Annotated in this window: 46 protein-coding genes, 1 riboswitch and 1 other annotated feature (1 of these 48 running past the window's edge); of the genes, 14 read left to right on the top strand and 32 right to left on the bottom strand. The window is 35.7% G+C overall.

Annotation, left to right across the window (positions count from 1 at the left end; all coding sequences use genetic code 11):
• Positions 1-769: 769 nt before the first annotated feature.
• The 3 genes from WMO18_RS01485 to WMO18_RS01495 all read right to left on the bottom strand — a co-directional run bounded on the left by WMO18_RS01485 (position 770) and on the right by WMO18_RS01495 (position 4,739).
• Complete coding sequence (locus WMO18_RS01485; RefSeq protein WP_367286245.1) at positions 770-2,689, bottom strand: helix-turn-helix domain-containing protein; 1,920 nt, start codon at positions 2,687-2,689, stop codon at positions 770-772.
• Positions 2,690-2,799: 110 nt separating this feature from the next.
• Positions 2,800-3,237: a GNAT family N-acetyltransferase gene (locus WMO18_RS01490; protein WP_211147591.1), complete on the bottom strand. Its 438-nt coding sequence runs from the start codon at positions 3,235-3,237 to the stop codon at positions 2,800-2,802.
• The gene (locus tag WMO18_RS01495) at positions 3,237-4,739 is read right to left on the bottom strand and encodes a phosphohexomutase domain-containing protein (protein WP_211147592.1); all 1,503 of its coding nucleotides are present in this window, start codon (positions 4,737-4,739) and stop codon (positions 3,237-3,239) included. The genes WMO18_RS01490 and WMO18_RS01495 overlap by 1 nt, the downstream gene beginning before the upstream one ends.
• 580 nt (positions 4,740-5,319) lie before the next feature.
• On the opposite strand from WMO18_RS01495, the gene WMO18_RS01500 reads away from it, so the two are divergent.
• The gene (locus WMO18_RS01500) at positions 5,320-5,586 is read left to right on the top strand and encodes a hypothetical protein (protein WP_211147593.1); all 267 of its coding nucleotides are present in this window, start codon (positions 5,320-5,322) and stop codon (positions 5,584-5,586) included.
• A 129-nt stretch (positions 5,587-5,715) separates the two neighbouring features.
• Here the strand turns inward: WMO18_RS01500 and WMO18_RS01505 are convergent, their stop codons facing one another.
• The 15 genes from WMO18_RS01505 to WMO18_RS01575 all read right to left on the bottom strand — a co-directional run bounded on the left by WMO18_RS01505 (position 5,716) and on the right by WMO18_RS01575 (position 27,930).
• Positions 5,716-5,979, bottom strand: coding sequence for a DUF1292 domain-containing protein (locus WMO18_RS01505; RefSeq protein WP_022504809.1), 264 nt, complete (start codon positions 5,977-5,979; stop codon positions 5,716-5,718).
• Between the two features lie 144 nt (positions 5,980-6,123).
• Positions 6,124-6,546: a hypothetical protein gene (locus tag WMO18_RS01510; RefSeq protein ID WP_211147594.1), complete on the bottom strand. Its 423-nt coding sequence runs from the start codon at positions 6,544-6,546 to the stop codon at positions 6,124-6,126.
• Between the two features lie 27 nt (positions 6,547-6,573).
• The gene (locus tag WMO18_RS01515; protein WP_367286246.1) at positions 6,574-8,289 is read right to left on the bottom strand and encodes a right-handed parallel beta-helix repeat-containing protein; all 1,716 of its coding nucleotides are present in this window, start codon (positions 8,287-8,289) and stop codon (positions 6,574-6,576) included.
• A gap of 228 nt (positions 8,290-8,517) precedes the next feature.
• The gene (tuf, locus tag WMO18_RS01520) at positions 8,518-9,720 is read right to left on the bottom strand and encodes an elongation factor Tu (protein ID WP_138157103.1); all 1,203 of its coding nucleotides are present in this window, start codon (positions 9,718-9,720) and stop codon (positions 8,518-8,520) included.
• Positions 9,721-9,836: 116 nt separating this feature from the next.
• Entirely contained in the window at positions 9,837-11,921 is a 2,085-nt protein-coding gene (fusA, locus tag WMO18_RS01525; protein WP_211147596.1) for an elongation factor G, read from the bottom strand.
• A 44-nt stretch (positions 11,922-11,965) separates the two neighbouring features.
• Positions 11,966-12,436 (bottom strand): 30S ribosomal protein S7, encoded by a 471-nt coding sequence (rpsG, locus tag WMO18_RS01530; protein ID WP_211147597.1) that lies wholly within the window; start codon positions 12,434-12,436, stop codon positions 11,966-11,968.
• A gap of 145 nt (positions 12,437-12,581) precedes the next feature.
• The gene (gene rpsL / locus WMO18_RS01535; protein ID WP_022504815.1) at positions 12,582-13,001 is read right to left on the bottom strand and encodes a 30S ribosomal protein S12; all 420 of its coding nucleotides are present in this window, start codon (positions 12,999-13,001) and stop codon (positions 12,582-12,584) included.
• A gap of 207 nt (positions 13,002-13,208) precedes the next feature.
• On the bottom strand, positions 13,209-16,754 hold the full coding sequence (gene rpoC, locus WMO18_RS01540) for a DNA-directed RNA polymerase subunit beta' (RefSeq protein ID WP_211147598.1): 3,546 nt from the start codon (positions 16,752-16,754) through the stop codon (positions 13,209-13,211).
• Between the two features lie 17 nt (positions 16,755-16,771).
• Positions 16,772-20,581 carry a DNA-directed RNA polymerase subunit beta gene (gene rpoB, locus WMO18_RS01545; protein WP_211147599.1) on the bottom strand — a complete coding sequence of 1,270 codons (3,810 nt, stop codon included), beginning with the start codon at positions 20,579-20,581 and terminating at the stop codon, positions 16,772-16,774.
• A gap of 355 nt (positions 20,582-20,936) precedes the next feature.
• Positions 20,937-22,157, bottom strand: coding sequence for a chloride channel protein (locus WMO18_RS01550; protein ID WP_211147600.1), 1,221 nt, complete (start codon positions 22,155-22,157; stop codon positions 20,937-20,939).
• Positions 22,158-22,195: 38 nt separating this feature from the next.
• A riboswitch (Fluoride riboswitch) is annotated at positions 22,196-22,271 on the bottom strand.
• A 31-nt stretch (positions 22,272-22,302) separates the two neighbouring features.
• Positions 22,303-23,007 carry a gamma-glutamyl-gamma-aminobutyrate hydrolase family protein gene (locus WMO18_RS01555; protein ID WP_211147601.1) on the bottom strand — a complete coding sequence of 235 codons (705 nt, stop codon included), beginning with the start codon at positions 23,005-23,007 and terminating at the stop codon, positions 22,303-22,305.
• 54 nt (positions 23,008-23,061) lie between these two features.
• Positions 23,062-23,478 carry a hypothetical protein gene (locus tag WMO18_RS01560; RefSeq protein ID WP_211147602.1) on the bottom strand — a complete coding sequence of 139 codons (417 nt, stop codon included), beginning with the start codon at positions 23,476-23,478 and terminating at the stop codon, positions 23,062-23,064.
• Positions 23,479-23,483: 5 nt separating this feature from the next.
• The gene (srtB, locus tag WMO18_RS01565) at positions 23,484-25,610 is read right to left on the bottom strand and encodes a class B sortase (RefSeq protein WP_211147603.1); all 2,127 of its coding nucleotides are present in this window, start codon (positions 25,608-25,610) and stop codon (positions 23,484-23,486) included.
• An 11-nt stretch (positions 25,611-25,621) separates the two neighbouring features.
• Complete coding sequence (gene thiI, locus WMO18_RS01570; RefSeq protein WP_211147604.1) at positions 25,622-26,794, bottom strand: tRNA uracil 4-sulfurtransferase ThiI; 1,173 nt, start codon at positions 26,792-26,794, stop codon at positions 25,622-25,624.
• Positions 26,795-26,808: 14 nt separating this feature from the next.
• Positions 26,809-27,930 carry a cysteine desulfurase family protein gene (locus WMO18_RS01575; RefSeq protein WP_211147605.1) on the bottom strand — a complete coding sequence of 374 codons (1,122 nt, stop codon included), beginning with the start codon at positions 27,928-27,930 and terminating at the stop codon, positions 26,809-26,811.
• Between the two features lie 118 nt (positions 27,931-28,048).
• Here WMO18_RS01575 and spoVAC point away from each other — a divergent pair, with 118 nt between their 5' ends.
• Positions 28,049-28,504, top strand: a complete 456-nt coding sequence (gene spoVAC, locus WMO18_RS01580; protein WP_022504824.1) for a stage V sporulation protein AC — start codon at positions 28,049-28,051, stop codon at positions 28,502-28,504.
• Between the two features lie 801 nt (positions 28,505-29,305).
• Here spoVAC and WMO18_RS01585 read toward each other — a convergent pair.
• Both WMO18_RS01585 and WMO18_RS01590 read right to left on the bottom strand, forming a co-directional pair.
• Entirely contained in the window at positions 29,306-29,995 is a 690-nt protein-coding gene (locus WMO18_RS01585; protein ID WP_211147328.1) for a bis(5'-nucleosyl)-tetraphosphatase, read from the bottom strand.
• A gap of 30 nt (positions 29,996-30,025) precedes the next feature.
• Positions 30,026-31,324 carry a DHHW family protein gene (locus tag WMO18_RS01590; RefSeq protein ID WP_211147329.1) on the bottom strand — a complete coding sequence of 433 codons (1,299 nt, stop codon included), beginning with the start codon at positions 31,322-31,324 and terminating at the stop codon, positions 30,026-30,028.
• 193 nt (positions 31,325-31,517) lie between these two features.
• Between WMO18_RS01590 and WMO18_RS01595 the strand changes: the two genes are divergently transcribed.
• The 3 genes from WMO18_RS01595 (at position 31,518) to WMO18_RS01605 (ending at position 34,632) form a co-directional block, all read left to right on the top strand.
• Positions 31,518-32,711, top strand: a complete 1,194-nt coding sequence (locus WMO18_RS01595) for an aminotransferase-like domain-containing protein (protein ID WP_211147330.1) — start codon at positions 31,518-31,520, stop codon at positions 32,709-32,711.
• Between the two features lie 11 nt (positions 32,712-32,722).
• Entirely contained in the window at positions 32,723-33,718 is a 996-nt protein-coding gene (trpS, locus tag WMO18_RS01600; protein ID WP_022505952.1) for a tryptophan--tRNA ligase, read from the top strand.
• 107 nt (positions 33,719-33,825) lie between these two features.
• Positions 33,826-34,632 carry a DegV family protein gene (locus WMO18_RS01605; protein WP_211147331.1) on the top strand — a complete coding sequence of 269 codons (807 nt, stop codon included), beginning with the start codon at positions 33,826-33,828 and terminating at the stop codon, positions 34,630-34,632.
• Positions 34,633-34,652: 20 nt separating this feature from the next.
• Here WMO18_RS01605 and WMO18_RS01610 read toward each other — a convergent pair whose 3' ends face one another.
• The 11 genes from WMO18_RS01610 to htpG form a co-directional block, all read right to left on the bottom strand.
• Complete coding sequence (locus WMO18_RS01610) at positions 34,653-35,048, bottom strand: heavy-metal-associated domain-containing protein (protein ID WP_211147332.1); 396 nt, start codon at positions 35,046-35,048, stop codon at positions 34,653-34,655.
• Between the two features lie 24 nt (positions 35,049-35,072).
• Complete coding sequence (locus tag WMO18_RS01615; protein WP_211147333.1) at positions 35,073-37,319, bottom strand: ABC transporter permease; 2,247 nt, start codon at positions 37,317-37,319, stop codon at positions 35,073-35,075.
• 12 nt (positions 37,320-37,331) lie between these two features.
• A complete protein-coding gene (locus tag WMO18_RS01620) occupies positions 37,332-38,030 on the bottom strand; it encodes an ABC transporter ATP-binding protein (protein WP_211147334.1) in 699 nt (232 codons plus the stop codon).
• A 168-nt stretch (positions 38,031-38,198) separates the two neighbouring features.
• Positions 38,199-38,369, bottom strand: a complete 171-nt coding sequence (locus WMO18_RS01625; protein WP_211147335.1) for a FeoB-associated Cys-rich membrane protein — start codon at positions 38,367-38,369, stop codon at positions 38,199-38,201.
• A gap of 33 nt (positions 38,370-38,402) precedes the next feature.
• Positions 38,403-40,919, bottom strand: coding sequence for a ferrous iron transport protein B (gene feoB, locus WMO18_RS01630; RefSeq protein ID WP_367286247.1), 2,517 nt, complete (start codon positions 40,917-40,919; stop codon positions 38,403-38,405).
• Between the two features lie 59 nt (positions 40,920-40,978).
• A complete protein-coding gene (locus WMO18_RS01635) occupies positions 40,979-41,200 on the bottom strand; it encodes a FeoA family protein (protein WP_022505945.1) in 222 nt (73 codons plus the stop codon).
• 44 nt (positions 41,201-41,244) lie between these two features.
• Positions 41,245-41,457, bottom strand: coding sequence for a FeoA family protein (locus tag WMO18_RS01640; RefSeq protein WP_211147337.1), 213 nt, complete (start codon positions 41,455-41,457; stop codon positions 41,245-41,247).
• 320 nt (positions 41,458-41,777) lie between these two features.
• Positions 41,778-42,275, bottom strand: coding sequence for a shikimate kinase (locus tag WMO18_RS01645; RefSeq protein ID WP_211147338.1), 498 nt, complete (start codon positions 42,273-42,275; stop codon positions 41,778-41,780).
• A 2-nt stretch (positions 42,276-42,277) separates the two neighbouring features.
• Positions 42,278-43,711, bottom strand: coding sequence for a pyruvate kinase (pyk, locus tag WMO18_RS01650; RefSeq protein ID WP_211147339.1), 1,434 nt, complete (start codon positions 43,709-43,711; stop codon positions 42,278-42,280).
• A gap of 21 nt (positions 43,712-43,732) precedes the next feature.
• A complete protein-coding gene (locus WMO18_RS01655; RefSeq protein ID WP_211147340.1) occupies positions 43,733-44,536 on the bottom strand; it encodes a putative RNA methyltransferase in 804 nt (267 codons plus the stop codon).
• A gap of 136 nt (positions 44,537-44,672) precedes the next feature.
• The gene (gene htpG / locus WMO18_RS01660; protein ID WP_211147341.1) at positions 44,673-46,568 is read right to left on the bottom strand and encodes a molecular chaperone HtpG; all 1,896 of its coding nucleotides are present in this window, start codon (positions 46,566-46,568) and stop codon (positions 44,673-44,675) included.
• A gap of 167 nt (positions 46,569-46,735) precedes the next feature.
• On the opposite strand from htpG, the gene WMO18_RS01665 reads away from it, so the two are divergent.
• Positions 46,736-47,830, top strand: a complete 1,095-nt coding sequence (locus WMO18_RS01665) for a lipase family protein (RefSeq protein ID WP_367286248.1) — start codon at positions 46,736-46,738, stop codon at positions 47,828-47,830.
• Between the two features lie 26 nt (positions 47,831-47,856).
• On the opposite strand, the gene WMO18_RS01670 is transcribed toward WMO18_RS01665, so the two are convergent.
• A complete protein-coding gene (locus WMO18_RS01670) occupies positions 47,857-48,753 on the bottom strand; it encodes a DMT family transporter (RefSeq protein WP_022505938.1) in 897 nt (298 codons plus the stop codon).
• Between the two features lie 123 nt (positions 48,754-48,876).
• Positions 48,877-49,123, top strand: a binding site (T-box leader).
• Between the two features lie 56 nt (positions 49,124-49,179).
• Here WMO18_RS01670 and trpE point away from each other — a divergent pair.
• From trpE to WMO18_RS01710, 8 genes are all read left to right on the top strand, one after another.
• Positions 49,180-50,637 (top strand): anthranilate synthase component I, encoded by a 1,458-nt coding sequence (trpE, locus tag WMO18_RS01675; RefSeq protein ID WP_022505937.1) that lies wholly within the window; start codon positions 49,180-49,182, stop codon positions 50,635-50,637.
• The gene (locus WMO18_RS01680) at positions 50,634-51,203 is read left to right on the top strand and encodes an anthranilate synthase component II (protein WP_022505936.1); all 570 of its coding nucleotides are present in this window, start codon (positions 50,634-50,636) and stop codon (positions 51,201-51,203) included. Before trpE ends, WMO18_RS01680 begins: the two co-directional genes overlap by 4 nt.
• Positions 51,204-51,215: 12 nt before the next feature.
• On the top strand, positions 51,216-52,226 hold the full coding sequence (gene trpD / locus WMO18_RS01685; RefSeq protein ID WP_022505935.1) for an anthranilate phosphoribosyltransferase: 1,011 nt from the start codon (positions 51,216-51,218) through the stop codon (positions 52,224-52,226).
• 11 nt (positions 52,227-52,237) lie between these two features.
• A complete protein-coding gene (gene trpC, locus WMO18_RS01690) occupies positions 52,238-53,032 on the top strand; it encodes an indole-3-glycerol phosphate synthase TrpC (RefSeq protein ID WP_022505934.1) in 795 nt (264 codons plus the stop codon).
• A gap of 17 nt (positions 53,033-53,049) precedes the next feature.
• The gene (gene trpB, locus WMO18_RS01695; RefSeq protein WP_022505933.1) at positions 53,050-54,234 is read left to right on the top strand and encodes a tryptophan synthase subunit beta; all 1,185 of its coding nucleotides are present in this window, start codon (positions 53,050-53,052) and stop codon (positions 54,232-54,234) included.
• On the top strand, positions 54,227-55,000 hold the full coding sequence (gene trpA / locus WMO18_RS01700; protein ID WP_022505932.1) for a tryptophan synthase subunit alpha: 774 nt from the start codon (positions 54,227-54,229) through the stop codon (positions 54,998-55,000). Before trpB ends, trpA begins: the two co-directional genes overlap by 8 nt.
• A gap of 111 nt (positions 55,001-55,111) precedes the next feature.
• Complete coding sequence (locus tag WMO18_RS01705) at positions 55,112-55,915, top strand: Cof-type HAD-IIB family hydrolase (RefSeq protein WP_294671032.1); 804 nt, start codon at positions 55,112-55,114, stop codon at positions 55,913-55,915.
• Positions 55,916-56,077: 162 nt separating this feature from the next.
• Positions 56,078-57,671, top strand: partial view of an alpha-amylase family glycosyl hydrolase gene (locus tag WMO18_RS01710; RefSeq protein ID WP_367286249.1) — the 5' portion only. Its footprint extends 635 nt past the window's final position; the window shows 1,594 of its 2,229 coding nt (coding positions 1-1,594); its start codon is at positions 56,078-56,080; the stop codon falls past the right edge of the window.

The raw sequence follows: 57,671 nt of genomic DNA on the forward strand, positions 1-57,671 counted from the left end.
ATCTACATAGGGCAATATGCCAATAAAGAGGTTAATTTGCTCGGTCCAACGATGTTGGACCCTACACCTGTAACTCAAAATTTTCATAATAATTAGTTAGAAATAAAGGAAAAAATATGAGTTACACGGTAGGGGCGAACACCGTTCGCCCGTTAAAAAGTGTGATACCTATGGGATTTTTGTCCTATTTTCAGATTATAAATTTATAATATCTACATAGGGCAATATGCCAATAAAGAGGTTAATTTGCTCGGTCCAACGATGTTGGACCCTACACCTGTAACTCATAATTTTCTTATACTTTATAGTTAGAAATAGAGGAAAATTTCAGCCATGATGATATTTTAAACAAGTTTAAAATATCAACCACTCCTTTCGTCACCATTCGGTGACACTTCCCTCAGCGAGGGAAGCAAAATAATTTGTACAAATATAAAATTAGTACGCAATTTTTAAATAGTACAGACTTTATAAATTGATACAATTTATAGTAAAAACAAAGGCTCCCTCAGACGAGGGAGGTGGCGAATTTGTTTCAAAGAAACAAATTTGACGGAAGGAGGGAAAAATTATAAATTAGATGAATTAATCGGTTACTATCTAATTAACCTATATTACATAATCATCCTCACAAACCCTAATTTATCAAATTTATCTTTACCAACAGACAAAATTGAAAACCCCTAATTTATACAACTAATCTAGACCAAAAATTCACATAACAATAGGGAGTACAATGTACTCCCTAAATTATTACATTAATTTCAGATTATTTATATTTTACTAGGTCTAGAGAACCAGAAGATAGTTTAACGTTGATTTTGTTACTGCCTTTTTTATAAGTTGCAGTACCCTTATCATTATCCAGTGAATTATTAAGGTCAAATTCACTATCAATACTGCCTGAACTTTTTTCGTAACTTAACTTAAAGCCGGTAATTGTGTCCGGAATAATATAATCAACACTACCGGAAGAAATATCAATATCAGAATATTTTGGAACACTTTCGCTATTGATTTCAACACTACCACTTGATACTTTTACCTTAGTTTTATCGAAATTACCTTGTAAAGTAGTATCACCTGAACCTGAAACAGTATCTAAACTTTTGACAATAACATTATTACCATCAATTGAACCACTGGAAACATTTGTTTTTAGTTCATCACAAGTTAGGTTTACCAAATTTACACTACCACTTGAAATATAAGTTCTAAGGGACTTACATTTTAGATTACTAAAATCACAATCACCTGATGACATATCTAACTGAATATCATTAATGCTTAAATCTGACTTCATAGATACTGAGCCTGAACCAGTCTTTATTGTTAAATATTTTGTACCGTCATAAACAGAACTGTCTATTTTTGATTTATCATACTTATAATAAACATCATCAGCTAAATAAATATTAGTAGTCTGATTTAAATATCCAAACAAGCAAAAACCACTATTGGGATTAGTAGTAATATTCACAAATCCTTTATAATACTTTGTTAATTTTGTATCTTTATTTAAAGAACCAAAATATCCTCTGTATTCACAATTGTATTCAACATAGCTATAATCAGTAGGACTTTTATAGAAATTAACATCACCACTACCATTCTTTAAGTCTATAGTGTGAATACCATCATTTGCATTACAATCGAATTTTGTTATTTTTGTAAACTTACCATTTTGTCCGAAAACAGAAGAAACACAAAGAATTAACAGAAAGACACAAAAAATTGAGCCTACAATAATAATTGTATTTCTAAAAATATGGCTTTCTTTCTGAGGTTCTACTGTAGTTACTGTTGCACTATAACCATCTTGCTCAATATTAATATCTTCTTGTGGATGATTTTTTCTATCTATAATATTGGCTATATAATAGAATAAAGGAATTGTTAAGAACAATAGCCACATTGGATGCCACAAGTTAGTGTACAAACCTAACACTAAGTATATCCAAGTAATAAACACCGGATAACAGAAAATATTTACTTTCTTTTTCTGTATAGCCTTTACCGTTGTGTAATATAGTGGAATAACTAAAAACCACAACCAGCTAGTTACCCAACCACCTAAAATATCTAAGAATCCAAATAAGAAGAATGCCACAACTGAAACTAACCAAATTGGAAACTCCATTGCAGGATTTTTCTTGCCATTCTTTTTGTAATCTTTGTCACCATATATATGACCGTTTTCATCGGTATAGACTTTTTGTTTGCCACTTTCATCGACAACATTTATGCCGTTACGGTCAATATGTACCTTTGCACCGTCACTACTGTCTACATGAATACCGTTTCTAAAACTTATATCAACTTTGTCTTTACCGTCATCAACATGGATACCGTTTTTAAAAGATACTTTTGCTTTTGTTTCTTCATTAGTATCATTATTTTCCGTTTCTTTTTCAGTATCAGTTTGGGTATTTTCTTCAGTTTTATTATCTTCTAAATCTTGCTTATTTCTGTTTAAGATTTCTTCAGGGTCACCTGTCAAAAGTTCATCAAGAGTTACTCCATATACCTTTGCCAATAGAATAAGGTTGTCAGTATCAGGTGAAGCCTCTGCTCTCTCCCACTTACTGACAGCTTGCCTACTGACACCAATTTTTGATGCTAATTCTTCTTGACTTAGACCACTTTTCTTTCTATATTGCAAAAGTATGTTTGCCGTTTCAATATTCATAAACGCCCTCCTTTTTTGATGAGTTCATTATACATTTTTGTCCTTTGGTAGCACAACATATTCTAGTTTGCAATTACGCAACTATTGGTTGCATTGGCTTAAACACTGGGCTACAAGGGTTTTACAAAATGAATATTTCTGCTGACTTCTTTAAAGCCTGTAGCTTTATGGAAATGTTCACCGGCTACATTATCCACAGAACAATCTGATGCAAATTCAGTACAACAGTGTTCCTTTGCCCATTTTTCGCACATATTTATAAGTGCCTTTCCTACACCTTTCGAAGTGTATTCTTCCTTAACTGCAATTCCCTCAAGGTAAGCTACAGGCAATGTTTTTGTCCCCTCAATATATTCAAACCTTAACCCAACTGTTGCAAACCCTATATAAATATTATGCTCCTCTGCAACAAACATTACAGAGGAGTCATTGTCCATATTCGAGAACTGCAAGTACAAGTCAAGGGAAGATTTTACTGAAGTCCATACACTTTGCACTAAAGGTAAAATTCCGTCTAAGTCACTTGATTTTGCTACACGAATATTCATTAATATTCCAGTCCTTTAGTTGTCTTTAGGAACTGATAGAACTGATTGTAGATTTTCTCTACACCACCAACAGAGTCACTTTCAATATTAAGTGGCATAATAGGGTCATGTACAGAAAGTCTTAATAAGAACCAACCGTCACCATTTTCTTTATCAAATGATACTCTGATGCCTTCTCTGTTATCATCTGCAACAATCCAATTAGTTTCATTTTCAGCATACTTTTCAAGATCGGCAATAATCTTTTCACCACACGCTCTGAAATCTTCTTCAGTAATCTTAAAACGAATTTCCTTGCTTTCAGCAGGTTCTTTAAGGTCCTTAAGCATCATATCAATTGTTTTGTTTTCCTTAGCAAGTTGAGCCATTTTAATAATAATCTTTGTACATAGATAAGCACCATCATCAAGGAAGTAGTTTTCTTTCATAGCTGCATGACCTGATGTTTCAATAGCTAATGGGCAGAACTCACCATTGTTATTTAGTTCAATACCCTTATCAATAACATTCTTGTAGCCTCTTCTATATCTATAGTGCTTACCGCCAAGGTGATTTTCAATAAAGTCCTTTAGACCTGATGAAGTTACTGAGTCAGTAACAATAGTACCACCGTCAGTACCTTCAAGTGCAATAGCTGATGCCAGAGCTACAAGTCTGTTTCTGTTGATTTCTTTACCAAAGCTATCTACTGCACCACCTCTGTCAACATCAGTATCAAAGATAACACCTAAATCAGCTTTGCTATCTAATACTGCCTTAGAGATTGACTCCATAGCAGTTTTGTCTTCAGGGTTAGGAATATGATTAGGGAACATTCCGTCAGGATCAAGGTAAACTGAGCCTTCTGTGTCAGCACCAAGAACTTTTAGCACCTTGTCAGCATAGAATCCACCAACACCGTTACCGGCATCTACAACGATTTTAAAGCCCTTTAAAGGGTGGTCATAGTCCTCAGCATTAACACCTTTCTTAATAATATCACATAGGTGGTTGCTATATCTTGACATATAGTCCATTTCTTCTACAGTACCGTTATCAGTAATTTCAGGCTTTTTATCATCCTGTGCATACTGTAAAATTTCTTCAATATCACTTGCTTCAAGTCCACCATTAGGAGTAAAGAACTTTAGACCGTTTCTGTTAAATGGATGGTGAGATGCTGTAATCTGTACTGCACCGTCACAACCAAGGTCAACAGTAGTCATAAACATTGATGGTGTTGATGATAGGTTAGTGTAAATTACCTTTACACCGGCTTTCTTAAAGCTATCTATAACATCATTTGCAATTCTTTCGCCACTAATACGGCTATCTCTACCGACTGAAATTGTCATTTCACTTGCCTTTTTATCAGCTACCTTTTCCAGCCATAGTACAAAGCCAAAAGCCATTTTCTTAACAACATCATCAGTTAGGTTAACATTTTGACCTTCAACACCCTCTGATGCTACACCACGAATATCTGTACCACTTTTGAAGTTTTTATAAAAATTATCAAGCATAAAATATACCCCTTAAATTAATTTTCTAAAACTATTATACAATATAACAAAGTTCAATACAATAAAAATAAGTATATAATTTCACCTATTTTTAGTATTGTAAAGAGTTTTTTGAAAAAATTTTTTATTTTATTTTTACTTAATTTTAGTCGGTTATAACATAAAAAAAGCCCATTGTAATGGGCTTTTTCGGTGTTTTTATGGTTTTTTATTCTGGAACAGAAAATTTCATTTTTGTAATTTGTATGATTGTTCAAATTTATTTTCTTTTAGGGAATAAATTTGATAATATTCACTAAAATAATTTACACGAACTTTAACTAGTTAAAATTACTGTTAAATGTTTTGTAGCATATTGCACAGTAATCGTACATTGTAATTGTACAGTTTTGATATTTAGTAGTCACCTTGTACAAAGAAAGTAGCAATTATTTGTTGACATTCACTAAAGAATATGTATAATAGTAAGTGTCAAGTAAATAGTCCACTTGATATCGCAAACATTCGTTAGCGATTCATTCACAGCCAAATGGTAAATGGCAGCACGAAAAATCGTATATAATTTAAGGAGGAAAATTTTATGACACCTATGATCAATCTACATGACATTGATGTTACCAAGTTCCTTGCCGTGCTCGACACTTGCGAAGGTAATGTATATCTAATTACTAGCGAGGGAGACCGTTTGAATCTAAAAAGCAAACTATGTCAGCTCGTTGGTTTAACAAAGCTAATCGAAGGCGGCAAAATCGCAGAAGCTTGCATTTATTGTGATAACAAGAATGATGAAAGCAAATTATTCAGATTCAACCTACTTGGTGATACAGGTAATGCTGAAATTGCTTAATCAGTAACATTGATAACAAGTCGCGTTTAGAACGCATTAATTTCAAAAATCCTTAACAGAAAAGGCACTCAGCTGAGTGCCTTTTTTGCTATGCAATTTAATACATAAATATGGAAATTGAAATAAAAATTATTTATAATCAAATTCATCCGGATGATTTTTCTTGAAAATGTCAAAGATTTTCTGTACCAAATCATCGTCATCAATACCGGTATAAACCTCTTCTTGGTCATCATAACTGTCTATCTTAAGAATAGTTAAGTCCTCTACATCCTCAACATTCTCAATTAAAACAGCATATTCATCATTTTTATAGTTAATAACATCAAGCAACTCAAACTCAGTTTCATTGCCTAAATCGTCTTCTAAAGTGAAAATTACATTCTTTTCCATAGTATCCTCCTAAAAAGTTATATAAATAGTGTACAATACTTTAAATAAAATTGCAATAATCCTACCCTATTTCTGCTATTCTGTTATTATCTTATACACAAAAGGTCTGCTACATAGTAACAGACCTTTTAGTTTTTTATTTAATTATTTCTTTAGCTTATAAACTGCAACAGAAGCTACTGAACCAAATAGTAGTGCTAAAACTACTGCAGTATATGTATCTGTATCACTTGTTTTAGGTGAACTCATTTCTGAACCTATTTCATCGGAAGTTGACTCTTTTGGTGCAAGATTACCACTAGAATAAGCCATTTCATCATCTGTAGCTAGATTGTCCTCATCATCCTCATCACCATGTTCCCTGTAATATTCATCAGCAAGGTCATCATCATGTCCATCCATATCAACGAAATCTTCATCGTTAAAATCTTCATTTTCAGTTTCATCCTGATTAGTTACAAGGGTAGTTTCATTATTATTTACTTCATCAGCACTAAAAGAATTAATGCTGAAAGCAAACATAGAAATCATCATCAACACTGTAACTAAGCACATTAATTTTTTCATTATAAACACTCCTTAGATAATAATAAATTAACCTCTGTAATAATTACATTTACCGTTTGCACCGTTATTAGAGAACTTAACCTTGCTATATGAGATACCTTTCTTGTATGCACCGATACCGTACTTACCACAATTTGCAATCTTACCACCTGTTACTTTACCGGAACAGTTGTAAGAATAAAGGCCAAATTCTTTTGCATTAGTAATATTTGTATTTTTCAAAGTAATTTTACTGTTCTTACTTGCAATACCATGCTTAGTTTTTGCTTTATCAAGTGAACAACCGACAAATGTAACATTGACACCTTCAAGATAAATATGTTGCTTATATGAATTATAAACTGTAGTATTTTTGAAAGTAACTTTCTTGCTATTCTTACATAGTATACCACCATTAAAGTTCTTGATTTTGTTGCCATTAACAGTTACATTTTCATTTGGCTGATCCGGAAAGCTATCCATAGTTAGTCCATAGTAATCTGATTTTTGGTTGCCGTTAAATGTAATTTTATTGTTAGAAAATGTTGAGTTTCTGATGCCTTTATAAAAGACAGCAGTCATATTCTTAACGGTAATGTTATTTTTAGTGATTGTTAAACCATTAATTCTGTGGTCACCTTTTAGATAGCCTTGATAACCGGATAGTCTGTTTGCTGAGTTAAGACCTTTTTTATAAATTGCAGGTTTTGAAATTTTGTTACCGTTAATATACAAAGCTCTGCTATCCTTAGATTTTGGTCTATTAATTGTAATTGTATTACCTGAAATAATAGAATTGTCCTTAGAAGTATTAACCTTTAAATTCCAATTATTTACAACATATGTGCCGGTATAGCCTGTATAATTAGGCTTAGAATTTACAAACAAAATACCTGAGCCACAGTTTAGAATTTTGTTATTCTGAATTTTGCTATTTCTATAATTAATAGCACCGATTGCATAACTCTTAATATTCTTGAAGGTATTGTTAGTAAACTTCATATTTGTAAAATAACAACCATCAATACTATTGTGAGAACCAATACCTCTGCCTAAGTTTGTAAAATTACATCTATCAACAGTTACATTTTTGTTTTGGTATTTATCATATTTGCCGATAGCAGTCGTTTCATATAGGTTTACATCAAGTTGTAAAGCCTCTTCATGCTCATAGTAATCATTCTTATTTTTATGAGCCTTAAAGTAGCATTTATGATTCTTAAAGTTAACCCTAGAAATTGTTAACCCATTAACAGCACCTGCCTCAATCATATGACCTTCAAGGTCATTTTGAATTGTCATATTTAGGAACTTAACATTCTGAGAATGGTTTACTTTAAATGTGCAGAAGCCTGTGTCTTTACTTCTAACATTACCATCCCAAATGCCACCTTGAATAGTAATGTTTCTATAATAATATTCTGAAGCAGAAGAACCCGGTTTGCCTACTCTAAATGTTGTTCCACCATCACCTGCAGGTAAATTACGAATAATTTTTACATTTTTATCAACAACAATCATAGTGTTTGAATAAATACCTACAGATTGATTAATTCTTAAATCCTTTGTAATATGTATTTTATAAATATGATTAGCAGTACCTTTGTCTTTTGCATTTAGCAATGCTTGTTGAAAGTCTGAAAAACTACCGTTAGAAATTGTTTCATCATATGCAGTAGCACCTTCTACAGTTTGAAAGCCAAATAAAGTACATATCATTGATAAACATAAACACAACGGTATAATTTTCTTAAATATGTTCATAATTATCCCTCCTAATATATTGTAACTACATTTTACCACTTATATTTTTTACTGTAAATATTTATTAAAACAACACAATAACTTTGTGCAAAGTGTATTACAAGAATATTACCACTTTGTATAATTTCACAACAAGAATTTATAATTAATAAGAAATGAACGCAAAAAGTCCCTTGTCAAAAGACAAGGGACTAAATTACTTAGGTAAATAATTATATTAAGTTATAATTATTCGTTGATAGATGTAACAGCACCTGAACCAACTGTTCTACCACCTTCACGGATAGCGAAACGAAGACCTTCTTCGATAGCGATAGGAGTGATTAGCTCAACTGACATTTCAACGTTATCACCAGGCATGCACATTTCTGTACCTTCTGGAAGTGTGATTGTACCTGTTACGTCTGTTGTTCTGAAGTAGAACTGTGGACGATAGTTGTTGAAGAATGGAGTATGACGGCCACCTTCGTCCTTTGTTAGAACGTAAACCTGGCCACTGAACTTCTTATGTGGGTGAATTGTACCTGGCTTTGCAAGAACCTGACCTCTTTCGATTTCAGATCTCTGAACACCTCTTAGAAGTGCACCAACGTTATCACCACATTCAGCATAGTCTAGAGACTTTCTGAACATTTCAAGACCTGTAACAACAACCTTACGGATTTCGTCTGTTAGACCAACGATTTCAACTTCATCATTTACGTTGATAACGCCTCTTTCAACTCTACCTGTTGCAACAGTACCACGACCTGTGATTGTGAATACGTCTTCAACTGGCATGATGAATGGCTTATCAGAATCTCTTTCTGGAGTTGGGATGAATTCGTCAACAGCATCCATTAGTTCGTGAATACACTTGTATTCAGGAGCATTTGTATCTGTTGATGTGCTTGTTAGAGCAAGATATGCTGAACCCTTGATGATTGGAGTGTCATCGCCTGGGAAGTCATATTCGTTTAGTAGGTCACGGATTTCCATTTCTACTAGTTCTAGTAGTTCAGGATCATCAACTTGGTCAGTCTTGTTCATGAATACAACGATGTATGGAACACCAACCTGACGAGATAGAAGGATGTGTTCTCTTGTCTGTGGCATAGGACCATCAGCAGCAGAAACAACAAGGATAGCACCGTCCATCTGAGCAGCACCAGTGATCATGTTTTTAACATAGTCAGCATGGCCTGGGCAGTCAACGTGAGCGTAGTGTCTCTTATCTGTTTCATATTCAACGTGAGCTGTGTTGATTGTAATACCTCTTTCTCTTTCTTCTGGAGCCTTATCGATATTAGCATAATCAACGAAGTCTGCTTCACCGTTTAGGTTAAGAACCTTTGTGATAGCAGCTGTAAGTGTAGTTTTACCATGGTCAACGTGACCGATAGTACCAATGTTTACGTGTGGCTTATTTCTTTCAAACTTTTCTCTTGCCATTTTTATAATCCTCCTTAGATTAAAATCTTGGTAGTTATTATTGTAACAATTTTTTAATAAAATTGCAACCCTTTTGTTGATATATAATCAACAAAAGAGTATTAATTTATAAGATATTAGTCTTCAGACTTCTTATTACGCTTTGACATAATGTCTTCAGCGATTGACTTTGGAACTTCCTGATATGTGTCTGGTTCCATTACGTACTGACCACGGCCCTGAGTCTTAGAACGCATATCAGTAGCATAACCGAACATTTCAGATAGAGGAACATGAGCGTTGATACGCTGAGCATTACCAACAGCTTCCATACCCTGAATCTGACCACGACGAGAGTTAAGGTCACCGATAACGTCACCCATATACTCTTCAGGAACAATAACTGTAACCTTCATTAGTGGTTCAAGTAGAACAGGATCTGCCTTCTTCATAGCTTCCTTGAAAGCCATAGAACCGGCAATCTTAAATGCCATTTCAGATGAGTCAACTTCATGGTAAGAACCATCATATAGTTCAACCTTACAGTCAACTACATTGTAGTTAGCTAAGATACCTGACTGCATAGCACCCTGGATACCTTGGTCAACTGCTGGAATGTATTCCTTAGGAATAGCACCACCAACGATAGAGTTAACAAATTCGTAGCCCTTGCCTGGGTTAGGAGAAACACGAATCTTAACATGACCGTACTGACCTTTACCACCTGACTGACGAGCATACTTCATATCAACATCTGCATCAGAACGGATTGTTTCTTTATAAGCAACCTGTGGTGCACCGATGTTAGCTTCTACCTTGAATTCTCTTAGTAGTCTGTCAACGATAATTTCTAGATGAAGTTCACCCATACCGGCAATGATTGTCTGGCCTGTTTCTTCATCTGTATATGCCTTAAATGTTGGGTCTTCTTCTGCAAGTTTTGCAAGAGCAATACCCATCTTTTCCTGACCTGCTTTTGTCTTAGGTTCAATAGCAACTCTAATAACAGGTTCTGGGAATTCCATTGATTCAAGGATGATAGGGTGCTTTTCGTCACAAAGAGTATCACCTGTAGTAGTATTCTTTAGACCAACAGCAGCAGCAATATCACCGGCATAAACTGTATCAATGTCTTTTCTATGGTTAGCATGCATCTGTAGGATACGACCAAGTCTTTCGTTCTTATCCTTTGATGCGTTGTAAACTGTCTGACCAGCATTAACAACACCGGAATATACTCTGAAGAAACATAGCTTACCAACGAATGGGTCAGTTGCAATCTTAAATGCAAGAGCTGCAAATGGTTCATCGTCAGAAGAATGTCTTACATCTTCTTCACCTGTGTCTGGGTTAACACCCTTAATTGATGGGATGTCAACAGGAGCTGGCATATAGTCAACGATAGCATTAAGAAGTAGCTGTACACCCTTGTTACGGTATGAAGTACCACAAGTTACAGGTACCATTTCGTTAGCAATAGTAGCCTTACGAATAGTCTTCTTAATTTCGTCAATTGTTAGTTCTTCGCCTTCGAAATATTTTTCCATTAGAGCGTCATCTAGTTCTGCAACAGAATCGATTAGCTGTTCATGGTATTTCTGAGCGATTTCCTTCATATCTTCAGGAATTTCTTCTTCTCTAATGTCTGTACCGTCATCATTGTAATATACTTCAGCCTTCATTGTAACTAGGTCAACAATGCCTCTGAATGTATCTTCAGCACCGATTGGTAGCTGAATTGGAACTGCGTTACAGCTTAGTCTGTCTTTCATCATCTGAACAACTCTGTAGAAGTCAGCACCCATAATGTCCATCTTATTTACATAAGCCATTCTTGGAACATGATAGTTATCAGCCTGTCTCCAAACTGTTTCTGACTGTGGTTCAACACCACCCTTAGCACAAAGTACTGTTACAGAACCGTCAAGTACACGAAGTGAACGTTCAACTTCAGCAGTGAAGTCAACGTGACCAGGTGTGTCGATGATGTTGATTCTGTGATCCTTCCAGAAACATGTAGTAGCAGCAGATGTAATTGTTACACCACGTTCTTGTTCCTGAACCATCCAGTCCATAGTAGCAGCACCATCATGTGTTTCACCAATCTTATGGTTAACACCTGTGTAGTACAGAATTCTTTCAGTAGTTGTAGTTTTACCGGCATCAATATGAGCCATGATACCGATATTTCTTGTCATTTCAAGTGAAACCTGTCTTGCCATGGTTAATATCCTCCTTTATAAGTTATTTCTAATAAGTCCTGCTATTACCATCTGTAATGAGCGAAAGCCTTATTAGCTTCAGCCATCTTATGAGTATCTTCACGCTTCTTAAATGCGCCACCTGTACTGTTGATAGCATCAAGGATTTCACCAGCAAGTCTTTCTTTCATTGTTCTTTCTGAACGCTGTCTTGAATATGCTGTGATCCAACGAAGACCTAGAGTCTGTCTTCTTTCTGCTCTAACTTCCATAGGTACTTGGTAAGTTGCACCACCTACACGACGAGCTTTAACTTCAAGAACCGGCATAACATTTTCCATTGCGTTCTCGAATGTTTCTAGTGGATCGTTACCTGTCTTTTCCTGGATGATGTCGAATGCACCGTAAACGATTTTCTGAGCAACACCCTTCTTACCATCAAGCATAACGTTGTTGATTAGACGAGTAACTAGTTTTGAATTATACATTGGGTCTGGCAAAACATCACGTTTTGCGATTGAGCCTCTTCTTGGCACTTTACTTCCCTCCTTCACAATATTTGAGATATCATAGGTACTCGAAAGCGACAAACTTCCGTACTGCCAACAGAAACTCTATAATCTATATAAAGTCTGCTTTTGCAGTAACTATTTAACATAAAAGTGTTAGTTTGTCAATTCCTTATTTACCTGCTTTTGGGCGCTTTGCGCCATACTTTGAACGAGCCTGATTTCTGTTAGCAACGCCCTGAGCATCAAGTGTGCCACGAACGATATGGTAACGAACACCAGGTAAGTCTTTTACACGGCCACCACGGATAAGAACAACTGAGTGTTCCTGTAGGTTATGACCAACACCAGGGATATAAGAACTAACTTCAATACCGTTTGAAAGTCTTACTCTGGCAATCTTTCTAAGAGCTGAGTTAGGCTTCTTTGGTGTAGCAGTTGACACTTTAGTACATACGCCTCTCTTTTGTGGGGAAGCATTATCAGTAGCCTGTCTCTTCTGTGAGTTCCAACCCTTTAAAAGAGCAGGTGCCTTTGCCTTCTTTTCAGTAACTTCTCTACCCTTGCGAACAAGCTGGTTAAATGTAGGCATTTTTTTCCTCCTTCTTAAATTATTTCGGTTTTTCCGATATTTTAGCACGGATTTTACTGTAATTTTACGCAATTACCCTATTCCACGCTTACCGTCATTCTATCACATAAGTTACAACATTGTCAATAATAAATTTCATATTTTTTCTTTTTTTCTGCAAAAAAGAGGCTACCCATAAGGGTAACCTCTAATTTAAACAGTTATATATTAGTCAAGTGGCTGTACCTGCTGTGGCTGAACATAGTTTTCTTCAAGTTCAACACCGTTGTATCTGTGCATACCTGTACCGGCAGGAATTAGCTTACCAATGATAACATTTTCTTTTAGACCTACCAATGGGTCAACCTTACCCTTAATAGCAGCATCTGTAAGAACTCTAGTTGTTTCCTGGAATGAAGCAGCTGATAGGAATGAATCAGTAGCAAGAGCTGCCTTTGTAATACCAAGAAGTAACTGAGTATACTTAGCAGGTTTAAGACCTTCTTCACCGTTCTTAATTCTTTCTTCAATCATCTTGTTTTCGTAAAGAACCTCGTTACGGTCATAGTTCTGACCGGCCATAAAGCTAGTAGAACCACTGTCTTCAATCTTAACCTTCTTCATCATCTGACGAACAATAACTTCGATATGCTTATCGTTGATATCAACACCCTGTAGACGGTATGTTGACTGTACTTCAGAGATTAGGTAGTTCTGAACAGCCTTTGGTCCAAGGATTGAAAGAATATCAGCCGGATAAATAGCACCATCAGTAATCTTGTCACCGGCCTTGATAACCTGACCTTCTTCAACATTTACTCTAAAGCCGAATGGGATTAGGTACTGTCTTTCTTCACCTGTTGCCTTATTATAAACAACTGCGTGACGAGCCTTCTTGATTTCTTCAAATCTAACTTCACCGTCGATTTCAGAAATAATAGCAAGTGACTTAGGCTTTCTGGCTTCAAATAGTTCTTCAACTCTTGGAAGACCCTGTGTAATATCTTCAGCAGAAGCAACACCACCGGTGTGGAATGTTCTCATTGTTAGCTGAGTACCAGGTTCACCGATTGACTGAGCTGCGATAATACCAACAGCTTCACCAACAGTAACAGGCTGACCGTTTGCAAGGTTAGAACCGTAGCACTTTCTACATACACCATGCTTACAATGACAACCAAGGATACTTCTGATTTCGATTTCTTCTGTACCTGCATTAACAATAATATCTGCTTCTTCTTCGCCCATCATCTTGTCCTTAGATACAAGAACATTGCCATTTTCATCACAGAAGTCATGAACAAGGTATCTACCGATAAGTCTTTCACGAAGACCTTCAATAACATTGTTGCCTGACTTAATATCGAAGATTTCAAGACCTTCATCAGTATGACAATCGTCTTCACGAATAATAACATCCTGAGAAACATCAACAAGTCTTCTTGTTAGGTAACCTGAGTCGGCAGTTCTTAGAGCAGTATCGGCTAGACCCTTACGAGCACCTCTGGAAGAAATAAAGTATTCCATGATGTTTAGACCTTCACGGTAGTTAGCTCTGATAGGGATTTCAATTGTTTTACCTGATGTGTTGGCAATCAAACCACGCATACCGGCTAGCTGACGAATCTGTGACATACTACCACGAGCACCTGAGTCAGCCATCATATAGATTGGGTTGAATCTATCTAGGTTATCCTGTAGTTTTGCAGTAACATCATCAGTAGCTTTTTCCCAAACTTTAAGAACATTTTGGTAACGTTCGTCGTTTGATAGGAAACCCATCATATATTCGTTACGGATACCATCAACTTGTTCTTCAGCAGCTGAGATAATTGCTTTCTTCTCAGGTGGAATCTTAGCATCACAAACAGCAACTGTGATAGCACCTCTTGTTGAATATTTATAACCTTGAGCCTTGATATGGTCAAGAACAACTGAAGTAGTCTGTGTGCCGTGTACTCTGATACAAGCATCAATAATCTTACCTAGCTGTTTCTTACCTACAAGGAAGTCAATTTCTAATTTAAATTTGTTTTCTTCAAGACTTCTGTCAACAAAGCCTAGATCCTGAGGAATTGGGTTATTAAAGATAATCTTACCAACTGTTGTATCGACTAGGGCTGATTCTTTAACACCGTTGAATTCCTTAGTCATTCTAACCTTAATCTTAGAATGAAGTGTTAGGTAGCCTGTCTGATAAGCCATCATAGCTTCATCAACATCTCTAAATACCTTACCTTCGCCCTTTTCTCCGTCCTTATCAAGTGTTAGGTAATAAGAACCAAGAATCATATCCTGTGTAGGTACACAAACAGGACGACCGTCAGAAGGTTTTAGTAGGTTACCGGCAGCAAGCATTAGGAATCTTGCTTCAGCCTGAGCTTCTGCAGATAGTGGTACATGGACAGCCATCTGGTCACCATCGAAGTCAGCGTTGTAAGCTGTACATACAAGTGGGTGTAGCTTTAAAGCACGACCTTCAACAAGTACAGGTTCAAATGCCTGAATACCAAGTCTATGAAGTGTAGGAGCACGGTTTAGTAGAACCGGATGACCCTTGATAACAACTTCAAGTGCATCCCAAACTTCAGGCTTTGCTCTTTCAACTGCTTTTCTTGCAGCCTTAATATTTACAACAGCCTTTGTTTCTACAAGTCTCTTCATAACGAAAGGCTTAAATAGTTCAAGTGCCATTTCCTTAGGAAGACCACACTGATACATCTTTAGTTCAGGACCAACAACGATAACTGAACGACCTGAGTAGTCAACACGCTTACCCAGTAGGTTCTGACGGAAACGACCCTGCTTACCCTTTAGCATATCAGATAGTGACTTAAGAGGTCTGTTGTTAGGACCTGTAACAGGTCTGCCCTTTCTGCCGTTGTCGATTAGTGAGTCAACAGCTTCCTGTAGCATTCTCTTTTCGTTTCTGATAATAATATCAGGAGCTTGTAGTTCAAGTAGTCTTGCAAGACGGTTGTTTCTGTTAATAACTCTTCTATATAGGTCATTAAGGTCAGATGTTGCAAATCTACCACCATCAAGCTGAACCATAGGTCTGATGTCCGGTGGAATAACAGGAATAACATCAAGAATCATCCATTCAGGTCTGTTACCTGACTGACGGAATGATTCAACAACTTCTAGTCTCTTAAGAAGTCTAACTCTCTTCTGACCTGATGCACCTTCAAGATCAGTAGTAATCTGAGTATATAGCTGATCAAGGTCGATTTCTGTTAGAAGTTCCTTGATAGCTTCAGCACCCATACCTGCTCTAAAGTCATCTTCATACTTTTCATACAAATCTCTGTATTCTGTTTCAGTAAGAATCTGCATTTTAGAGATTTCTCTAGCTTCACCCGGATCAATAACAATGTAAGATGCAAAGTATAGAACCTGTTCCAAAGCCTTAGGAGAAATATCAAGCATTAGGGAAATTCTTGAAGGAATACCCTTAAAGTACCAAATGTGTGATACAGGAGCAGCTAGTTCAATATGACCCATTCTTTCTCTACGAACCTTGGATCTTGTAACTTCAACACCACATCTATCACAAATTTTACCTTTAAAACGGATTTTCTTATATTTACCACAGTGACATTCCCAGTCCTTAGTAGGTCCGAAAATTCTTTCACAGAATAGACCGTCTCTCTCAGGCTTTAATGTTCTGTAGTTAATTGTTTCTGGTTTCTTAACTTCACCATATGACCATTCTCTAATCTGGTCAGGGGAGGCAAGACCAATTTTAATTGAATCAAATGTATTGTTTTCCATTATAAACTGCCTCCTTATTATAATTCATCTGAACCAAAATCATCAAAGTTTAACATATCGTCATTATCTTCAACGATTGAGTTTTCATCAAACATATTACCCTCACCGTCAGAATCTTCGTCCAGTACGAAACCTTCCATACCTTCGGAAGTCATAACATTATCTTCTTCAAGGGTTTCTTCGTTATTAGCAACTTCAGGAATATCATCATCAAAATGTTGCTTTAGGTCAATTTCATTCTTATCTTCGTCAAGTACCTTAACATCAAGAGCAAGTGACTGTAATTCCTTAATAAGAACCTTAAATGATTCAGGAATACCAGGAGTAGGAATGTTCTGACCCTTAACGATTGATTCGTAAGTTTTAACTCTACCAACAACATCATCAGACTTAACTGTTAGGATTTCCTGTAGAGTATAAGCAGCACCATAAGCTTCAAGTGCCCAAACTTCCATTTCACCGAAACGCTGACCACCGAACTGTGCTTTACCACCAAGTGGCTGTTGAGTAACAAGTGAGTATGGACCTGTTGAACGAGCATGAATCTTATCATCAACAAGGTGATGCAACTTCAAGTAATACATATAACCAACGGTAACAGGGTTATCAAATCTTTCACCTGTACGGCCATCAACAAGCCATGTTTTACCGTCTTCGCTATAACCGGCATCTTTTAGACACTGGAAAATATCCTGTTCATGAGCACCGTCAAATACCGGTGTCATAATCTTCCAACCTAGAGCCTTAGCAGCATAACCTAGGTGAACTTCTAGAACCTGTCCGATGTTCATACGAGATGGAACACCCAGAGGGTTAAGAACGATGTCAAGTGGAGTACCATCAGGTAGGAATGGCATATCTTCCTGAGGTAGAATTCTGGAAACAACACCCTTGTTACCATGACGACCTGCCATCTTATCACCAACAGATAGCTTTCTCTTCTGAGCTAGGTAAACTCTAACAACCTTGTTAACACCGGGCTGTAGTTCTGAAGCACTTTCTTCACGAGTAAATACCTTAACATCAACAACGATACCTGTTTCACCATGAGGTACTCTAAGTGAAGTATCTCTAACTTCTCTTGCCTTTTCACCGAAGATAGCTCTTAGTAGTCTTTCTTCAGCAGTTAGCTCAGTTTCACCCTTTGGAGTTACTTTACCAACAAGAATATCACCTGAACGAACTTCAGCACCGATGTGGATAATACCGTTTTCGTCAAGATCCTTAAGCATATCTTCACCGACATTTGGAATGTCACGAGTAATTTCTTCAGGTCCTAACTTTGTATCACGAGCTTCTGTTTCGTGTTCTTCAATATGAATAGATGTGTACATATCTTCACGTACAATCTTTTCGTTAATTAGAACAGCATCTTCGTAGTTATAACCTTCCCAAGTCATAAATCCGATAAGTGCGTTCTTACCAAGAGCAAGTTCACCGTTGTCTGTAGCAGGACCATCAGCAAGAACTTCACCCTTAACAATTCTTTGACCTCTGTCAACAACAGGAATCTGATTGATACAAGTACTCTGGTTAGAACGAAGGAACTTGATTACATCAAAGTTCTGAATTCTACCACTGTCGTACTGAACACAAATCTTGTCAGCAGAAACAGAAAGTACAATACCGTCTTCTTCAGCAAGAATACAGTTACCTGAGTCAACACCGGCTTTGTATTCCATACCTGTACCAACGATAGGAGATTCTGTAACAAGTAGAGGAACAGCCTGACGCTGCATGTTAGCACCCATAAGAGCACGGTTTGCGTCATCGTTTTCTAGGAAAGGAATTAGAGATGTAGCAACAGAAACAACCATCTTAGGAGAAATATCCATAAAGTCGAATTCTTCCGGAGCAAGTTCTACAAATTCTTCTCTGCAACGACCAACAACCTTCTTGTTAACAAAACGACCGTTTTCGTCAAGTGGTTCGTTAGCCTGAGCAACCTTGAAACCATCTTCAACATCAGCTGTCATATAAACAACTTCGTCAGTAACGATACCTGTTTCTTTATCAATCTTTCTATATGGAGCTTCAATGAAGCCGTATTCATTAATCTTTGCAAAAGTAGCTAAGTAAGAGATTAGACCGATGTTAGGACCTTCAGGAGTTTCGATAGGACACATACGGCCATAGTGAGTATAGTGAACATCTCGAACTTCGAATGATGCACGGTCTCTTGAAAGACCACCGGGACCTAGGGCTGAAAGTCTTCTCTTATGTGTAAGTTCAGCAAGAGGGTTGTTCTGGTCCATAAACTGTGATAGAGGAGAACTACCAAAGAACTCTTTAATAGCTGCTGTTACAGGACGAATATTAATTAGTGTATTTGGTGAAAGTGCCTCAGGGTCTTGAGCCTGAAGTGTCATTCTTTCACGGATAACTCTTTCAAGACGGCTGAAACCAATTCTAAACTGGTTCTGTAGTAGTTCACCTACGCAACGGATTCTTCTGTTAGCTAGGTGGTCAATGTCGTCTGTTACACCAATACCCTGTGCTAGGGAATTCATATAGTTAATAGTAGCAAATATATCATCAATAGTAATGTAGTTAGGGATTAGCTCTGCTTTGTTATCAATTAGAGCGTCCTTTAACTCTTCTTCTGTTTCACATTCTTCAAGAATTGGGAAAAGTACAGATGCTCTTACTTTTTCGTTAATGCCGCATTCTTCTTCAGCATTAAAGTCAACATAAACATTAATGTCAACCATACCGTTTGAGATAACCTTTACAGGAATATCGTCGTCGCTCTTAACATAAGCAAGTGTAACACCGGCATTTTCAATTTCAAAAGCCTTTTCTCTTGTGATAACTTCATCAGCAAGAGCCATAACTTCACCTGTTCTTGGGTTAGCAATAGGAGATGCTAACTTGTAACCTTCAAGACGGTGAGCAATACCAAGCTTTTTGTTGTACTTATATCTACCTACTCTTGACATATCATATCTTCTATCGTCAAAGAATAGATTTGATAGATGAGTCATAGCAGATTCAATTGTTGGAGGTTCAGATGGTCTTAGCTTTTTGTAAACTTCAATCAGACCTTCTGCAGCGTTAGTAGTAGTATCCTTTTCGATAGTAGCTTTCATCATATCGTTCATATCGAAGATATCAATAATTTCGCTATCCTTACCGATTACAGTAAGGTCAACATCTTCAAGGTTCCACTTTTCACCGTTCATTTCCTTTTCTTCTCTGTCTTTTAGCAAAGCTTCAAGACCGATTAATGAACGGATAAATACTGTTACAGGAATCTTTCTGTTCTTATCAATACGAACATAGAAAACATCGTTAATGTCGTTTTCGTATTCTAGCCAAGCACCACGGTTAGGAATAACAGTTGAGGAATATAGTTCCTTACCTGTCTTATCACGGTCCATCTTGTAGTAAACACCAGGGCTTCTAACAAGCTGAGAAACAATAACTCTTTCTGCACCGTTGATAACGAATGTACCACTGTCTGTCATAAGAGGGAAATCACCCATGAATACATTAGATTCCTTGATTTCGCCTGTTTCCTTATTTAACAGTCTTGCAGTAACCCTAAGGGCTGCTGAATATGTGGCATCTCTTTCTTTACATTCAATAACTGAATAATTTGGCTTATCAACATCCAGCTCATAATCCATAAAGTCAAGAACAAGGTTGCCTGTGTAATCAGTAATACCTGATACATCTTTAAAGACTTCCCTTAGTCCTTCTTCAAGGAACCACTGGTAAGACTTCCTCTGAATATCAAGAAGATGAGGCATCTGGATAACTTCATCAATCTTACCAAAGGACATTCTTTCGTTTCTGCCAAGCTTAACTGGTTTGACATCTACCACTTTAGTTCACTCCTTTTGTATATTTGCACTACTTTTATATAACTTTATTACTGAGAGTCGCTTTAAATATTACCACTTGACAAGTAAAAAAACTTGTGGTAATATTCACCCATAAGAAAGGCATACTAGCGATACTATCTCATAATATTATGCCGTACTATTATACACAAGAAGTTTTTGAATGTCAAGAGATTTTTGCAAAAAATGCGAAAATCTTTATTTTTTTAGAAAAAATATGACCTTTGGGCTATTTTCAAGCTCAAAGGTCTTTTTTGTTGTACTGCTGTAAGGGTAACTAAACACCCGTTACAGTTGTTAGTTTTAATTAATTTAATTTTACAATAATTTTTACTGTTTATTCTTCAAAACCAAAAAGTGCTTTCTGTTGAGAGGAATAAATTGAAAGGTTACCATTTACTATATATGCAATTATACAAACTATTGCTATAGGCAAAACATTGGCTACACCAAAAACCTCTACTCCTAAAAGTATAGGTGCAATTAAAGTATTTGTTGCACTGCCAAATACTGCAACATATCCAATAGCACCACACACAATTGGGGAAACACCAAATAAATTACCCAGCACAACTCCAAGTGTTGCACCTATTGAAAATAAAGGTGTAACCTCACCACCTTGGAAACCTATAGCCAAGGTTACAATAGTCAGCAGTAGCTTTATAATAAAATCATAGTAATGAACTTCCCCACCACTAAATGAGGCTGAAATCAGATTTGTACCAAGACCACTATATCTGCCATTATGGAAGAAAATTAAAATTATAGCAAGTGGAATAGAAACCACAGCTATTCTCACATATGGATTCTTAATTTTATTTTTCATAAAGTCCTTTGATTTTTGCAATAGATATGAAAACAATCTACCTACTAAACCAAAAGCAATACCCATTATAACTAGGAAAATTATCACCTTGTAATCTGTAAAATCAAGGGTATCTGTAACATTAACTGAAAATTTCTCTAGTCCTAAGGTATGAGAAGTTATACAAGCAACTATTGATGCAATAAAAGCCGGTAGTAATGCTTCATACTCCAAATATCCGGCTACAATAACCTCCAGTGCAAAGAAAACTGCACCTAATGGTGTTTGAAACAATCCACCAAAACCTGCTGACATACCGGTAATAAGTAACACTCTCTCATTATTAGAAAAGTGAAACTTTCTACCTATTCTATGGGATAGGGTTGCACCAATCTGTACTGCAACACCTTCCCTACCGGCACTACCACCAAACAAATGTGTAATCCAAGTACCTATCATTACAAGTGGCACTAGTGGTAAGGGTATTGAATTTCTCTTACTTTGACCTGTTTCAAAAACAAGTGACATACCCTTTAAGCTAACTGCACTAAACTTATTGTACATCCAAGTAATTAATAATCCGGCTAAAGGCAAAAACGGTAGTAAAAATAAATAATAGTCTGTTCTAAAATCAGTAATAGCTATTAACACTCTACCAAACAAAGTATCAATTGCACCAACCAAAACACCTATCACCACACCAAAAGCTATGTACTTTAGCACAGTAAATGACTTTTTCTTAAAATTCTCCACAAAATTCCTCCTTACACGAAAAAAAGCTGATAACCCTGCAAAATGCAGAAGTCATCAGCTTAAAAAGCAGTTTAAGTAATAATACTAAGGGAGACATTCATTCCCTAAGGGTTATTATATTATCTTTCAGTAATCTTGTCAAGATTTATAGACAACTATCTACAAATGCCCTAAAAATCATTCTGCTGTACTTGTCGGTAGTGTAAGAAAATTCAGGATGCCATTGAACTGCCCATACAAACTTTTTACTAGGCATATACACACTTTCAACCAAATTATCAGTAGCATATGCCATAGGCTCTAAGTTACCGGCAAGTTTCTTTACTCCTTGATGATGATAACTATTTACCGGTAGGTTATGGGTTTTCAAAAGATTTTGTAACGGAGAACCTTTAACTAAATTTACAATGTGACTGGATTTTCCATATGGTGGCTTTTGTTTGTGGAAAACTTTTGTTTTTGTTTCAGCTATTAAGTCCTGATAAATTGTACCACCTAAATAAGCATTAAAGAACTGAATACCTCTACAAATGCCTAAAGCTGATTTATCATTTTCCAAAACTATTTCAAATAGAATTTCCTCCATAGTATCTCTTTCTTTACACACTTCACCACATAAACTTGACTTTTCTTCCCTATACAAACTAGGAGAAATATCTTGACCACCTGTAAACAGAAATCCATCACACATATTTATCAATGCATCTATATCAGCCTTATTACAGGTAAGTGGCAACATTATAGGGATACCACCACTTACCTCAATACCTTTCATATATCCCGGTACTAGCCAATAACTCTCCCTTTGAATATCAACCAGTGGTGTTACACCTATTATAGGTTTCTTCATAAAAATCTCTCCTTACACAAAAAGAGACTTTCCATTATGGAAAGCCTCTTTGCTTTATTCACTATATATTCTGTTTAGGTAGTTAAACATATTTTCATTTAACATATTTTCGATTTCTTTCGGATTATCGGGAATACAAATTATCGTTTGTTTTCCTGACCTTAAAATATATCCGTCAAAATCTCCAACTTCATTCTTTAGCCTTTTAGGAATGATATTTGTTGACGAATTTGCAAGTGCTTTAGACAGTACATTGGAAATTGCTCTAACATCATTATCCCTTAGCCCACCAACAACAACGATTAGATTCACACAATTTAGTGCATCTGTAAGTTGCATACCTAAACTGTCAGGTGTAGTAGAAGCAGTAACAGAATTAAGCTGATAAATAGTATTAGCAAAAAGTTCTTTTATCTTCTTTTCACACAATGCAGTTTTCTTTGCAAGATAAAAAATTAAATCGCATTTCATAGTTATCAATCCTCTTCTATTTCATCTGTTGCCGGTTCAGTAGTATGTGTTGTAATTGGTACAGTTGTTTTAGGTACTGTAGTTGGCTTTGGCTTTGGCTTTGTTGGTTTTGGTGTAATTGGCTTTGGTTTATGCTGAGGTATTCTTACCTTTGCATAAATCGGCTTAATTACAAGGTTACTGTTTACACGGTTAAATCTACTGCTCCACCTTACAAATTTATATCTATAATACTTTGTAGATGCTTTTGATGGTGCTTTTGGTGCAGAGGCACTATGACCTTTCTCCACTCTTTGTAGCTTAATAGTTCTACCTTTTGCATTTACAAATTTAACTGTATAGTAAATCTTTCTTGGTCTTGTAGTACTTGGTTTAGTAGCTTTTGTGGTAGATGTTTTTGTAGTAGGTTTAGTTGTAGATGTTGAAGAAGTTTTCTTTGTGCTAGAACTTGGTTTCTTAGTTGTAGTAGAAGTTCTATCAATAACATACTTACCACCTGTTAACTTTTGATTACCCCTTAGGTTACCCTTACCGTCATACCAATCAATATTACCTTTCTTTAGTTCTGTTCTAAAGGAAGTTAGCTTTGGCTGAGTCCCACCAAAACGATAATAATAACTTGATGGGAAATAAGGATTTTTGTTCTTTACTGCTGAAGAAACATTTACCTTTTCACTTTCACCTTTTCTAACCTTCCTACCTACAACAACAGTTCTGTAATTTTCGTGAACTTCATAGGAACAAGTTGAAAGGGTAACAAGTGTATCATTTTCGTTTATATCAACATTTGTATCTATAAGTGATCTAGCCTTTATGTTATACACATAGTTCATAAATTCTGCATCACTTGTAAAGTCACCTTGTAGATAGTTAAAGAAGTCTTTTTCGTTCTTATCGCCGGTAGTTTTGTAAACAGAAATAATCTTATAAACTTCATCACCATCATCAGGAGTTGTAACTGTAAAGGTAGGACTTTTCTTGTAGAAATTCATATCAATAGAGGTTTTGCCGTACTTCAATAGGTTGGCAAACATACTACCATCCATCATATGATGTCCATGCATAATAACATTCTTACTCTTTACACCTTGTTGACTTCTAAAGTCAATAAATATACTACCATATTGAGAATAGTTCTTTTCATAGTTATTGTACAAATAATACTGACTATGTAAAGTGTCCTCTTTATGATATAGTACAGGATAATCAATATTTGTATGTGGTACATTTATCCATGCTACAATTTCACTGTTGATTTTTTGTAGCTTTTTAAAGTTTCTTACCTTTTCTTTTTCTGAAACTTTCTTTGTTGTGTCACCATCATAATAGATAGACTGAATCTCTGACTGAATAGCAGTATTCTCAACTGACTTATAAACATTGTTATAAAGCAAGAACACACCTGCAACTACAAATGCCACAACTGCAACATTCTGAATAGTCTTTCTGACTACTTCATTCTTGTTATCTACCTTTAGCGGAATGTGGTTCTTAATAAATTTATTAATACCACTGTCATAATTCTTAACTATGTACTGTTGCTGTAGTTTTTTCTCAGCTAAGAACTTTTCACCTTTCAAAATAACTTCATCACTTACATTAACAAATGCAAAGAAGTCAATTTTATCGGTACTAAAGCAGAAATAATCCACATCAAGATAAACAGGAATTTTCTTTTTGTTATAGGTTTTACCTTTTAAATATTTCCAATAATTATTTACATAGCTTAAAGCAGTTTTTGCTTTAGGTTTAAACTTTGCAAAGGCTATTTCTAACTTTGAAACATCCTTTTTCTTGAGAAGTTCTTTGTCCTTTTCAGAAATATCAAAGTGCTTACCTTGTACCTTTTTTTTCTCAGGAAGGCCCTCTTTATCTTTGTTCAGTTGTTTCTCAAAATATGCAATAGTATCTGCATAAGTTGTTCTAAACTTTCTTTCTGTATCTGAAGAACCACAAGTGATGATTTCTGTTACATCACTATTTTTCTGCAACTCAAGAACAGCTTTCTTTAGAAATTTTGGATTTAATTCATAAGTTTTATCCACACTTTCCAAGTCAGTTGGCACTTCTTTTAATACAGAAGTTTTTCTATTAACTTGTATATCTTCTTTTAGAAGCAGAAGTATCTTCATTTTCCTCATCCTTATGGATTAATGTGAGTAACTTTTAGGCTATTTAATGATGTTTCGATTAATTCATCAAAATTAGCTTTTTCTTGTGCATCCTTAACTCTCTTTAGTACAGGCTTTGTACGAGGATGCTTTGGTGTAAATACTGTACAACAGTCTTCATATGGTTCAATTGATGTTTCAAATGTATCAATTTTTCTGGAAATTTGGATAATTTCTTCCTTGTCCATACCGATTAATGGTCTGAATACAACCATATCTGTTGCTTCATCAGTAGTAACAATTGCTTGCATTGTTTGGGAAGCTACCTGACCTAAACTTTCACCTGTAATTAGGCAACTGCTCTTAGTATCCTTTGCAATTCGTTCGGACATTTGCATCATAAGTCTTCTCATAATAATTGTGAAAAGTTCTTCCGGACAATTGTTCTTGATTCTTTCCTGAATTTCTGTAAACGGTACTGTGTACATTGTGATTTCACCGGCATAGGCAGAAACTTTCTTTAGTAATCTAACTACCTTATCCTCTGCTCTCTGTGAAGTATATGGAGGTGAAGCAAAATGTACTGCGTTTAGCCTTAGACCTCTCTTTGCCATCATCCAAGCAGCTACAGGTGAATCAATACCACCACTGATTAGGATTGTACCGTTACCACTTGTGCCAACAGGTACACCACCTGCACCCTTAACAACACCTGCATGAATATATGCACCAAAGTCACGAATTTCAACAGTAACTTGAACATCAGGGTTGTGTACATCAACTGTTAGGTGATTAAAGTGTTTTAGGATAATTCCACCCATTTCACGAGAAATTTCAGGTGACTTTAGAGGGAACTTTTTGTCACTACGCTTAGCCTCAACCTTAAAAGTCTTGGCAGTATCTAGGTAATCAGCTAAGTACTCAACTGCAACCTTAGAAATACTTTCCATTGTCTTTTCTGCTACTGCTGCTCTATGGAAAGCAACAATACCAAACACCTTGCTGATTCTGTCACAAATGTCCTCAATATCAGCATCATCATAAACAGGTTCAACATAAATTGTTGATTGAGCTGAAATAACCTTACATTCATCTCCACCATCAAGTGCTGATTTAATATTTTTAATCAGCTTACTTTCAAAGCTTTTTCTATTTAAACCTTTTAGGATAATTTCTCCAACTTTAATTAAAACAATTTCTTTCATATTATCTCTCAACTTTATTTAAATTTTACCAGTTCTTTTAAACCGTTTTTTATACCCATTACTAAAGCATCAACATCTTCTTTAGTATTGCTTTCACAAAAGCTGATTCTTAGTGCAGAGTTGATTCTATCGGCACTGTAACCATAAGCAGAAAGCACATGGCTAAGTTCACCTTTATGACAAGCAGAACCTGAGCTAATGCACACATCATACTTATCAGCAAGATATGTTAACATTGTCTGGCTCATAACACAATTTGTTGACACATTTATAACATATGGAAAGTCTGTACTGTTAACTGTTAAGCCATCAATATCACCTAACTGTTCCATACAGTAGGAATGTAATTCCTTAACTTTCTCATAATTTTTATGGACATTAAATTTTTCTACTGCATTTGCAAATGCACCAATCAAAGGCAAAGCCTCTGTACCGGGTCTCACTTTATTTTCTTGCATACCACCATAAGTATTTGGTACAAGTCGTGTACCTTTCTTCACATACAAAGCACCCACACCCTTAGGTCCATGTACTTTATGAGAAGAAACAGTAAGCAAATCACAACCGATTTTCTTTACCTTACAATTTAACTTACCATAACCTTGAACAAAGTCAGTATGGAAAACAGCCTTAGAATTATTTTTCTTAATAATTGCAGGTATCTTTTCTGTAGGTGTTACAAGTCCTGTTTCATTATTAACTGTCATAACAGACACAAGGATAGTATCCTTATCAATTTCCTTTTCTAAAGCAGAAAGTGGAATTACACCATTCTCAGGCTTAATATAAACAACATTAAAGCCTCTTTCTTCAAGGACTTTCATTGTTTCCAAAACTGATGGGTGTTCAATAGCTGTTGTGACAATTTTATTGCCATTTCTCTTTTTAGCATTTACAGTACCCATAACTGCAAGGTTATTGGCTTCAGTACCACCGGAAGTAAAATAAATTTCCTTTGGTTCAGCACCAACAGACTTTGCAATAACTTCTCTTGCGTTATCAAGTACAAGAGATGCATCATAGCCCATTTTATGCAATGAGCTTGGATTACCGTAATTTTTTGTCATAATGTCATAAGCAACTTTTGCTGAGTCCTGATAGACACAAGTAGTTGCACTGTTATCTAAATAATGCATTTTCATTCCTCTTCATAGTTATACAAGGTTATTATACAACAAAAATTTAACAAATGAAATAGCAAAATAAAATTTCATAACATTACATTTACCGGACAAAATAAATTTAGGTGATAATATGATTTCAAACAAAGAATATAGTAAACTTGTAAAGAAATATAGCCATAACAGTCCTATTATTAAAGATTGTTTCAATGCATTTTGGATTGGTGGGCTAATCTGTGCTATTGGACAAGGCTTTCAAAACCTATATGAATATTTAGGAATGAACAAGGATAATGCCGGTACACTTGTTTCTATTACATTAATTTTTTTAGGAATACTTACAACTTTTATTGGCTGGTACGACAACATTGCAAAAATCGGTGGTGCAGGTACACTTGTACCTATTACCGGTTTTGCAAACTCTATTGCCTCTCCTGCTATTGAATTTAAAAGTGAAGGTTTAGTTCTAGGCTTAGGTGTTAAAATGTTTGTTATTGCCGGTCCTGTGTTGGTGTATGGCATCTCAGCATCTGTAGTTTGTGGTCTTGTACTTCAAATCCTTTCCCTATTCGGAATAAAACCGTTGTAACTATTATTGCTTGTTTTAAATGTTACCTATATTAATTTAATATTATTTTTCTTTATTTTATTAGATTTCCTATTTTTGAAATAGTCACAATAATGTGAAATAATAAAAATATAATACATTTAATTATGCAATTAATTAGAACCATATAAACTTAATTAAAACAACATAAAGACCTACAATTTCTCCATTGTAGGTCTAATTATAAACTACCAATTTGTTGGCTTTGTGTTGATTATAAGAATTTTTTAATTTTATTTGTGGGTAAAGGTGAGTTAGATAAATTTGGGTTTGTGGAGATGTTTAAATATGAAAAGTGTAAACTATGTCCTTGTATAAACTGTAAATTATGTGGTTGTATAATTCATAATACAACAATATTTTGTAGCAAAAGCAATGCCATTTTTTATATCATATTTTGGCTCACAGTCGTAGGGGCGAACATTGTTCGCCCGTTTAATAGTAAAATGTTTTATGTATCTTTGTCCTATGTAGAAACTAAAATTATAACTTAATACATAGGACAATATGCCAATAAAGAGGCTGATTTGTTCGGTCCAACAGTGTTGGACCCTACACCTGTGAGTCATAGTTTCATATGATTTTATGCTATATATTCTCACTACAAATTTGCCTTTAACCACAATCAAAATTAAAAAGACAAACCCTAATTTATCAAACTAACCTTTACCCACAGACAAAATTGAAAAGCCTCAATTTATCAAAATAAAGGGTAAAAAAATAGGCGTACAATGTACGCCTAAAAATTACAATTATTTAATTGAGACAGTCACTTGCTAAAAATCACTTTGACTGATTAATAAGAAGTTCGGCTTTATCAATTACACGCAAATCGTTTTCGTAGGTGCAATTCTTTCTTGCTTGTTGAATATCCACCCAAATATGACTGTCGATTTCTTCCGGCTGGTCAACAACATCATCTGTAAAGGCTTGTGCTAAGAAAAAAACAACCCTCTTCTTAATATTGCCAAATGGGCAATAGTCACTAACCTCTCTAAAGCCATCAATAATCTTAACATCAAGGTTTGTTTCTTCCTTGATTTCACGAATAGCAGTAGCTTTTTCGGACTCATTAAGTTCCATATGACCTTTCGGGAAGCTCCAATAACGGCCATTGTGATTCTTAACCAGTAGTATTCTGACACCTTGTTTATTACGGTAGAAAATCAATGCTCCACAACTTTTTTCGTAAAGGCAGTTAATGTTACTAATCTCAACACTACTTGATTTGCTGATAATATCAAGAATCTGTGGTTCATAGTAAATCTCTCTATCCGGTGCAACAATGGCTCTTTGTTCGTTAGTCTTTAGGGTAATAATGGCGATAACTTGACCTGACACTACAAACTCAACTTCGTTCTTTGAAAGTACAAATGCCTTTACATTATCACCTTTTTCATCTGTAAAATAACCACTATACAAACCATCTGTTAGTTGTCCAAATAAATTTACGCTTACCTTTCTTCCAAGCACTGATTTCACCTCCTTAAAAAACAAAGTATCTTATTTACCGATAACAGTTTCCATATCGGCAATTCTGTCAGCAGAGTTAGCTGACATTACATTGTTCATAAACAGAACTTCTGTAATTCCGTTGTCCTCACAATATTTCTTCAAATCGGTAACACCACAACTTCTCATATCAAGAACATGGACTTCGCTATAGTTAGCTGATAGATACGGAACGAATGCATTACCGAAACTTTCCTTAACAACTGCAATCTTTTTATTTGTACCACACTGAGAGTTAATAATAAACTTAGGCTGGTCACCGTTAATAAATACACCGTATGTGTTTTCACCTGATGTTTCATTTTCGTAGTAAATGTCAGCATCCTGTGGTTCACCGTTAGGGTCGGCATATAGCTTACAAGTTGTGTCATATGGTAAATCGTAATAATAAACTGTATCTGTCAGACCTGAACCATATGTGTGGAATGAACCTGTAAAGCCCTCAATCTTGTGTGTACCTTCTTCTGAAATTGTCATTGGCTTTTGGTTTGTTTGTTCACAGAATGCTGTGTATGCATAATATGCACCAAGACCTGTCCAATGGTGATCGGAATTAAAGTAACAATATTCACTATTATGTTTTGCTAATGTATTATAAATATTAATTGGCTGAGCTTTGTCAAACTTACTGTAAGCATTCTTAATGTTGTCGGCTTCACTCGTTGCACCGGCTTCATTCTTTAGTCTTTCAGGTAGGTTCATTTCTGTATGAAGAGGAATCATCATACTGTATACCTTAATGCTATCCCCCAGCTTTTCGGTAGCTTTGTTAATAACATCTGAGTACATATCACTTCTGTCGGCAGATGCACCAAAGATTTCATAAGCTGAATCTTTCCATAGGTAAACTGCACCGTTTACTGAGCTAAATGTACCACTACTGTTGTCATCCTTAATTTCAGGTGTAAGGAATTGTAATGGGTCACTGTCATCAATATTACTTGAAGTAGCCTTTGAAGAACTGCTTGTCTTGCTTACTTTAGAACTTTCAACTGTCTTAAAGCCACCTGCCTGAGTATCCTTATTACTGTTTACACAACTCTTGATACCTGTGCAAATAAATATAACAATTGTCACTACAATTGCAATAAGCACAATACCGTAAACAATAAGTTTAATTCTGTTGTTTCTTCTTCTACGCTTAGCCTCTCTTTTTCTTGCTCTGTCTCTTCTTCTTTTAGCACTGCTTTCTAAATCTACTTCACCGTATTTATCAGCAAATTGTTTATAAAAATCATCACTATAAGAACGAGTTACATTGTCTTCATCAGAGTATCTTTTACTTGACATATTATTATCTCCGTTTTGCTCATATTTCATATAAATAATATCCATAGATAGGTAATATAATTATAATACAAAATCAACATAATTACAACAGAAAATACGATAATTTGCAAAACATATTATAGAAACCTAGATTGTTGCACTTTTCGCAATAATATGATAGAATAATTTTATATAAATAAAGGTGGTAAAACTTATGGAATACTCTTTCAGCGACAGAGTTCAGGCACTAAAGCCATCTGCCATTCGAGAAATTTTTAAATATGCTGCTGACCCTGAAGTTGTATCCTTATCAGCAGGTAACCCTAGTCCTGAGGCTTTTCCTATTGAAGAAATCAAGGAAATCTCTTCAAGATTATTAGAAGAAAACCCAATCGGTGTGTTACAGTACAGTGTTACCGAGGGTTATCCTCAGCTAAGAGAAACACTAAAGGAATATATGAAAAGTCACCACAATGTAGGTAGAGACTTTGATGATATTTTAATCACAACAGGTGCACAACAGATTATGGATTTAGCTACAAAGTCCCTTGTAAATGAGGGTGATGTGGTTATTACAGAAGCACCGTCATTTATCGGTTCATTAAACACTTTCAGAAGTTATAACGCAAAACTTGTAGGTGTAAAAATTGACGATGACGGTATGAATATGGAAGAACTTGAAAAGGCTCTGCAAACCCACAAAAACGCAAGATTTATCTACACTATTCCTAATTTTCAGAACCCATCAGGCATTACTATGAGTCTTGAAAAAAGAAAGAAAATGTATGAACTTGCAAAGAAATATAATGTGCTTATTCTTGAGGACAACCCATACGGTGACCTTAGATACAGTGGTGAGTACATTCCTTGTATCAAAAGTTTTGATGATGAGGGTATTGTGCTTTATGCCGGTTCAATGAGTAAGGTTATCTCTCCGGGAATTAGAGTTGCTTATGTTATTGCACCTAAGCCTATTTTCCAGAAGATGGTTGTATGCAAACAAGGTAATGATGTTCATACAAACATTTGGTCACAGATGGTTTGTAACGAACTAATGACAAAGTATGACTTTGATGCTCACCTTGAAAAGCTAAGAAACCTATACAGAAAAAAAGCACAGTTTATGATGGATCTTATGGACAAATATCTTGTACCAATGGGCATTACTTATGCAAAAATTACCGGTGGATTATTCACAATGTGTACTCTACCGGATTATGTAGATATGCAAGAATTTTGTAAAGACGCAATCAAAAACAAAGTTTGTGTTGTTCCGGGAAATGCTTTTCTAACTGATGAAAGTGAAGAATGTCACACCTTTAGAGTGAACTTCTCAACACCTACTGATGAACAGTTGGAAAAGGGAATTAAACTACTTGCAAAAACTGCTGAAAAATATATTAAGTGAGGTAAAATAAAATGGGAGAAAAGAAACCTATTGTTTTAAGTGCTATTCAACCAAGTGGCTCAATGACTCTTGGTAACTATCTTGGAGCAATTAAGAATTGGATTACTATGCAGGACGAATACTTCTGCTTTTATGCTCTTGCTGACCTACACACAATTACAGTAAGACAAGACCCTAAAGAAATGAGAAAGCATATTCTTGATATGTATGCACTTCTTTTAGCTTGTGGCATTGACCCTGAAAAAAGTGTTTTCTTCATTCAGAGCCATGTAACAACTCATGCACAGTTAGCTTGGATTTTAAACTGCTACACACAGTTTGGTGAACTTTCAAGAATGACACAGTTTAAGGATAAAAGCCGTAAACACGCCGATAACATTAACGCAGGTCTGTTTACTTACCCTGCACTAATGGCTGCCGATATTCTACTTTATCAAGCAGACAAAGTTCCTGTTGGTGCTGACCAGATGCAACATCTTGAAATCACTCGTGATATTGCAACAAGATTTAACGGTCTATATGGCAATGTATTTAAGATTCCTGAGGGCTTTGTTCCTAAGAACGGTGCAAGAGTTATGTCACTACAGAACCCATCAAGCAAGATGAGTAAAAGTGATGAAAATGTTAACGGTTGCGTATATGTTCTTGATAAGCCTGAAACTATTATGAAGAAGTTTAAGAGAGCTATTACAGACACAGACACTAAGATTTACTTTAGTGAAGATAAGCCGGGTATCAGCAATCTAATGACAATTTACGGTGCAGTTACAGGCAACACAATGGAACAGATTGAAAAGGAATTTGACGGTAAAGGCTACGGTGACTTTAAGACTGCTGTAGGTGAAGCAGTTGTTGAACACCTAAGACCAATCCAAGATGAATACAACAGAATTATCAAGGATAGAGCATATATGGAAGAAACATGGAAAAAGGCAGATGCCTTTGCTCAGAACTTCAGCCAAAGAACTCTTGACAAGGTAATGAAGAAAATCGGTTACATTAAATAATCAACATAAAATTACAGCGACCTTTCAAAACGGAAGGTCGCTTTTTTAATATTCAAAAATTTTCGGTAAATAATATTAAGGTAAAATTTATATTATGAGGGATAAAAATGATAAAAATAATTACCGACTCAGGTGCTGACTTAGAACCAAATGAACTTGAAATTTTGGATATTAAATGTGTTCCACTGTCAGTTACCTTTGACAATATTACTTACAAAGAGAACATTAACCTTACCAAAAAAGGTTTCTACAAACTACTAAAGCTAAAGAAAGAAAAGCCAACAACATCACAACCGTCCCCTGAGGATTTCTTTAATTTACTTGAGAATAACGGTGACACCTATATTGGAATTTTCTTGTCCTCCAAAATTAGTGGCACTTATCAAAATGCAAAATACTGCAGTACTGACTTTAACTGTTACCCTATAGACAGTGAAACTGCATCTGCCGGTATGAGGATACTTATTGAAGAAAGTATCAAGCTGAAAAATCAAGGTCTTTCAGCTAAAGAAATTGTTATGAAAATTGAGGAACTAAAGAAAAGAATTGTGGTTATAGCTTGTGTTGATTCACCTGAATATCTGCTAAAGGGTGGCAGAATTAAAGCCTCTATGATGTCTACCATTAAGCCTATTGTTTCTATTGAGCAAGGAAAAATCACACTTATTCACAAGTGTATCGGCACTCAAAGAGGAATAAACTATATTGCAAATAAGGTTGTGAAAAATCACCCTGACTTTTCCTATCCATTCCACATTATGTATGCCGATAACCACTCTATGGGTGTTAAGCTGAAAGAAAAGCTACTATCGGACAAACTACCAATTAACAATCATTCCTTAGTAAATGTAGGTGCAGTAATAGGCAGTCATACCGGACCTAATGCTTTTGGTGTAGCATATGTTAAAAGATAGCCGATACAACTGCCTATAAATTAAACTTCTCTATATTTCATAACGGTATAAGCACCAATAGTGTTTACTGTTTTCTTTAAGGTTTTTTCATCAATCTTATTTTTCATCAATACAGTTACTTCTTTAGTAGAGGCATTTGCCTTTGCCCAAACACCCTCAAGGTTATTGAGGGTGTTTTCAATTCTGCTTTCACATCCTTGACACACCATACCGTCAACAGTAAGAATTACTTTATATGGATAGTGACTTTTGTCCTTATCCTTAACCTTAATTTTCTTTACTTTATCCCCACCGGAAGAACCACAACATCCTTCCGATAACTTTTTCACATAGCTTTTTATAACGAAAATTGCAAATACTACAATCAGTACAACTGCAATAATTCCCCAAAAAGCAGGTTTCTGAAAAACATCCATAAATCTTCTCTCCTTGATTTTAAATTATTCCATATCCTTAAGTGCTTGTGACATAGGGATTTTCTTAATCTTTTTACTTTGGATAAAGTGAACCACAATGTAACTTAATCCACCGATAACTACTGTTAATGGCAGTACATACGGTGCAATATAATAAGTTAACCAACCGTTAAAGTCTTGCATCATAGCAAAGTACAAACCCTTAATAATATAATTACATATTGGCATACTTAACAGTAATGATATTGCAACTACAATTGCAGTTGAGGTGTTGTACAATTTACTTGCTTCATGGTCATTATATCCAAGAATTTTTACCATAGAAATTGACTTTGCATTTTTCTCTACCACTATCTTTGCAAGTAAATAAATTACCAAGATAAATAGCATTACAGAGAAACCACCGATTATAATAAACATTTGACCCATTGAGTCATCAAGCTGGTCGGCCATAACTGTTAAGTCCTGTTCGGTTATAGTTGATGCTATATAGCTTTCGTCAATATCTTTAATCTTTGTATTTGAGAAGTAACCTGTGTAGTAGTCCTTATCCTTATCAAATACTTTATTAAACTCATCTCTGGTCATAAATACTGCCATTGTTGCAGGGTATTTATAGCTGTCCTTTATTTTGAACTTGTATTTATCATGAGTATATTTATCTGTTAAAGTATAGTTAGTGTCAGTATCTAAACTGTACTTTTCAATGACACTACTAGCCATCAGAACTTCTTTATCACCTGTTGGCAAGTCCTTATCCTTTAGATACTTTGAATTTTCTTCAATACCATAAACAGTAATTTCTTCACCGTTATCATTTTCCAGAGTTCTAACACAATACTTCTCTGCATTTTTTGTGTCAGTATCAACAGGTGCTTTTAGGATATACTGATAGTTTGCAATCTTAGAGTCCATAACTTCTGACTTAAAATGAGTTAACAGTGGTGCCATCATTAAGCCAAACACAAGTAGCACATTGGCAAGAATAATGCCAATAAACATCATAATATATGCTGAACGGTTTTGTAAAATTATTCTCACTCTAAATCTTGTAATGAACTTCCAGTTAGGAAGTTTAACTGCCTTTTTCTTCTTCTTTCTCTTTAAGTCATGTCTTAAGAACTTAAGTGGTGAAAGTGAAAGTGTATAGGCAAGCACAATAACATTTACTACAAAAATAATTAATGCCGGTACAATAGTTGTGATTACAAAGGCATAACCATTCCACTTTGTAACATATGTTGGAAGTGAATAACTGTGGTAGTACATACCTGCCATATAGCCTTTCATAAATGTATAACCACAAATATTGCCTACAATAGCAGATAGAATTGTTACCACAACAGGTAGTACAATATAGTGCCTTAGCAGTTCACCTTTTGAATAACCTGATGCTCTAAGTGTACCGATAACAGAACTTTCTTTTTCAATAGTATTACGGGTAGTTACTGCAAATACAAATGCAAGTACAATCATAATGATATACAGTAACCAGATAAACATAACTCTGTCACCACCCATATCATCACCTGCAAAGTGAATTGCAGTATTATCGGCTTCTTTTACAAAGTCAGTTACCATACCTGTTTTAGCTACTTCGTCTTGAATGTCATCAGCCTTGTCGTTGATTTCATCCTCAGTCATATGCTTATGGTTGTAGTCCCAAGAGTAGCAATACTTAATACCATTGTCATTTAGCTTGTTAAAGCCTTTATCGGTAACAACAGATACAGTAAATTTATTTGCATCAAACATCATATCCGTATTATTCTTAAACAATGCTGTATAATCGGAAAGTGCAACTAAACCTACTATTTTGTAGTTTTTGTTTTGTATCTTTAGGTTGTCACCAATCTCAAGGTTGTTATTTTCTGCATACAATCTATCAATGGCAATTTCGTTATCTTCCTTAGGAAGTTTTCCACTCATTACATCAACTTTGTTAATATCTTTTCTGTTTTTGTAAATTCTGATTGTATGTTTTTTGTTGATGGGTTTATCCTTATAAGTCATAGGATAAACCTTAATGTCTTCCTTATCTTCTAGGTCATTAAGCCATTTACTGTCTGCTTTTTGTACTAAAGTAAAGTGACCGTCCTCAATATTGTACTTACTGAAACTTTCATTATAAGCAGAAAGTGTACTACCATCGGCAACTAAAAAGCCTGAAACTAAAGTGATAGTTAAGCACAAGAATAGGAACAATGCAATGTACTTGCCAAAATCACTTTTCAACTCTCTGGGAACTCGTTTATACAAAGGGTTTTTCATTTTTATACCCCCTTACCAATCAAGTTCCATAGCAGGAATTTTCTTTTCATTCATATCATTATGGCGAATTTGACCGTCCTTTAGCTTAATAACTTGGTCTGCCATATTCTTAATCGCATCGTTATGGGTAACAAGGATAACTGTGTTGCCAAACTTTTTATTCACATCTTCAATCAACTTTAGAATTTCTTTAGAGGTGTTATAGTCCAAAGCACCTGTAGGTTCATCACAAAGAAGAATATCAGGGTTCTTTACAATTGCTCTGCCAATAGCAGTTCTCTGTTGTTGACCACCTGAAAGCTGATTAGGAATCTTGTCCTTATGTTCCCAAAGTCCCAAAGTTTTTAGCAGTTCATCAATATTAAGTGGTTTATCACTTAAATAAGCACCTACTTCAATATTTTCTTTAACAGTTAAGTTAGGAATAAGGTTGTAGGACTGAAAAACATAACCCAAATGTTTTCTTCTGTACTGAGTTAGCTTTTTCTCTTTCATTTCACCAACAACTTCATCACCGATTTTGATTTTGCCACTGTCAGAATTTTCAATTCCACCGATAATGTTAAGCAGTGTTGATTTACCTGAACCGGAAGGTCCAAGCAATACGCAAATATTGCCGTCTTTGATTTCACAAGAGATACCCTTTAATACTTCTGTTTTGTTCTCTCCATCACCAAAAGATTTCTTAATATCTTCAAGGATTAATGTCATAATCTCACCTCTATTTTAATTTATGAGCATATGTTCATATGAATATATGCTCATATGTTATTCTTATTATATTCTCAGTTTCTTCCAAAGTCAAGAGGTTTTAAAAAGTAGTTAGCTTAAACTAACCGTAAAGGCAAATAAAGGGGATACCACAGTATCCCCTTCTTCTTATTTATGATGGCAATATTGGCAGTTTGCACATCCTGAGCAATTACCACCACAGGAAGATTTACCTTTTTTCTTGTCACTGCGTAGCTTTCTTACAATCAAAATAACTACTGCAAGTAAAGCCAGACCAACTATAATTGTTGCTAAATTATTTACTAACCATGTAAGCATATATAAATCCTCCCTTAAAATTTTTCTTTAATATTAAACTTTAACCTTAGCTGTAAGTTTGTTAGATTCTTTGTAAGGCTTAACAAGCATAAAGATAATGAATGCAAGTACAAGAATTGCAAAGATTAGGCCAATAACCTGAACATTACCTGTGAATAGGTTACCGAACTGGTTAATCATTAGTGCTACTGCATAAGCAAATACACACTGATAACCAACTGCAAATAGTGTCCACTTAGCGTTGTTCATTTCTCTCTTAATAGCACCGATAGCAGCAAAGCAAGGAGCACATAGTAGGTTGAATGCTAGGAATGATAAAGCACTAACCTGAGTGAATGCATTTGCCATTGCCTGATATACTGTAGCACCTGTACCACCGTATAGGATACCCATTGTACCAACAATGTTTTCCTTAGCGATAAGACCTGTAACTGATGCAACGGCTGCCTGCCAGTTGCCCCAACCAAGTGGTGCAAAAATCCAAGAAATTGCATTACCGATAATAGCAAGTAAGCTACTGTCCATTTGGTCATCTGTTAGCATCTGGAACGAACCGTTTACAAAACCGAAGTATGATAAGAACCAAACAAGGATTGTTGCAAGTAGGATAACTGTACCGGCTTTCTTAATGAATGACCAAGCTCTTTCCCACATTGAACGAAGAACATTACCTACTGTTGGCATATGGTAAGCAGGAAGTTCCATAACGAATGGAGCAGGGTCACCGGAGAACATCTTGGTTTTCTTTAGGATAATACCTGAAACAATAATTGCAGCAACACCTAGGAAGTAAGCAAATGTAGCAATCCAAGCAGAACCACCGAACAATGCACCGGCAATCATAGCGATAAACGGTGTCTTGGCACTACATGGGATAAATGTAGTTGTCATAATTGTCATTCTACGGTCACGTTCATTTTCGATTGTTCTTGATGCCATAATACCCGGAACACCACAACCTGTACCGATTAGCATAGGGATAAATGACTTACCTGATAGACCGAACTTACGGAAGATTCTGTCCATAACGAATGCGATTCTAGCCATATAACCACAAGCTTCTAGGAATGCAAGTAGAATAAACAGAACAAGCATCTGAGGTACGAAACCAAGAACTGCACCAACACCGGCAACAATACCGTCATTGATTAGACCTGATAGCCAATCAGCACAACCGATTCTATCTAGACCGTTAGAAACAAGTTCAGGAATACCGGGAACCCATACACCGTATTCTGCAGGGTCAGGAGCTTCACAGTTATACTTTTCAACTGTAGCAACTGCATCCTTAAATTCAGCAAGTGTAGCTGTAACATCTTCTGTAGCAAGAGTTTCTTCATCTTCTACTGAATATGTAGCCTTTGAGAAGTCAATACCCTTGTAGTTTTCAATATCTGTTGCAAAAGCAGTTAAAGCTGATTTTGCTTTAGCTGAGTCAAAGTCATCAGCTTCAGTATCAAGAGCAGTAGAAACTGCCTCTGTATCATAGCCTTTTTCTTCAGCATATGAAATGTAACCGTTAACGATTTCATCAGCTTTTGAATATTCATCATTTAATTCTTCATACTGAGAAGAACCGATACCGAATAGGTGGAAACCGTCACCGAATAGGTTATCGTTTACCCAGTCAGTACCCCAAGCACCAACTGTTGAAATTGCAATGTAATAAACTGCAAACATAATTACTGCGAAGATTGGAAGAGCAGCCCATCTGTTTGTAACAACTCTATCAATCTTGTCGGAAGTTGTCATCTTGTCTTTATGTTTCTTCTTGTAGCAATCGTGGATAATAGAAGAAATATAAATATATCTTTCGTTTGTAATGATACTTTCTGAGTCATCATCAAGTTCAGTTTCAACTTCTGCAATATCGTGTTCAATATGATTTTTGATTTCATCAGAAAGGTCAAGCTGAGCTAGTACCTTTTCGTCTCTTTCAAACAACTTAATTGCATACCATCTCTGCTGTTCTTCAGGCATATCGTGAACAACTGCCTCTTCAATATGAGCAAGACAATGTTCAACAGAACCTGTAAATGGATGAATAGGAGCAATCTTCTTGCTTTCTGCACTGGCAATAGCAGCTTCGGCAGCTTCTGTAATACCTGTACCCTTTAGAGCAGAGATTTCAACAACCTTACAACCAAGTTCCTTAGCAAGTTGGTCAGTACGGATTGTGTCACCGTTTTTCTTAACAACATCCATCATATTGATGGCAACAACAACAGGAATACCAAGTTCAACAAGCTGAGTTGTTAAGTATAGGTTTCTTTCAAGGTTAGTACCGTCAACAATATTTAGGATTGCGTCAGGTCTTTCACCGATTAGATAGTTTCTTGCAACAACTTCCTCTAGTGTATATGGAGAAAGTGAATAAATACCCGGAAGGTCAGTGATAACAACACCACTGTGTTTCTTTAGCTTACCTTCCTTTTTTTCTACTGTAACACCTGGCCAGTTACCAACAAACTGGTTAGAACCGGTTAAGGCATTAAACAATGTTGTTTTACCACAGTTTGGGTTACCGGCAAGGGCAATTCTCAAATCCATTGTGTAATTTCCTCTCTTTCATAATCATAGTAAGCAAAAGCTAACTATTATGTAAAAAATTATTCTACTTCAATCATTTCGGCATCAGCTTTTCTTAGAGAAAGCTCATAACCACGAACAGTAACTTCAACAGGATCGCCAAGTGGAGCAACCTTGCGAATTTTTACATCTACACCTTTGGTAATGCCCATATCCATAATTCTACGCTTTACAGCACCTTCACCATGGAGTTTCTTTACCTTTACTGTGTCGCCTACTTTAGCCTGACGCAATGTGTTCATACTTTTCCTCCTCGCTAATAAATGTATATTTATTATTAAAAATATTAGACCATAATTTTTTGGGCCATTTCTTTACTGATGGCTACTCTTGTTTCCTTAACATTAACGATAATGTTACCACCTACTGAGTTAATTACTGTAACATTACCACCTACTACAAATCCTAGGTCAGCAAGATGTTTCTTCATTTCAGGTGTGCCACCTACTCTTTTGATAATGTTCTGTTCACCTGGGTTTAGAAATGTTAATGGCATCATAATCATCCCTCTAATTCATATGGTTTTTGCGATTAGCTTAGACTAATTTAAATTAGTTTAGACTAACCTATAAGTCTAAATAAAAGGTTAGTACCAGCTAACCTACACTTAATTATATAGTTAGCTAATGCTAATGTCAACAATAAAAGCTGATTTTTTCCCATATAGACTGATTTTCAGCATATTATTAAATAAGTTAGTCATAGCTTACTATACCTATTGTACATTTTTACAAATCTAGTTTCATATTCAAATTATGAAAATTAAAACACTATAGAAAACAAAAAATCCCTGCAACTTCCTTGTTGCAGGGATGAAAATTATTTTAGCTTATCAAGTATTTTGCTGACAACATTATCAATCTTGCTGTTCTGCTTAACTTCAACAGTAATGTCGGCATATTCTCTGTACTTTGGCATACGCTTCTCATACAAAGTATCAAGGGTATCATCCTTTCCCATAGCGATACCTCTTGTATCAATGTTCTTTACTCTGCGTTTAATCTCAGGTAAAGGAACATCAATAAACACACACTTGCTGCCATCTAAAAGATTTTTCATAGCACTATCGGAAAAAACCATTGAACCACCTGTCGCAATAACTGTGTTGTCAATATTTAGTTCTTCACCGACAATACCCTCAATCTTCAAAAATTCGCTAACACCTTTTTTGTCAATAATATCTTGTAATGTAGTTTTTTCTCTGTCGCTGATTAAGTTATCAGTATCGACAAAGTCGTATCCAAGCCTCTTTGCAAGGATTATCCCTATTGTACTTTTACCACTGCCTGGCATACCTATCAAAACTATATTATTCATACTTAAATATCTCTTATAACTAGAGTGTCAGTACCTGCTCTGTTTAATGCACGAGTTGAAGTAAGAACAATAACTGTGTCACCTTTCTTAACAAGACCTGTTTCTAGTGCTTTCTTTTTACTTTGATTTGTGATTTCTTCAATAGTCTTTTTCTCATCACAAAGAATAGGAACAATACCCCAATATAGGCAAAGTTTCTTGCATACTGTTTCATCAGTAACAACTGCAATAATAGGGCACTTTGGTCTAAAGTGAGCCATAATTCTTGGTACATGACCTGTTGCTGACTCTACGATAATTGCCTTTGCACCAATGTTTTCGGCAATCTGCTTTGCACTGTAACATAGATTCTGACGAAGTGAAGAACCGATTTCATATGTCTGAATTAAAGACTCTAGGTTAGAGAATTCTCTATGTGCCTCAGCTTCTTCACAGATAGATGATAGAGCCTGAACACTTTCTACAGGATACATACCGGCAGCAGATTCACCACTAAGCATAACTGCTGAAGTACCGTCATAAACTGCGTTAGCTACATCGGAGATTTCTGCTCTTGTAGGTCTAGGACAAGTAGTCATACTTTCTAACATCTGAGTAGCAGTAATAACGAACTTACCTCTTAAAACAGTCTTAAAGATAAGTGCCTTCTGGATTTCAGGAATTTCCATAAATGGAATTTCAACACCCATGTCCCCTCTTGCTACCATAATACCATCGGATTCATCAAGAATTTCATCAATATCATCAACACCGGACTGACACTCAATCTTTGAGATAATACCGATATGTTCACCACCGATAGACTCAACATAATCTCTTAATGTACGAACATCATCACCGTTTCTAACAAATGATGCTGCAATAACATTGATACCCATTTTGATACCAAAATCAATATCTTCTCTGTCTTTCTTACTAACATAAGGCATATCAATGTTGTAATCAGGAATATTGATACTCTTACGAGAACCAAGTTCACCACCGACAAGAACCTTACAAACAATTCTGTCCTCCAGTACTTTCTTGACTTGCATAGCAATTTTACCGTCATCAAGAAGCAGCTTCAAACCTTTTGCCTTGTTGTATTTCATTAGCTTCTTAATAAGTTTAGGATAACTAATAGAAACACCCTCGTTGTTACCAACAACTTCATCTCTAAAGAAAGTAAAGTCTTGACCTTCAACGATTTCTGTTTTGCCACCATCAATGTGACCGATTCTTACTTCAGGACCTTTTGTATCCAAAAGAAGTGCCACATTCTTGCCACTTTCAGCAATAGCTTCTTTTACAGTAGCAAAAGTTTTTTCAAGTTCCCCATAGTCACCATGTGACATATTGAAACGGGCAACATCCATACCTGCATCAATCATCTTTAGGATAGTTTCCTTGTTGTTACATGCAGGGCCAATAGTGCAAATGATTTTTGTTTGTCTCATAATCCTTGTACCTCACTTCTTTTATGGCTTTTTCAAAACTCTGACCTGACAGTCAACTGTTAAGTCCAACGAGTTAAGAGAAAATAGCCTTGATTTCTTCTCTTCCTTTATTCTATTAATATGTGGTGTCATAATAAGCAAATTTTTTAAATCATCACCTTCTATATGAAGTTTAAAATCTATGTTACCTTGATACAATGTATCAAAAATATCACCAACATCTTTTTGATGCTTATCTTGTTTGAAAACAGTATCATAAATCTGCTGTTTCAATTCAATTAAGTGATTATTACCGGCAGTAACTTCTACCACTATACCACCACTTTTTAGCACCCTACTATATTCTTCCGGTACTAAAAGTGAGAATATTGCCGTAATTGCATCTACGCTGTTATTCTTTATAGGTAGATGGGATGCAGTGGCAACTGCCCAGTTAATATCTTTACTTCTGCTACAACACATTCTCACTGCATCTTTAGCAATATCTGTGCCGATAACATTAGCAAAATTTGTTCTTTCCTCAATACCACAAGTATAGTAGCCTTCTCCACAACCACAATCCAAGTAGCAATCAAAAGAACTGCAATACTCTTTAATCAAACTTGCAACTTTATCTAAAATTTTCTCATAATGACCATTTGACAAGAAATTCTTTCTTGCAAGTAGCATTTCTTTATTATCTCCCGGATGTAAACTTTTCTTTTGCTGAACCGGCAAAAGGTTTACATAGCCTTGTTTTGCATAATCAAAACAATGGTTATTTTCACATACAAGAGATTTTCCATTTAACTGTAAACTTTCCTTACAAATAGGACAAGTGAACATATTACCCAACTCCTCTGTTTATTGTATCACGGGAAAGGTAATACTTCAAGATAAATTAAGGTTAAATAGCAAAAAAACTACCCTAATTTTGGCAAAAATCAAGGTAGTTTAAAAATTTATTTTTATTTTTCAAAAATTACTTCATCAATGATAGTACAAGTTCACTATATTCGGCAGTATTTTCAATTTCAAGACCTGCCATTAGTTCAGCCTGTGCAAGAAGTAGCTTACAGTAGGACTTTGCCTTTTCCATATCGGCATCAATGTAACCCATCATAGCCTTGATACTGTCACTGTTAGGGTTAATCTCAAGAACTCTCTGTGCTTTCATACCACCCTCAGGGTTCATCTGAGCAAAGTACTTTTCCATTTCAAAGCTAACTCCACCCTTAGCAGTTAGTACAACAGGGTAATTCTTTAGCTTTTTACTTACAACAACATCAGCAACCTTGTCACCGAGAGTTTCCTTCATAAAGTTGATTGTACCTTCGCTCTGTGACTTTTCTTCTTCGGTTTCTTCCTTATTTTCTTCAGGTAAACCAAGGTCATCGTTAAGAACTGAACGAATTTCCTTTTCACCGTATTCTCTAAGTGACTGCATACAGAATTCATCAACTTCATCAGTCATATAAAGAATATCGTAGTCATTTTCCTTTAGAAGTTCAAGTACAGGTAGTCTGTCAATAGACTCAATGCTTTCACCTGTAGCATAGTAAATATACTTCTGATCTTCTTTCATATTTTCAACATACTCTTTTAGAGTAATGTTCTTCTTTTCCTTAGCAGAATAGAACATCAATAGGTCTTGTAGTTCACCTTTATGCATACCGTAATCGGCAACACAACCGTACTTTAGCTGAACACCAAATGCTGAATAGAACTTTTCGTAATTTTCTCTATCCTTTTTTAGCATTGATGCAAGTTCGTTCTTAATCTTCTTTTCAAGAGTCTTTTCCATCTGCTTTAGAACTCTATCCTGCTGTAGCATTTCTCTTGAAATATTTAGAGATACATCAGGAGAATCAACAACACCCTTTACAAAACGGAAATGTTCAGGTAACAAGTCCTCACAGTTATCCATAATTAGGACACCTGAAGAATAAAGTTGCAAACCTTTCTTGTATTCCTTAGTAAAGTAGTTAAATGGAGTTTTTGATGGAATAAATAGCATAGCCTTGTATGTTACAACACCCTCAACTGAAGTTGTAATAACCTTTAGTGGTGGGTTATAGTCCATAAACTTTTCCATATAGAAGTTATTGTACTCTTCTTCTGTAACATCTTTCTTAGGCTTTTGCCAAATTGGAACCATTGAGTTTAGAGTTTCCTTTTCATAGTAATCCTCATACTCAGGATGTTCCTTATCCTTACTGTCTTCCTTTACTCTGGACTTCTTCATTTCCATTTCAATTGGATAGTGGATATAGTCACTATACTTCTTAATCAATGAAGATAACTTGTACTGTTCTAGGTACTCATCATAGTTTTCTTCATCTGTGTTATCCTTTAACTTCATAATAATCTGTGTGCCAACTGTGTCTTTGTCACATTCTTCAATTGTGTAACCGTCAGCACCTGTTGACTGCCACTTATAAGCCTTGTCACTACCGTACTTCTTAGTGATAACTGTGATTTCCTTAGCTACCATAAATGCAGAATAGAAACCTACACCGAACTGACCGATAATATCAATGTCTTCCTTATCGTCCTTGTCCATTTCTTGCTTAAACTTATATGAACCTGAAGAAGCAATAACACCTAAGTTATTTTCCAAATCATCTTCATCCATACCGATACCATTATCACTAACTGTAATTGTACGGTTTTCTTTATCTGTACCGATTTCAATTTTGAAATCTTCTCTACTCATACCAACATTTTGGTCAGTTAAGCTCTTAAAACAAAGTTTGTCAATGGCATCACTTGCGTTAGAAATAATTTCTCTTAGAAAAATATCTCTGTTTGTATAAATTGAATTAATCATAAGATCAAGTAGTCTTTTTGACTCTGATTTAAACTGTTTCTTAGCCACTTTAATCAATCCTCTTTTAAATAATTTTTAGCACTCTCAACTTTAGAGTGCTAACTCTATAAACTAATATACAACTAAGGGCAGATAAAGTCAAGAATAAATATTAAAAAATATACATTTTATGAAAAATATACACAATACAGGGCATACTTTTAGTGGTGATGATTATGATAGAAACTTTAAGCAAGTATAATGTTAAATTTACTGATGAATACTTTAAGAAAGAAATTACTATTCCCGTAATTTACAGTGATGAATACTTAAAATCTAAAACACTTGACCTTAACTTAGCCAGGTTATGTTGTACTTTCTGTTGTTGCAGTTATGATGAAGAATGTATGAAAAAGGCATTTTTGGATGCTGAGTTTACCGACATAGAACTTCTGTACTTTAAACCACAAGAAAATACTGCATCAATTGCTATAGCAAAAAGGGATAACAATGTTTTTATTGTTATCCGAGGTACTTTAGGTGAAGAATGGTACAATAATTTTCGTACAGGACTTGAGGACACTCACCAGGGTTATTACGACACAATAGGGTTTTTAAAGCCACTTATTAAGAAATACATTAACACAACAAACAACATTATTTTTACCGGTCATTCCCGTGGTGGTGCATTGGCAAATTTACTGGCATCGGAATTAATCAAAGACGGCAGAGAAAATGTATTTGCCTATACCTTTGCTTGTCCTAATGTTACTTCAAAGGATGACACATACAGTCATAGGTTTTCCGATATATATAACTTTGTGTACGAAGATGACTTTATTACCCATTGTCCTCTCAGAGAATGGGGTTATAACCGTTACGGTAACACAATTAAATTTAAATTAAGGGATATTAACTACAAAAAGCTGAAAAAATCTTTCAATGAACTTTCAGGAAGTAACTTTGTTTCTTTCAAAGATTGCAACGAAAGTGTGGATAACTTTATTGATACCACATTACACCTGGCAAGTAACCCTTATGAATACTACCACAAAGGATATTTAGTAGATGAAGAATATATCACCCTATACAAATACTTTCAAATTATTTGTGATATTTTTAATGACAAAGAAAGTTTTTCTGCCGGTATAACACTACTTGCCACAAAGCTATCGGAATTTGCACCACTTACCGAATTTCTTTCAAGTGGTATTGATGTACCTATGTTACTTTCTCAAGGTAACGCAAACAACTCTTGTGCTATGTTTGCACATTCACCACTAACCTACCTTTCATTATTAAATACCCAGAAAATAAAACTGACCTCCTAGTTGGAGGTCAGTTTTATTATAATTTTCTATTTAGCTTTTCTGTTTTTAAACATCCACAAATTATTGTTATAAGCGAACATAATAATTGCCATTAATATAATAATTCCATAGCCGATAAATGAATAAACATCCGGTACATCACCGAAAACAATGAATCCTAAACCGGCAGCAAAAATAATTTGGCTATAATCATAAACAGAAACTTCCTTAGCCGGTGCATAGGTATAAGCTGCTGTAATGCCAAATTGTCCACCGGCAGCAGAAAGACCTGCCATTATTAACGCAAATAACTGAAACGGTGTAAACATCTTAAAGTCCATTAACATTAATGGTAATAATACAACTGTACTAAATCCGGAGAAAAACAGTACTATAAAGCTACCATTCTCACCTCTTGTACCAAGAAGCCTAACCATTGTATAAGCAAAACCGGCACAAGCACCACCCACAAAACCGGCAAGTGAAGGAAACCAATCTGCATTTGAAAAGTCAGGCTTAATAACAAACAATGCACCGATAAATGCACCAAACACAATTAAACCTTGTGGCAAAGTTAACCTTTCTTTTAATATTATAAATGAAAAGATAATTACAAAGAACGGTGACATTTTGTTAAGGATTGAGGCGTCACTAAGTACCAAATGGTCAATAGCATAGAAGTTACACAAAATTCCAAACACCCCAAACAATGACCTTAAAAGTAACGGTCCTAAGTTTTTAGGGTTAAAGTGAAAACTTTTTCTGTCCTTTAATACCATAAACAAAGCAAAGAAAAACGCTACAAAGTTACGGAAAAATGCCTTTTCACCTGTTGGCAAGTCACCTGACAATTTTACAAAGAAATTCATAAAGGCAAAGCAAAATGCTGACAATATAATATAGATAACACCTTTATATTTTTTATTAATTTTCAAAAACTCCACTTCTCTTCCACAAATATAAAATACATTCTCATTAATAAATTATATCATAATAAAAATTAGTGTCAATTTTCTCTTGACATATTTTTAATTTAGCTTTATAATTTTAGTAGTTAAATAATTTGTCACAAACCGTTGATTGAGAGTAAGTACATTTGATGGAGATTTTTAGAGAGTTGTCGGATGGTGCAAGACAATAATTAAAATCATTTGGAATGGACTCAAGAGGGCAGACTGAAATTTTATATAAAGTAGGTACTGACGGAAACCTTGACCGTTACAACAAGGAGTATGTGTTAGCATATGTAAAGCGGGTACTATTGTACCAATTTGGGTGGCACCGCAGAAGTTTATTACAGCTTTTGTCCCTTTATCTAGGGACAAGGGCTTTTTTTATTATAATTTTTACTAAAGAGAAAGGAGAAACCTATGTATTCACCAAGTTTTGATGAGGTAGCACAGTATAAAGAATATGATGTTATTCCTGTTAGCAAGGAAATTTATGCTGATGTTATCACTCCCATTACATTATTAAGAAAAATAGCAGACAAATACAAAAACTACTATCTACTGGAAAGTATCGAAGGTGGAGAAAAGTGGGCAAGGTACAGTTTCTTTGGCTTTGACCCAAAGGCAAGACTTTACTGTAAAGACGGTGTTGTTACTATTGAAGGTGAGGGTGCTAAGGTTGTGGAAACCAAGAAACCTCTAACAGTATTAAGAGAATACCTAAGTCACTACAAAACACCTACAATCAAGGGTAATCCTCCTTTCACAGGTGGTTTGGTGGGTTACTACGGTTACTCAATGATTGGTTATGCCGAACCAACACTAAAGCTAAAGTCAAGTGAATTTAACGACTTTGATGTTATGCTTTGTGACAAAATCATTGCTTATGACCACCTAAAACAGAAAATCACTGTTATTGTAAATATGAAAACCAATGACCTTGAAAATCAGTACAACAAGGCTATTAATGATATTGATGAAATCGTTAAAATGATTAACGACCCAACACCTGTAAGCAAGTTAACTTCTTACAAAGATGTTGAGTTTAAGTCAAACTTCACCGAAGAAGAATATGCCGATACAGTAAACAAAACTAAAGAATATATCTTTGACGGGGATATTTTCCAAGCAGTTATCAGCAGAAGATTTGAAACAAAATATGAGGGTAGCCTACTAAATGCTTACAGAGTACTTAGAGTTACAAACCCTAGCCCTTATATGGTATTTATGAAAATCGGCGAAAATGAAATTATTTCAACTTCACCTGAAACATTGGTAAGATACCAAAACGGCAGAATGACAACATTCCCTATTGCCGGTTCAAGACCTAGAGGCAAAACAGAAGAAGAGGATATTGCCCTAGAGAAAGATTTACTACAAGACGAAAAGGAACTTTCAGAACACAATATGCTGGTTGACCTAGGCAGAAACGATATTGGTAAAATCTCAAAATTCAATTCTGTTACAGTTACAGAGTATATGAAAGTTTTAAGATACTCAAAGATTATGCACATTTGCTCAGAAGTACAAAGTGATGCACTTGATACAGTGGATTCATTTGATGCTATTGAGGCCGTACTTCCTGCCGGTACACTTTCAGGTGCACCAAAGGTTAGAGCTTGTGAGATTATTGAAGAACTTGAGAAATGCCCAAGAGGTGTTTACGGTGGTGCTATCGGATACATTGACTTTAACGGTAATATGGATACTTGCATAGCAATCAGAATGGCATCAAAGATAAAAGACAAAGTTTATGTTCAAGCCGGTGGTGGTATTGTAGCAGACAGTATCCCACACAATGAATATATGGAAAGCTACAACAAAGCACTTGCAGTAATGAATGCAATTAAGAATGCCGGGGAGGTTGAAGAAGTATGATTTTACTAATTGATAACTACGATAGTTTTTCTTACAATCTTGTTCAACTTGCCGGTAGTGTAAATCCGGACATTAAGGTTATCAGAAATGATGCAATGACTGTGGAAGAAATTGAAAAGCTAAACCCAAGCCATATTATTATTTCTCCCGGTCCGGGCTATCCAAAGGATGCCGGTATCTGTGAAGATGTAATCAGATACTTTAAAGGAAAGAAACCAATCCTAGGTGTATGCCTTGGTCATCAAGCAATTTGTGAAGTTTTCGGTGCAGAAATCACTCATGCTAAAAAGCTAATGCATGGCAAGAAAAGCACACTAAACATTGACCCAACTTGCAAAATCTTTAATGGTATGGGTGACAAAATGGTAGGTGCAAGATACCATTCACTAATTGCCAAGAAAGAAACTTTACCACAAGAATTAATTGTTACTTCAACTGACGATATGGGTGAAATAATGGCAGTAAAACACAGAGATTATGAAATCTACGGACTACAGTTCCACCCTGAAAGCATATTGACAGTCGGTGGTAAGAAACTACTTGAAAACTTTTTAGACATAAAGTAAGGATGTAAAAAAATGATTAAAGAAGCAATTATAAAACTAAGTAAAAGAGAAAATCTTGATATAGATACAACAAAGCAAGTTATGAACGAAATTATGAGTGGTGAAGCTACCGAAGCACAAATCGGTGCATTCTTAACAGCACTTATGATGAAAGGTGAAACTATTGACGAAATCACAGCTTGTGCAACAGTTATGAGAGAAAAGGCTCTACATATTAACCCTAAAGTAAAGGTTATGGAAATTGTAGGTACAGGTGGTGACGGTACAGGTACATTCAACATTTCCACTACTTCGGCATTCGTTATTTCTGCCGGTGGTGTTCCTATTGCAAAACACGGTAACCGTTCAATGAGCAGTAAGTCAGGTGCTGCCGATTGTCTTGAAAACTTAGGTGTAAACCTTAACATTACACCTGAGAGAAGTGAAGAAGTACTAAACCAATGTGGTATGTGCTTTATGTTTGCACAGTGCTACCACAAGTCAATGAAGTATGTTGCTAAGCCAAGAAAAGAAATCGGCATCAGAAACATTTTCAATATTCTTGGACCTTTAACAAACCCTGCAAGTGCATCAATGCAAGTTATGGGTGTGTTTAGTCAAGATTTATGCGAACCATTAGCACAGACACTTATTAACCTAGGTGTTAAGAAAGGCATGGTTATTTACGGTTTAGACGGTATGGATGAAGCTACTGTTACAACAAAGACTTATTGTTCAGAAATTCGTGACGGTAAGGTACATTCTTACTATATTACACCGGAAGAAGTGGGACTAAAGACTTACCCAATGGATGACCTAATCGGTGGTAACGGCAAAGAAAATGCAGAAATCACTTTGGATATTCTTACAGGAAAAGAACAAGGTGCAAAGAGAGATATTGTACTGTTAAACTCAGGTATTGCATTTTATGTTGCAGGTAAGGCAGACTCTATTAAGTCCGGTGTTGACTATGCAAAAGAAATTATTGACAGTGGCAAGGCTTTTGCTACTAAGGAAGCATTTGTTGCTTTAACTAATGAATAAGTGAGACAGATATGACAATACTTAACGAAATTGCAGAATATACAAAGAAGAGATATATTGAGCAAGAAAAGGTTGTACCTTTTGAAGAAATCAAAAGTAAAGCCCGAAAGATGGACAGTAACACAGGTTTTCCATTTGAAAAAGCTTTAGCAAAGGAAGGACTCTCCTACATATGTGAAGTAAAGAAAGCAAGTCCCAGCAAAGGTATTATTGCAGAAAAATTTCCTTATAAGGAAATTGCCAAAGACTATGAAAAGGCCGGTGCATCAGCAATTTCCTGCTTAACCGAACCAAAATATTTTAAAGGCAAGAATGAATATCTTGAAGAAATCAGCAAGGAAGTTTCTATTCCTATTTTGAGAAAAGATTTTACAGTATGTGCCTATCAGATTTACGAGGCAAAGGTAATCGGTGCATCTGCTATATTATTAATATGTGCAATTCTTACCGAAGAAGAAATTAAGGAATACTTAGATATTGCAACCTCTCTTGGACTATCGGCTTTAGTTGAGGCTCATACAGAAGAAGAAGTTAAAATGGCACTAAACTGTGGTGCAAAAATTATCGGTGTTAACAACCGTAACCTAAAGGACTTTACAGTTGATATTAACAACTGTATCAACCTAAGAAAGCTTGTTCCGGAAAATATTTTATTTGTTGGAGAAAGTGGTATCAAAACAAGCACAGACATTGCTAACCTAAAGAAAGCTAATGTAAATGCTGTTTTAATCGGTGAAACACTTATGAGAAGTGAAGATAAATCAAAGGCTCTTACTGAGCTTAACGGTGAACCATTACATAAATAAGAAAAAGGAGAATTAATATGTCAAACGGAAGATTTGGCAGACATGGTGGTCAGTTTATTCCTGAAACACTAATGAATGCCATTATGGAACTAGAGGATGCTTATAATAAATACAAAAATGATAAAGAATTTAACGATGAACTAAACGAACTGCTTAGAGAATATGTAGGTCGTCCATCTCGTCTTTATTATGCAGAAAAGATGACTAAGGACCTTGGTGGTGCTAAAATCTACTTAAAGAGAGAGGACCTTAACCACACAGGCAGTCACAAGTTAAACAATGCTTTAGCACAGGTATTACTTGCAAAGAAAATGGGCAAAACAAGAGTAATTGCCGAAACAGGTGCAGGTCAGCATGGTGTTGCTACTGCTACTGCAGCAGCACTTATGGATATGGAATGTGAAATCTTTATGGGCAAAGAGGACACAGACCGTCAGGCACTAAATGTATTTAGAATGGAACTTCTTGGTGCAAAGGTTCACGCAGTAACAAGTGGCACAATGACACTAAAAGATGCAGTAAACGAAACCTTCAGAGAATGGACTAACAGAATGAGTGATACCCACTATGTACTTGGTTCAGTTATGGGTCCTCACCCATTCCCAACTATTGTAAGAGATTTCCAGAGTGTTATCGGTAAAGAAATCAAAAGTCAGATTATGGAAAAGGAAGGCAGACTTCCTGATGTAGTTATGGCTTGTGTTGGTGGTGGCAGTAACGCTATCGGTGCATTCCACGAATTTATCCCAAATGAAGAAGTAAGACTTATCGGTTGTGAAGCTGCCGGTAAGGGTATTGACACAGACAAAACTGCTGCTACAATTTCAACAGGCAGAGACGGTATTTTCCACGGTATGCACAGTTATTTCTGTCAGAATGAATACGGTCAGATTGCACCAGTATATTCAATTTCTGCCGGTCTTGACTATCCCGGTGTTGGTCCTGAACACGCATATCTACACGATATTGGCAGAGCAGAATATGTTGCTATTACAGATGATGAAGCAGTAAATGCTTTTGAATATTTATCAAGAACCGAGGGTATTATCCCTGCTATTGAATCCTCTCATGCAGTTGCTTATGCAATGAAACTTGCTCCAACTATGGACAAAGACAAAATCATTGTTGTAAACCTATCAGGTAGAGGAGATAAAGATGTTGCAGCAATCGCAAGATACAGAGGAGTTGAGATTTATGAGTAAAATTACAGATGCATTTAAGAACGGCAAAGCATTTATCCCTTTCGTAACTGCCGGTGACCCTTGCCTTGAAGTTACAGAACAACTACTTATTGAAATGGACAAAAACGGTGCCGATATTATTGAAATCGGTATTCCTTTCTCTGACCCTGTAGCTGAGGGTGTTGTTATTCAAGAGGCTGACATTAGAGCGTTAGCAGCAGGCACAACAACAGACAAAATCTTTCAGATGGTAGCAAAAGTAAGGGAAAAACTTTCTTGTGCAGTTGCACTTATGACATATGCAAATACTGTTTATGCTTATGATACCGACAAGTTCCTTGCTAACTGTAAGCAAGTTGGTGTTGATGCACTGATTATTCCTGATGTTCCATATGAAGAAAGAGATGTTATAAAACCTTATTGTGAAAAGTATGGTGTTGAATATATTTCATTCGTTGCACCAACAAGTCACGACAGAATCAAAATGATTGCTAAGGATGCATCAGGCTTTATGTACTGTGTATCTTCCCTAGGTGTTACAGGTGTAAGACAGAACATTACAACAAATATCGGTGAAATGATTGACCTTGTAAAATCGGTTAAGGATATTCCTTGTGCAGTCGGTTTCGGTATTTCAACTCCTGAACAGGCAAAGGAAATGGCAAAAAATGCTGACGGTGTAATTGTTGGTTCTGCTATTGTAAAAATTTGTGCAAAGTACGGCAAGGACTGCGTCCCTTATGTTGCAGAATATGTTAAGTCTATGAAGGATGCAATTTCACAGTAAACAAAATTTAATAATTACATACAAAAAGACCTTTTAAGTAAGGTCTTTTTTCTATTTCTAACTATATTTACAGTGTAGTATAAATGTGCTAAAATCGTGATGGTGATAATTATGAAATATGATTTAATAGCACTTGATATGGACGGTACTTTGTTAAATGATGACAAGGTTATTCCAAAAGAAAATGTTGATGCAATTATAGAAATGCAGGAACAAGGCAAAACTGTTGCTATTTGTACCGGCAGACCTGCAAGTGGTGCATTGCCATTTGTTAAGGATTTACACTTAGAAAAGTACGGTGGATATGTACTTTCCTATAACGGTGGTAGAATTTATGATGTTAAGAATGACAAGGTTCTTTACAACAAGGCTTTCCCAAAAGAATATTTACAGAAAGTCTTTGACTTAGTAAAGGGTACAACAATTACAGTTTCTTCTCCACTTGATCACAAGATTATTGCCGGTCATGCACTAAATGATTGGTCAAGAACCGAAGCTAATGTTGTTCATCTACCTTTTGAATATCATGAGGACTTTTTAACACTTGATACCGAAATGAACAAGTTACTACTTGTTGATAACCCAAAGGTTATCGGTGCAAACTATGACAACATTCATGATACACTTGAACCAAAGCTTCATGTATTCCTAAGTGAACCTTACTTTCTAGAGATTACACCACAAAATGTAAACAAGGGTGAGGGACTTCACAACCTAGCAAAAATCTCAGGTATTCCGATTGAAAAGATGGTTGCAATGGGTGACAGCTTTAATGATATTGAAATGCTAAAAGAAGCAGGTCTTGGTGTTGCTATGAAAAATAGCAAAGAGGGCGTTTCAGACTATGCAAATCTTGTAACAGTCAGTAATAATGACTGTGGTGTTGCAAAAATTATTAAAGAATATATCCTTTAGAAATACTTTATTCATAATCAATTCACATATTATGAATAATAGACAAATTTAATAGTAAATTATTGGATACCTAGCTATGACTATAATTCTTTTGTAGAAATATAATCATAGTTTTTCTGTTTATAATTAGAATAACGAAATATAAAAAAGGAGATAACGCCAATGAAAAAATTAGTCGCAATCTTAATGGTTCTAACTTTGGCTATGTCAGCACTTGTAGTTTCTGCATCTGCTGCACAGACAGATAAGGAATCAACCGGTGCAACAGGTATTACTGTTCACTACTACACAGAGAAGGGAACTCCAAGCGTTTACTACTGGAATGCACTTCCAGAAAATATTTCTACAGAGTATCCCGGTGTAAAGATGACAAGTGAGGGTAATAACTACTACAGATACACTTTCTCAAGTGTTTCTAAAATTAACCTACAGTTCATCGAAAGTGATGGTACTCAAGGTAAAGAACTTACAAGAAACACAAACAGTGGTACTAACGAATTTTGGTACAAAGGTAACCGTTGGTACAACAAACAACCATCAGATACAGAATATGAAAGAACAGACCTTAGAGAAGACTCTATCTACTTCGTAATTACAACAAGATTTTACGATGGCGACAAGAGCAACAATGTTCACTGTTGGGAAGACGGTAAGGCTAACAACCCAGACACAGACCCAGCATGGAGAGGTGACTTTAAAGGTCTTATCCAAAAGCTAGACTACATCAAGGCTCTTGGTTTCTCAGCAATTTGGATTACACCTGTTGTAGAAAATGCATCAGGCTATGACTACCATGGCTACCACGCATTTGACTTTACAAAGGTTGACCCTAGATATGAAAGTGATGATACTTCATATCAGGACCTAATTGATGCAGCTCACGAAAAAGGTTTAAAGATTATTCAGGACGTTGTATTTAACCACTCAGGTAACTTTGGTGAAGCTAACCTAGCCCCAATGTTTACTAAGGACTATAGCAATCTAGGTTCATCAGACTGTATGAATGTTATTCCCGATTCTACTCTAGCTAAAAACTATTCAGGATATAGCAATATGTTACCTGCTGATCAGTATCAGTCAAGACTTGCAGTTATGAAGGAAGATGTTAATGATACAGCACACAACTATCACCATGATAAGTCATTAAGCTACGGTTCATACACAGAACAAACAGGTCAGATGGCAGGTGACTGTGTTGATATTAATACAGAAAATCCATCCGTTGTAAAGTATCTTACAGATGCTTATTCAAAGTACCTAGATATGGGTGTTGACGCATTCAGAATGGATACAGAAAAGCACATTAACCGTTGGACACTAAACCACGCATTCTTCCCTGTATTTAACCAGTACAAGAATTTCCACCTATTTGGTGAAGTTTGTGCCAGATACCATGGTGCTTATAATGAAGGTGGTTCTTCAGACTCATGTTTCTTCTATACATGGAGCGAAACAGAGAGTGCTTGGCAGAACAACTGGAGCAACTCTGACTGGAAATCTAACTATGATAACTCTGTAAAGCACTTCCAAGCTCACCAAAACAGAAGTTTCGACCAAACAAGTGACAATGTTTACCTAAATGGTTTATCTTATCACACACCAGACTACAGCAAGGCAAACGGCACAAGTACAATCGACTTCCCTATGCACTGGGCATTTAAGGATGCAAGTTCAGCATTCGGTGCTGCTAAGGGCGAAGACTCACTATACAATGATGCAACATGGGCAGTTACATATGTTGACTCTCACGACTACG

Origin of the sequence: Ruminococcoides intestinihominis (genome assembly GCF_040096285.1) — a bacterium.
Lineage (GTDB): Bacteria > Bacillota > Clostridia > Oscillospirales > Acutalibacteraceae > Ruminococcoides > Ruminococcoides intestinihominis.

Bases quoted from the DNA above. Each gene is read 5' to 3' on its own strand.
- WMO18_RS01645 (WP_211147338.1), bottom strand. From the start codon at position 42,275: ATGAATAATATAGTTTTGATAGGTATGCCAGGCAGTGGTAAAAGTACA.
- trpA (WP_022505932.1), top strand. From the start codon at position 54,227: ATGAGTAAAATTACAGATGCATTTAAGAACGGCAAAGCATTTATCCCT.
- WMO18_RS01485 (WP_367286245.1), bottom strand. From the start codon at position 2,689: ATGAATATTGAAACGGCAAACATACTTTTGCAATATAGAAAGAAAAGT.
- trpD (WP_022505935.1), top strand. From the start codon at position 51,216: ATGATTAAAGAAGCAATTATAAAACTAAGTAAAAGAGAAAATCTTGAT.
- WMO18_RS01515 (WP_367286246.1), bottom strand. From the start codon at position 8,289: ATGAACATATTTAAGAAAATTATACCGTTGTGTTTATGTTTATCAATG.
- WMO18_RS01635 (WP_022505945.1), bottom strand. From the start codon at position 41,200: ATGAACACATTGCGTCAGGCTAAAGTAGGCGACACAGTAAAGGTAAAG.
- trpE (WP_022505937.1), top strand. From the start codon at position 49,180: ATGTATTCACCAAGTTTTGATGAGGTAGCACAGTATAAAGAATATGAT.
- WMO18_RS01495 (WP_211147592.1), bottom strand. From the start codon at position 4,739: ATGCTTGATAATTTTTATAAAAACTTCAAAAGTGGTACAGATATTCGT.
- WMO18_RS01665 (WP_367286248.1), top strand. From the start codon at position 46,736: ATGATAGAAACTTTAAGCAAGTATAATGTTAAATTTACTGATGAATAC.
- tuf (WP_138157103.1), bottom strand. From the start codon at position 9,720: ATGGCAAGAGAAAAGTTTGAAAGAAATAAGCCACACGTAAACATTGGT.
- fusA (WP_211147596.1), bottom strand. From the start codon at position 11,921: ATGGCAAGACAGGTTTCACTTGAAATGACAAGAAATATCGGTATCATG.
- WMO18_RS01560 (WP_211147602.1), bottom strand. From the start codon at position 23,478: ATGAAATGCGATTTAATTTTTTATCTTGCAAAGAAAACTGCATTGTGT.
- WMO18_RS01500 (WP_211147593.1), top strand. From the start codon at position 5,320: ATGACACCTATGATCAATCTACATGACATTGATGTTACCAAGTTCCTT.
- WMO18_RS01505 (WP_022504809.1), bottom strand. From the start codon at position 5,979: ATGGAAAAGAATGTAATTTTCACTTTAGAAGACGATTTAGGCAATGAA.
- trpS (WP_022505952.1), top strand. From the start codon at position 32,723: ATGGGAGAAAAGAAACCTATTGTTTTAAGTGCTATTCAACCAAGTGGC.
- WMO18_RS01575 (WP_211147605.1), bottom strand. From the start codon at position 27,930: ATGCATTATTTAGATAACAGTGCAACTACTTGTGTCTATCAGGACTCA.
- WMO18_RS01705 (WP_294671032.1), top strand. From the start codon at position 55,112: ATGAAATATGATTTAATAGCACTTGATATGGACGGTACTTTGTTAAAT.
- WMO18_RS01595 (WP_211147330.1), top strand. From the start codon at position 31,518: ATGGAATACTCTTTCAGCGACAGAGTTCAGGCACTAAAGCCATCTGCC.
- WMO18_RS01615 (WP_211147333.1), bottom strand. From the start codon at position 37,319: ATGAAAAACCCTTTGTATAAACGAGTTCCCAGAGAGTTGAAAAGTGAT.
- feoB (WP_367286247.1), bottom strand. From the start codon at position 40,919: ATGGATTTGAGAATTGCCCTTGCCGGTAACCCAAACTGTGGTAAAACA.
- WMO18_RS01680 (WP_022505936.1), top strand. From the start codon at position 50,634: ATGATTTTACTAATTGATAACTACGATAGTTTTTCTTACAATCTTGTT.
- WMO18_RS01555 (WP_211147601.1), bottom strand. From the start codon at position 23,007: ATGAAGAAACCTATAATAGGTGTAACACCACTGGTTGATATTCAAAGG.
- trpC (WP_022505934.1), top strand. From the start codon at position 52,238: ATGACAATACTTAACGAAATTGCAGAATATACAAAGAAGAGATATATT.
- WMO18_RS01620 (WP_211147334.1), bottom strand. From the start codon at position 38,030: ATGACATTAATCCTTGAAGATATTAAGAAATCTTTTGGTGATGGAGAG.
- trpB (WP_022505933.1), top strand. From the start codon at position 53,050: ATGTCAAACGGAAGATTTGGCAGACATGGTGGTCAGTTTATTCCTGAA.
- WMO18_RS01590 (WP_211147329.1), bottom strand. From the start codon at position 31,324: ATGTCAAGTAAAAGATACTCTGATGAAGACAATGTAACTCGTTCTTAT.
- WMO18_RS01510 (WP_211147594.1), bottom strand. From the start codon at position 6,546: ATGAAAAAATTAATGTGCTTAGTTACAGTGTTGATGATGATTTCTATG.
- WMO18_RS01655 (WP_211147340.1), bottom strand. From the start codon at position 44,536: ATGTTCACTTGTCCTATTTGTAAGGAAAGTTTACAGTTAAATGGAAAA.
- WMO18_RS01640 (WP_211147337.1), bottom strand. From the start codon at position 41,457: ATGATGCCATTAACATTTCTAAACCCAGGTGAACAGAACATTATCAAA.
- thiI (WP_211147604.1), bottom strand. From the start codon at position 26,794: ATGAAAGAAATTGTTTTAATTAAAGTTGGAGAAATTATCCTAAAAGGT.
- WMO18_RS01490 (WP_211147591.1), bottom strand. From the start codon at position 3,237: ATGAATATTCGTGTAGCAAAATCAAGTGACTTAGACGGAATTTTACCT.
- pyk (WP_211147339.1), bottom strand. From the start codon at position 43,711: ATGAGACAAACAAAAATCATTTGCACTATTGGCCCTGCATGTAACAAC.
- WMO18_RS01625 (WP_211147335.1), bottom strand. From the start codon at position 38,369: ATGCTTACATGGTTAGTAAATAATTTAGCAACAATTATAGTTGGTCTG.
- srtB (WP_211147603.1), bottom strand. From the start codon at position 25,610: ATGAAGATACTTCTGCTTCTAAAAGAAGATATACAAGTTAATAGAAAA.
- WMO18_RS01605 (WP_211147331.1), top strand. From the start codon at position 33,826: ATGATAAAAATAATTACCGACTCAGGTGCTGACTTAGAACCAAATGAA.
- rpoC (WP_211147598.1), bottom strand. From the start codon at position 16,754: ATGGAAAACAATACATTTGATTCAATTAAAATTGGTCTTGCCTCCCCT.
- WMO18_RS01610 (WP_211147332.1), bottom strand. From the start codon at position 35,048: ATGGATGTTTTTCAGAAACCTGCTTTTTGGGGAATTATTGCAGTTGTA.
- rpsL (WP_022504815.1), bottom strand. From the start codon at position 13,001: ATGCCTACATTTAACCAGCTTGTTCGCAAGGGTAGAGAAGTTACTGAA.
- spoVAC (WP_022504824.1), top strand. From the start codon at position 28,049: ATGATTTCAAACAAAGAATATAGTAAACTTGTAAAGAAATATAGCCAT.